This window comes from Aminiphilus sp. (assembly GCF_029975095.1).
Lineage (GTDB): Bacteria > Synergistota > Synergistia > Synergistales > Aminiphilaceae > Aminiphilus.
The window spans coordinates 1-41,892 of record NZ_JARKPW010000057.1 but is presented as its reverse complement, the minus strand read 5'-3'; the positions used below and the strand labels follow the sequence as shown (position 1 = coordinate 41,892).

31 protein-coding genes are annotated in these 41,892 nt (G+C 61.4%); 15 read left to right on the top strand and 16 right to left on the bottom strand.

The annotated features are described in order from the left end of the window. Window positions 1-622 precede the first annotated feature (622 nt). Window positions 623-1,384 (top strand): NYN domain-containing protein, encoded by a 762-nt coding sequence (locus Q1K49_RS03825; protein ID WP_300522986.1) that lies wholly within the window; start codon window positions 623-625, stop codon window positions 1,382-1,384. A 97-nt stretch (window positions 1,385-1,481) separates the two neighbouring features. Then, a complete protein-coding gene (locus tag Q1K49_RS03820) occupies window positions 1,482-2,012 on the top strand; it encodes a GNAT family protein (RefSeq protein WP_300522985.1) in 531 nt (176 codons plus the stop codon). Between the two features lie 136 nt (window positions 2,013-2,148). Here the strand turns inward: Q1K49_RS03820 and Q1K49_RS03815 are convergent, their stop codons facing one another. The 11 genes from Q1K49_RS03815 to Q1K49_RS03765 form a co-directional block, all read right to left on the bottom strand. Next, a complete protein-coding gene (locus Q1K49_RS03815; protein WP_213693874.1) occupies window positions 2,149-3,936 on the bottom strand; it encodes a bifunctional 3'-5' exonuclease/DNA polymerase in 1,788 nt (595 codons plus the stop codon). Window positions 3,937-4,060: 124 nt separating this feature from the next. Continuing rightward, window positions 4,061-4,753 carry a FadR/GntR family transcriptional regulator gene (locus tag Q1K49_RS03810; protein WP_213693875.1) on the bottom strand — a complete coding sequence of 231 codons (693 nt, stop codon included), beginning with the start codon at window positions 4,751-4,753 and terminating at the stop codon, window positions 4,061-4,063. 303 nt (window positions 4,754-5,056) lie between these two features. Further along, window positions 5,057-6,247 (bottom strand): UxaA family hydrolase, encoded by a 1,191-nt coding sequence (locus tag Q1K49_RS03805; protein WP_213693876.1) that lies wholly within the window; start codon window positions 6,245-6,247, stop codon window positions 5,057-5,059. Between the two features lie 4 nt (window positions 6,248-6,251). Further along, window positions 6,252-6,572 carry a UxaA family hydrolase gene (locus Q1K49_RS03800; protein WP_213693877.1) on the bottom strand — a complete coding sequence of 107 codons (321 nt, stop codon included), beginning with the start codon at window positions 6,570-6,572 and terminating at the stop codon, window positions 6,252-6,254. 34 nt (window positions 6,573-6,606) lie between these two features. Then, entirely contained in the window at window positions 6,607-7,686 is a 1,080-nt protein-coding gene (locus tag Q1K49_RS03795; protein WP_300522979.1) for an NAD/NADP-dependent octopine/nopaline dehydrogenase family protein, read from the bottom strand. Window positions 7,687-7,816: 130 nt separating this feature from the next. Continuing rightward, entirely contained in the window at window positions 7,817-8,830 is a 1,014-nt protein-coding gene (dctP, locus tag Q1K49_RS03790; protein ID WP_300522977.1) for a TRAP transporter substrate-binding protein DctP, read from the bottom strand. 136 nt (window positions 8,831-8,966) lie between these two features. Beyond that, window positions 8,967-10,265 (bottom strand): TRAP transporter large permease, encoded by a 1,299-nt coding sequence (locus tag Q1K49_RS03785; RefSeq protein WP_213692579.1) that lies wholly within the window; start codon window positions 10,263-10,265, stop codon window positions 8,967-8,969. Between the two features lies 1 nt (window position 10,266). Continuing rightward, window positions 10,267-10,815 (bottom strand): TRAP transporter small permease subunit, encoded by a 549-nt coding sequence (locus Q1K49_RS03780; protein ID WP_300522974.1) that lies wholly within the window; start codon window positions 10,813-10,815, stop codon window positions 10,267-10,269. 47 nt (window positions 10,816-10,862) lie between these two features. Next, the gene (locus Q1K49_RS03775; RefSeq protein ID WP_213692580.1) at window positions 10,863-12,149 is read right to left on the bottom strand and encodes an L-serine ammonia-lyase, iron-sulfur-dependent, subunit alpha; all 1,287 of its coding nucleotides are present in this window, start codon (window positions 12,147-12,149) and stop codon (window positions 10,863-10,865) included. 16 nt (window positions 12,150-12,165) lie between these two features. Further along, the gene (locus Q1K49_RS03770) at window positions 12,166-13,161 is read right to left on the bottom strand and encodes an ornithine cyclodeaminase family protein (protein ID WP_213692591.1); all 996 of its coding nucleotides are present in this window, start codon (window positions 13,159-13,161) and stop codon (window positions 12,166-12,168) included. 245 nt (window positions 13,162-13,406) lie between these two features. Continuing rightward, window positions 13,407-14,294, bottom strand: a complete 888-nt coding sequence (locus tag Q1K49_RS03765; RefSeq protein ID WP_213692581.1) for an AraC family transcriptional regulator — start codon at window positions 14,292-14,294, stop codon at window positions 13,407-13,409. 480 nt (window positions 14,295-14,774) lie between these two features. Here Q1K49_RS03765 and Q1K49_RS03760 point away from each other — a divergent pair, with 480 nt between their 5' ends. The 7 genes from Q1K49_RS03760 to Q1K49_RS03730 all read left to right on the top strand — a co-directional run bounded on the left by Q1K49_RS03760 (window position 14,775) and on the right by Q1K49_RS03730 (window position 23,587). Then, on the top strand, window positions 14,775-16,241 hold the full coding sequence (locus tag Q1K49_RS03760; RefSeq protein ID WP_300522973.1) for a trimethylamine methyltransferase family protein: 1,467 nt from the start codon (window positions 14,775-14,777) through the stop codon (window positions 16,239-16,241). A gap of 183 nt (window positions 16,242-16,424) precedes the next feature. Continuing rightward, entirely contained in the window at window positions 16,425-17,609 is a 1,185-nt protein-coding gene (locus Q1K49_RS03755; protein ID WP_213692583.1) for a saccharopine dehydrogenase C-terminal domain-containing protein, read from the top strand. 75 nt (window positions 17,610-17,684) lie between these two features. Further along, complete coding sequence (locus Q1K49_RS03750; RefSeq protein ID WP_213692584.1) at window positions 17,685-18,848, top strand: saccharopine dehydrogenase C-terminal domain-containing protein; 1,164 nt, start codon at window positions 17,685-17,687, stop codon at window positions 18,846-18,848. Window positions 18,849-18,865: 17 nt separating this feature from the next. Beyond that, window positions 18,866-20,362: a trimethylamine methyltransferase family protein gene (locus Q1K49_RS03745; protein WP_213692585.1), complete on the top strand. Its 1,497-nt coding sequence runs from the start codon at window positions 18,866-18,868 to the stop codon at window positions 20,360-20,362. Window positions 20,363-20,541: 179 nt separating this feature from the next. Further along, window positions 20,542-22,062, top strand: a complete 1,521-nt coding sequence (nhaC, locus tag Q1K49_RS03740) for a Na+/H+ antiporter NhaC (protein ID WP_213692586.1) — start codon at window positions 20,542-20,544, stop codon at window positions 22,060-22,062. Window positions 22,063-22,168: 106 nt separating this feature from the next. Beyond that, complete coding sequence (locus tag Q1K49_RS03735) at window positions 22,169-22,876, top strand: GntR family transcriptional regulator (protein WP_213692587.1); 708 nt, start codon at window positions 22,169-22,171, stop codon at window positions 22,874-22,876. 45 nt (window positions 22,877-22,921) lie between these two features. Beyond that, entirely contained in the window at window positions 22,922-23,587 is a 666-nt protein-coding gene (locus tag Q1K49_RS03730; RefSeq protein WP_300522966.1) for a corrinoid protein, read from the top strand. Window positions 23,588-23,724: 137 nt separating this feature from the next. Here Q1K49_RS03730 and Q1K49_RS03725 read toward each other — a convergent pair whose 3' ends face one another. Beyond that, entirely contained in the window at window positions 23,725-26,004 is a 2,280-nt protein-coding gene (locus Q1K49_RS03725; RefSeq protein WP_300522963.1) for an HD-GYP domain-containing protein, read from the bottom strand. Between the two features lie 388 nt (window positions 26,005-26,392). On the opposite strand from Q1K49_RS03725, the gene pepF reads away from it, so the two are divergent. The 3 genes from pepF to Q1K49_RS03710 all read left to right on the top strand — a co-directional run bounded on the left by pepF (window position 26,393) and on the right by Q1K49_RS03710 (window position 30,395). Beyond that, a complete protein-coding gene (gene pepF, locus Q1K49_RS03720) occupies window positions 26,393-28,258 on the top strand; it encodes an oligoendopeptidase F (RefSeq protein WP_300522960.1) in 1,866 nt (621 codons plus the stop codon). Between the two features lie 134 nt (window positions 28,259-28,392). Next, on the top strand, window positions 28,393-29,292 hold the full coding sequence (locus Q1K49_RS03715) for a YitT family protein (RefSeq protein WP_300522957.1): 900 nt from the start codon (window positions 28,393-28,395) through the stop codon (window positions 29,290-29,292). Between the two features lie 212 nt (window positions 29,293-29,504). Then, window positions 29,505-30,395, top strand: coding sequence for an MBL fold metallo-hydrolase (locus tag Q1K49_RS03710; RefSeq protein WP_213694708.1), 891 nt, complete (start codon window positions 29,505-29,507; stop codon window positions 30,393-30,395). Window positions 30,396-30,534: 139 nt separating this feature from the next. On the opposite strand, the gene Q1K49_RS03705 is transcribed toward Q1K49_RS03710, so the two are convergent. Both Q1K49_RS03705 and Q1K49_RS03700 read right to left on the bottom strand, forming a co-directional pair. Beyond that, window positions 30,535-32,688, bottom strand: coding sequence for a hypothetical protein (locus Q1K49_RS03705; RefSeq protein WP_300522953.1), 2,154 nt, complete (start codon window positions 32,686-32,688; stop codon window positions 30,535-30,537). A 16-nt stretch (window positions 32,689-32,704) separates the two neighbouring features. Further along, window positions 32,705-34,300: a FapA family protein gene (locus Q1K49_RS03700; RefSeq protein ID WP_300522952.1), complete on the bottom strand. Its 1,596-nt coding sequence runs from the start codon at window positions 34,298-34,300 to the stop codon at window positions 32,705-32,707. Between the two features lie 508 nt (window positions 34,301-34,808). Here Q1K49_RS03700 and Q1K49_RS03695 point away from each other — a divergent pair. Then, entirely contained in the window at window positions 34,809-36,125 is a 1,317-nt protein-coding gene (locus Q1K49_RS03695; protein WP_213694711.1) for an efflux RND transporter periplasmic adaptor subunit, read from the top strand. A gap of 9 nt (window positions 36,126-36,134) precedes the next feature. Further along, entirely contained in the window at window positions 36,135-39,194 is a 3,060-nt protein-coding gene (locus Q1K49_RS03690; protein ID WP_300522947.1) for an efflux RND transporter permease subunit, read from the top strand. Window positions 39,195-39,408: 214 nt separating this feature from the next. On the opposite strand, the gene Q1K49_RS03685 is transcribed toward Q1K49_RS03690, so the two are convergent. Continuing rightward, entirely contained in the window at window positions 39,409-40,950 is a 1,542-nt protein-coding gene (locus Q1K49_RS03685; protein WP_213692829.1) for a hypothetical protein, read from the bottom strand. A gap of 239 nt (window positions 40,951-41,189) precedes the next feature. Continuing rightward, window positions 41,190-41,330, bottom strand: a complete 141-nt coding sequence (locus Q1K49_RS03680) for a hypothetical protein (RefSeq protein WP_300522942.1) — start codon at window positions 41,328-41,330, stop codon at window positions 41,190-41,192. A 381-nt stretch (window positions 41,331-41,711) separates the two neighbouring features. On the opposite strand from Q1K49_RS03680, the gene Q1K49_RS03675 reads away from it, so the two are divergent. Continuing rightward, a partial coding sequence (locus tag Q1K49_RS03675; protein WP_300522939.1) for a MerR family transcriptional regulator occupies window positions 41,712-41,892 on the top strand: 181 nt, incomplete at its 3' end.

Below are 41,892 nucleotides of genomic sequence, written 5' to 3'. Positions count from 1 at the left end.
TCAATTTCAATCGCTATTTCTACAAGTACCAGCCGCCAAGACCACTTGAAGAGATCGAGGCCGATCTCAAAAAGATCGAGAGGGAAATCGCGGACATGCTCGCGGAGATGACGGAATGACGGAAAATCTTATGGAACCTTCCACTACAGCCGAAATGATCTTACCCACCTTTGATGGACACTCTGACAAGCCAATACGACACCTCTCAGAGGTGAGCCTGAAAGACGCGGCGAAGCGGCTCGGCGTGTCGGAAACGCTTTCGCTTTTCCCGTTGGGCTTTGGACATGGATCTTAACCTGTGAGTTGCGTGCGTCTTCATCCTTTAAAGCGATATTCGGCTATGCTGGTGGCGCTCCCGCACTTGAAGGTGATTCCCCCTTATGTTAGCATGCGGTGCATGCGTTCTTCACGCAGGTAGGTGGGTACTGCTGTCTTTTTCGGAGGTGGAGGTCATGTCGGCTGGTCCGGCCGCTTTCCGTGCCCTCTGTGCCTGGGCGTTGCGGAAGGTTTTTTCGTGGTGTCGTGGAAGCGCATCTTCTGCAGCCGCCCGCCGCGATGACATCGGTTTCCGGTTCTCGTTGTGCGATGTGCCATGAGCGTACCCCAGGGGAGGGGAAAGAGAATGAAGACGCGCTATTTTCGGGCAATCTACATCGACCTGGAGAATATTTCTCCTGAGACGGACCTTCGGCTCCTGCTGGAGGAGATCGCCCTCAAGTCCGACGACGAAGAGCTGACCAACGTCTACGCCATCAAGCTGGCCTGCGGGGACAGCAACTCCATCAAAAATTTCCGGGAACAGCTTCTGCAGCTCAACTTCGACATCAGGGAAACGCCCCATCTCTCCAAATCGAGCAAAAAGAACCGCGCAGACCTGATCATTTCCATTGAAGCCTTCGAGAGCCTTTACCAGAAAAACCCCGAGATCGACCAGTACATCTTCATCACCTCAGACGCGGATTTCACCGTGGTGATGGACAAGCTCCGGAAATACGGCAGGGAGGTCTGGCTCGTCACGAAGAAGAGCGACGCGGAGCGTCCCATCTTCAACAGTGCCTGTGATGCGGTGCTTGTGCTGGAGGACTACCGGAAGGGACGCGAGCGGGAGAGCAACGATTCCGGGGGGAAGAAGTGGGAGTTCCTGTCCGACCTGGGTTTCACCCGGGAAGAGGCGAGCCAGATCAAGCTCGTCCTTGAATCCTTTCCAAAGGACGAATGGCATCACTTTTCCTCCTTCGGCAACAAGATCAGGAACACCTACAAGGCCTTCACGTACCGGGGAAAGAAACTCAACAGCCAGACCAAGCTCTTCAAGGAACTCCGGGACCGGAAGATCGTGGAGATCCGCAAGAGCGACGGAGCGGATCAGTTCCGGGTGGAATAGGGTCGTTCGTGCCGCACGGGCCGTCCCCGGATTTTCGGGAGACGGCCCGTTTGCTGTTTCGTGGTCGTGTCGGTTTTCGGGAAGGGAAGCGATGTCCATGGATAGGTTGCGGAAGGGTGCGCACGTTTTTCTTCGGAGGCCCGTCGCGGAGGACGAGGACGAATTCCTCGCACTGATGCGGCGGAGCCTGGAGTTCCTTGCTCCCTGGATTTATCCTCCGTCGGACGGGGAGGCTTTCCGGGAATACCTCCGCGGCCGGGACGGCGAGCGGGACGACGGGTTTTTCCTGTGCCTGAACGACACGGGGGAGATCGCCGGAGTGATCAACCTCAATGCCATTGTGCGGAGGTGGTTCCAGAGCGCCTATCTCGGCTACTACATGGGTGCGCCCTTCGCGGGGCGGGGGTTCATGACCGAAGGGATCGGGCTCGTCATGTCCTTTGCCTTCGGCGACCTGGGGCTCCACCGGCTGGAGGCGAACATCCAGCCGGGAAACGCGGCCTCCATCGCCCTGGTACGCCGCTGCGGTTTCCGCAAGGAAGGGTATTCTCCCCGCTATCTCAACGTGAACGGCGAGGGGTGGAAGGACCACGAGCGCTGGGCCCGGCTCGCCGACGACGAAGCCTGAGGTGCGCGGCACCGCTCGTTCCCCCGGTGTGGATGCTCTCCGCATGTCCTTGACGCACGGAAGCCGCGACGGGGTGTCGCACGCTCAGGGGGCGATGCGTCAACGGCACCGGTGAAACAGGAGAGCCCCTCCGCGCCTACTTCTCCGCCCAGCTTTCCGCCACCACCGCCTCGGCCACGACGGGAACGGATGCAAGAAAGCGGGCTCCCGCGTCCTCCATGGTGCGCGACAGGATTTCCGCGGCGGCGGTGGCGTGCTCTTCGGGCACTTCGAGGAGAATTTCGTCGTGCACGGAGGCGACGATGCGCGCTTCCGTTCCGGAGAGGGCGGCGGGCAGCCTGCCCAGGGCCTCCTTGAGAATGTCCGCTGCGGTTCCCTGGACGGGAGTGTTGAGGCGCCCGGGAAGCCCCTCGCCGGGAGGAATGCGGCGCAGCCTTCCCGAGAGGGTTCGAACCTCCGCGGAGGGATTTTCCGCTTCCTTCCGGTGCCAGGCGGCGATACCGGAATAGGCGTCGAAGAAGCGGGAGCGAAAGTGCTCCGCCTCGCCTCCGGTCATGGCCGCTCCGAAGGTGCTCTGGGCGTAGCGCTGCAGCCCCCGTGCGCCCATGGCGTAGATGAGGCCGAAGTTGATGGCCTTGGCGAGCTGGCGCTCTCCTTTTGTCACGTCCTCCGGGGCTTTTCCCGTCACAAGCGAGGCGGTGACGCGATGCAGGTCCTCGCCCGAGCGGTAGGCCTCTCTCATCCGGGTGTCCCCGCTGATTTCCGCGGCCACGCGCAGCTCGATCTGGGAATAGTCCGCAAGGACGAGGCGCTTGCCCGGCGGCGCGGCGAAGCAGCGTCGGAACCGGGCTTCCCGGGGAATCTGCTGGATGTTGGGCGCTGCGCAGGCAAGGCGGCCCGTGGGGGTGCGCACTTGTGCGTAATGGGAGTGCAGGCGCCCCGTGACGGGATGAATGTGTGCGGCAATGGCATCCCCGAAGGCAGAAGCGGCCTTGGCGATCTTCCGGTACTCCAGAAGGGCCTTCACGGCGGGGTGATCCGCGAAGGGCTCCAGGTCGCTTCGGGATGTTCCCGTCAGCGGAAGGCCGCCCCGAAGCCGGAGCGCTTCGAGGAGCTGCTTCGTGCTGTCGGGGTTCACCAGAGCGCCGTCGTCGAAGAGAGAGAGCTGCCCTTGCCGCGGAAGCGCTCCGAGGGCAGCCCGGAGCACCTTGAGGGCGGCGGCCTTCTCCTCTTCCAAAGTCGTTCGAAGGGCGTCGAAGCGCTCCCGGGAGAGGGGCATTCCTGTGGCGTGCATTTCCGCAATCGCGAAAACGCAGTCGAATTCGAGCTTCGCCGTCCCAACGAGTCCCTTGCTTCGCAGGAGAGCGACGAGGGCCTCCCGGAGGGGAAGCAGGATCGCCGCATCCCGTGCGGCGTAGCAGAGCTGTTCCGACGACAGGGAGGCGGTGCGCCAGTCGCTGCGTCCCAGCTCTTTGGGGAGGTCCACGCCGAGATGGCGCGCCGCCAGGGCACCCAGACCATGACTGCCGTCGTCCTCGCCGCAGGCCGCAAGCTGGGCCGCCAGCATGGTGTCAAAAAGGGGAGGAGCCACGGGGAGTTCCTCTCCGGCGAGGAAAGCCAGATCGAAGGCGGCGTTCTGGAAGATCTTCACGGCTTTGCCCGTCAGAAGGCGCCGCAGGGGCTCCCGCGCCTCCGCGGTCCGGATGCGGAACAGGTCCGCCAGGAGCACCGAGCGCTCCGGCGCGGCGATCTGTACCAGGCGGACCCGGCATCGGATCGGGTCGAGCCCCGTGGTTTCCGTGTCGATGCCGAGAAAAGGGCTCTCGTCGAGGCGGAGTTCTCTGACCGCCTCGGCCAGATCGTCCGCGGAGGAGGCCACGAGAAAGGAGACAGGCAATCCGTTGTCGTCCCGGTGTCTTTTCACAGCGTCGCCTCCGTCGCGGATGTTTCCGGCAGGGAAAACGCACCCTCCTGCACGGTTCCGCTGCACCTGTCATTGTAGCGCGAGGGGCGGGCGGTATCGAGAACAGGGCATGTGCCCGGCTGCGTTACTTCTTCTCCGGAGCGTCGTTTTCCGTATCGTACTTTTTTTTCCAGAAAAAATTGACGTGACGAACCATTGCCTCCCGCGCTTTGTGGGGAGAGCCGCTTTTCATCGCCTCGAGAACTTTCCAGTGTTCACGCCTGTCCGTGTCCGGGAGCAGGGAGTAGTGGAACTCCCGTTGTGCCCATATTTCACTGCGCAGTGAATTGAGGAGTTTGGTGAGGAGATGGTTTCCGGAGATTTCGACGATGGCGTTGTGGAATGTGTCGTGAATGTCGTAGAGAGATTCGCCGCGTTCTTCACCCCTCAGAATGTACTCGAGTTTGTCGATGTCCTCGGGGGTCGCCCGTTCCGCCGCCCAGTACGCCGCCTGCCCCTCCAGAAGTTGCCGGATCTGCATGAGTTCCGTGTACGAGGAATCGGAGAACATTGTTACGGCAAGCTGCGTTCCGTTCAGGATCCTGTCGGCGTTCGCCGAAAGGAACGTGCCCTGCCCCGGATGCGCCTCCAGGACGCCGGAATGGGCAAGTGCCTTCAATACCTCGCGGATGCACGTGCGGCTGACGCCGAATGTCGCTGCCAGCGCCTGCTCCCCCGGAAGTTTGCTCCCGGGTGCCCAGTGGTTTTCCTTGATCGCCTTGATCATCTGGGCCATGACATCGTCATGAAGCGTGGATCTGTTTGCATGTTTCAACACTATGGTGTTCAACCTCCCTAAACATGGTGATATTCCGATGGCATTCACGACATAACCGAGGAAGCCGAAAAGACATGCCGTTCTCATGGGGCGGCGCTGTTCTTTTCCGGGAACATATTATACAGTACGACATTCCGTACATGATACAGACGATTTTCGGGCACATGTATCCTTGTTCGGATGTTGCCGGATGGAGCGTTGCTTGCGGGAGCTTCTTGCGTGCGAAGGGAAGGAAGACCGCCCGTTCGCACGGGGACAGGCGGTCTTCCTGCGGGAAGGAGAAGAGACGGTCGGCCTGTCCGTTTATGACGAAAGGGGACACCTGCCGTGCGTTCCCCTTGCGGTCTCGCGGGGAATGATGTACTCGAAGTTGCCGTTGATTTCCGATTTGGTCTCGCGCCCGTTCGCCACTTCCAACAGAAATGCATACAGCGCAGCTCCCGTCTCGGGGATGGAACAGCCCTGGATGACGGTTCCCGCGTTGAAATCCGTGATGCTCGCGAGTTTTTCGAACGTTTCCGGATTTCCGGTGAGTTTGAGTGTCGGCATGACTGCGTTGCCGACGGGTGAGCCGCGACCGGAACTGAAGGCTGTCACGACAGCGCCTTCCATGGCGAGACCGGTCAGGTTGAACGGGTCCGGACCCTGTGCACGGTTGTCGATGATCCAAAGTCCCGGATGCGGAACGGGTTCTCCGAGTTTCAGGACCCCCTGTACGGGCGATGTTCCCATTTTCTTGATGTTTCCCATGGATTTTTCCACGAGTGTCGTGATCCCTCCGGCCTTGTTTCCAGGCGTCGGGTTGACTTCTTCGATCCGTTGTCCGTAGGTGCTGTGGTATTCCTCGCGGAGCTCCGAGATCATGTCGAGTACGCGCAGACCCACGTCGCGGGTTGCCGCACGGGCCGCAACGATGTGCTCGCTTCCGGGAAAGCCCGCCACTTCGGACATGAGGACGCTGCCCCCGTTCGCGATGACGAGGTCGGTCATCACGCCGATGACGGGATTCGCAGACAGTGCCGTGGTCCAGTCGGACCCGCCGCACTGGACGCCCACGACGAGGTCGCCCACCGAACAGGGAACGCGTCGTTCCGCTTCGACCATCGCCTTGATCCGGCGGATGTGTTCCACTCCCCGCTTTTCTGCCTGGGGCGAGCCTCCCTCGCGCTGAATGAGGACCGTCTCGACGGGTTTGCCCGTTTCGGCGATGGTGCTGCGGATCTCCTCCATGTTCGTCTGTTCGCAGCCGAGCCCCACGAGTAGAACACCGCCGACATTCGGGTTTCTTCCCGCCGAGATGAGCGCCAGTTTGGTCCGCTCGTGATCGTGCTCGAATTCCGTGCACCCCTGCTCGTGCACGACGGGAATCGTTCCGGTTGCGTGTGCGATTCGCTCCGTGACGGTGTTGGAACAGGACACCATGGAGATCGCGAGGATGTAATTCCTGATTCCGACACGACCGTCGAGGCGTCTGTAGGCGTTGATCTTCGTCATGGTGTCACCCTTTCTCCGCCCGGAACGCACGCTCGTATTCGTTGCACAGCCGGTTCGTGATGTCCTCCACGTTGTGGGAATGCACGTGTTCGCCCTCGGCGATGTCGCACGAGGCGAGGCCTATGGTGACGGCGTATTTCACGACGGGTCGGCCGCGTGTGATCGAAGTGATCGCGACCTTGTGGCCCAGGGGAACCGCAGTTTTCGCGTCGATGCGCAATTCTGCGCAGTGGAGCGTTTCTCCGGCGGCCGTGTCCTGCACGACCACCGCGACGTTGTCTTCCGGTTCGATCCGTATGGCTTTTTTGATCGCCGCGTTTTCCATCGTCTTCTCTCCTCCGGGGAAGATATCTTCAGTTCTATATCATGTCCGCGATCTCGCGGGGCGATTTTCCTTCAAGGCCCATCTTCGCGAGGGTCTGTCCCGTCTTGAAGTAGTCTTCGTCCAGAAGAAGTCCGCAAAGCTCGATGACCGAGCGCATGATCGGTGTGGCGACGCCTGCGAGTGCTCCGAGTTCAACGAGGGGAACCATGGAGAAAGGTGTGTCCTCGGTGAGAAAGCGGTGGTCGAGGGTCTTCGGTGCATCGGGTTTCTGTCCGCCGAACGCGGTGTTCGCCTGTATGACGGAATAAAGGTCGGAGCCTTGGACATTGTACTGTGTGCGGATCGTCTCCACCGTGCTCATGAGATCGAGTCCGAAAGCTTTTCCGACCGCCAGACGCTCGCGATCCACGGCCTCCATGGCGCGACAGACGCAGGGCGGCATGCCGTCGAAGTAGAAACGAAAATCGCCTTTCGTGTTCTCGATTCTTCCGGCGTTCATGAGCATGGGGACGCAGTGGACGATCATGTTCGTGTTGGCCATGCTCGTCTGGAGGACGTTCGCGCCCTTTGTGTACGACGTGCAGAACGCCTGGCGCATTGCCGCATCGACGCGGTCGTAATCATGGTTTGGAAGGACGGCGAGTGTGACGGGATTTTTGACGCCCCGGACGTTGACTCTTCCCGGTTCGATCGCCGCGCAAGCATAGGGGAGGTTGTCCGTTTCGCCGACGAGCACGTCGCGCCCGAGTTTTCGGAACGCGTTTTTCAGGCCGAACGTTCCGTAGTTGCCGGGAGAGAGAACGAGGATTTGTCCATCCCTGAAATACGGCAGTGTGAGATCGAAGAATGCCTTCTGGGCGAAGGACGGTGCCGTGAAGTAGACGATCTCGGCCTCGCGCAGTGCCTCTGCCGCGTCCGTCGTTGCGTTGGCGAGCTTTCCGTCGCCGACGATCCTGTTCTCCATCGTGATGATGTTTCCTCTGTCTCGAATGGCGTCGACAACGGCTGCGAATGCCGGATGTTCGTAGAGCGTGACGGAATGTCCCCGGAGTGCGAGATCTCCGGCGAGTGCCTGTCCGCCGTTGCCGGCGCTCATGACAGTGATCTTTCTCATGTCGCATCTCCTCTTCTGGATATGAAAAAACGAAACGTTCTCTTCGGTGGCGCGTGCATTCCATTCGGGACGTACGGCGGTGGGAGAGCCGTGCTCGCGGTTCTCCCACCGCACGTGGGGCGATTGGGACTTATTCGAGCACGAACGTGGAGGTGATCTCCTTGAATGCCGCGCCGCCGACGATCTTCTCGAACTCTGCCCAGGAGGCTTCACGGCCGATCCGGGCGAACTCCTTCAATTGTTCCTCGGTCGGACGGTACACGGCCGTTCCGGCTTGTTCGAGCAGATCGACGTACTTGTCCTGGTCGCTTTCCACCCGAGCCCAGCGCCGCTGTTCGAGTTCCTTCGCCTTTGCGTCGAGGAGCGTCCGATCAGCGTCGGAGAGAGAATTGTAGAGGTCGAGATTGATCATGAAAGGCCAGCATTCGAAGTGTGTATTGGCAGCGATGTAGCATTTTATGATGTCTTTAAAAGAAACATAGTAGTTCTCTGCGCCTCCGCCGAAAATGCCGTTGACGATCCCTGTTTGGGCGGCCGTGAAGAACTCGGAAAACGGAAGGGGCGTTGCCTGATATCCGAACGCGTCGGCGAGGACTTCCCAGGTTTTCATCGTCGGGACACGCACCTTGAGATTCTTGGGAGAGGTGGGGTTGAGCGGCTCGGCGGGTTCTTTGAGCAGGCCGATGCCTCCGAAATAAACCGGCCAGTATGCCAGCACCTTGATGTTCTGCTTTTCATACAGCTTTGCGACGTAGTCGGTGAAGGGCGTTCCGGAGGCGTAGTTCTTCCGTGCGAGCGCGTAGGTGGGCACGACATACTGCAGCGTGAAGGCAAGAAGCTTTTTGTCCACATTCGTGGCGGCGGACATGATTCCCATCTCCACGGCACCGATGCCGATCTTCTCCTGGACGACGGTGTAATCGCCGAGCTGGTTCGAACCATACACCTTGATGTCGATCCGGCCGTTCGTGGCCGCACGCATTTCGTCGGCGAACCACGTGATCTCCTTGTCGATCTCGGAGCCGGCGGGGCGGATGTGGGCGACTTTCCACGTGTAGGATTGTTCCGACGCAAAGGCGCAACCGGCGAGGAGCATTGTGCCGAAGGCCAGGGTCGCAAGAAACAGAGCAACACACTTTTTCACTCGGAATCCCTCCTCAAGGAATAGAGAATACAGGCCAGCGTTCACGGGTAAACGGTTTGGTGCATCGGGACGGACATTTCACGCCCAGGGATTTTGCGACCGCATCCCTCCCTTCTCCTTTTGCGACGGCGGTGGCTTACATGTAGCCGAGAACCCTCGGAAGCGTCAGCGACAAAGCCGGCCAATAGGTGGTCAGCAGCATGACGGGAACGTACCCCAGAAGGAAGAGCCCCACATGGGGGAGGATGTCGACGAACTCGACTTTGCCGATACGCATCCCGAGGTAGAGCAGACTCGCATAGGGTGGTGTCAGGCTTCCGATCGCTAGGTTCACGCAGAAAATCGCGGCGTACTGGATCGGATGCAGGCCGATTGCCTGGGCCAGTGGCAGGAGCAGGGGTGCGACCAGAATGATGCCGGTCACATCGTTGACGATCATTCCTACGAAGAGCAGCAGGAGGTTGATCAGAACGAGAATCATGGTCTTGTTCGTCGTCAGGCTGAACACGGCCTTCACGATGAGCTGTGGGATCTGGAGCACGACATAGGTCTGGCTCAGCATCATGCTGCACAGGATCATGATCATGATGGATCCGGTCGAAACTCCCGAACTTTGGGACACGGAGAAGAAGGTCTTGGGCGTCAGCCCCTTGTACACGAGAAACCCCACGGGAATGGAGTAGACGACTGCCGCCGCGGCGGCTTCCGTGGGTGTCATGACGCCGCCGTAGATGCCGCCGAGAATGAGAACGGGCATGAAGAGCGCGGGAAGCGCCTTCCATCCCTTGCGCACGATCTGCCGCTGTTTTTCCTCCGCGCTGATTTCCGGCGCGAGGACAAGGGGGAATTTTCTGGCGCAGTACAGATTGATTCCGCAGAAGATTGCCATGGTGAGAAGCCCCGGCCCGATGGTGGAGAGAAAGCACGCGAGCACGCTGGTTCCCGTAACCCATCCGAAAATGATCATCGGTGTGCTCGGCGGAATCAGGACGCCGAGGATCGACGAGCTGGTTACGAGCGCGGTCGCGAACGGCCTGGGATAGCCGCGGGCCACCATTTCCGGGATGAGCATGTTTCCGGTCGCCGCAACGCCGGTGAAGGCACTGCCCGAGATGGCACCGATCAGGGCGCATGTGACGGTCGCGACGATGCCCAGTCCTCCGCGGACTCGCCCGACGAAGATGTCGACGAATTCGAGAAGGTACTTCGCGATGCCGCTTTGGCTCATCAGCGATCCGGCGTAGATGAACAGCGGAATGCAGAGCAATGCCGGACTCAGGATCTGCTGCAACCCCCAGAGCATCATGCCCTTCATCGAAACACCGCCGACGATGCTCATGTACAGAAGTGCGCCGCTGAAGGAGAGCGCGATGGGAATGCCGAGGGAAAGAAGGCCCATCAGGATGACGAGAGAGATGATGGAAATGGTTACCATGCTAGAAGCCCTCCTCTTCTTGGTCGTTGACGGGAATCTCCTTCGGGGTCGCCAGGAAGAGGCGCGTGTAGTCGAAAAATTCGACAACGGTGTAGAGCAGCATCAGTGCCATGCAGAGAAAAACCGGGGCTTCCGCGTAGATCCAGGGAATGAAGAGGGTGTCGCTGAGCTTCTCGACGCGCAGGGAGTACTTGAGAAAGTCGTAGCCCCAATAGGTCAGCCAGCACAGAATCCCCGAGGCGAGAAGCGCCGCGATCGCACGCAGCAGAAAGATCTGTTTTTTCCGATGGAAAAAGATTTCGAGAACCCGGGCAATGAGCTGGTTCTGTTCTGACGATGCTTTTACCGCGGCGGCGAGATAAAGCCACGTCGTCGGAAAGTAGCACAATTCTTCGATGCCCATGAGAGGAGAACGGAAGACGTACCGGAGAAGCACCTGTCCGAAGACGAGAAGCGAGATGACGATGAGGCTCAGTACGACAACGGCATCGAGTGCCTTGTCGAGCGGAAGAAGCATGTGCCTCAGCGCAGATCGTCGTGTTTCCACCATGGATCACCCTTTCGGTCCGAAACGATGTTCGGCGGGGAACATCCGGGTTATTCGAGCGCTTTTGCTGCGTTTTCTCTCTCGATGATGATCCGGGCCATCACGGTTGCTGCGGGAGTCATTCCCTCCTGAGCGGTCCGGCCGATCGCGGCCATGGATTCGTCCGCGTTTCCGCAGACGAGGCCGTCTCCCCGCGGAACAACGTAGCCGTCGCGTGCGAGCAGTGCCGATTCGATCGCCATTCCCGCCGCTGCGGAGAGTTTGAGCGCGCAGCCGTACTTGGCACCGTCGCAGACAATGCCCGTGAGGCTGCCCGTCATGTTCTGGATGGCGCGGTCCGCGCAGGCGACGTCGCCGCCCAGCAGCATCGACGTTCCCGCCGCGACGCCGATTCCTGCTGCCATGGCGCAGGCGCAGATGGCGGAAAGACGACCGATGCGGCTTTTCATGAGAATTGTCAGCAGATAGCTCAATGCGATGGCCCGCAGTGTCACCTCCTCGTTCACACCGAATTCTTCGCCCGCAACAACGAGCGGAAGCATGGCGGTGATGCCCACGTTGCCGCTTGTCGCACAGCTCATCGCGGGGAGGCCGAGCCCGCCCATGCGGGCGTCGGAAGCGGCGGCCGTATAGGACTTCACTTTGAGCATGAGGTTGCCGTTCTCCCATTTTCTGTATGCCGGGCCGAATCCGGCTCCGACACCCCCGGCGAGGCCTGCTTCGGCAAGTTTCCGGTTCATGGCGATGCCGCTTTTCAGGAAGTCGATGTCCGCAAGGGGGACTGTTTCGGCGAACCGGTAGAGATCTTTCAGGGTGTATCCGAGAATCGCATCTTTCGAATAGTCGAACGACGTTCCTTCGAGGCTCGCACGGTTATCGAGCAGTATGGCACCATTGGCTTCCAGATAGACGACGTTCGTATGCGTCTTCGCGACGATTGCCCGGCCGATACCCTTGTCCGTCTCGACCTCGGCCTCGATGCGCAGTCCCACACCCTCATACTCCCAGAAAATGTCCACGTCGACATGCTTCACGAACGCCAGAGCGTTCTTTTCTTCCTCGGGCGTCACCTTGTTGAGAACTTCGAGTCCCGCGGCGGGATCTCCGGCGACAACCCCGAGCGCGACGGAAATGTCGATGCCCATATGATCGGTTCCGGGAATGCCGACACGCAAACTGTTCTTGTAAGAATCCTTGTCCATGCGAACTGTTGCGCGTTGGGGCGTTCCGCCCACGGCATCCCGGGCCGCAGCGGCGGCAAAGGCGATCGATACGGGGCCTGTGCAGCCCAGAGCCGGTTTGGTTTCTTTCCTGAGTATTTCAAGCAGTTCCTGCATGAGTGGCCTTCCTTTCTTATTCGACGAACACGTATTTCCCGCCCATTTCCCGGGCGCTTGCACGCTCCCAGGCCAGCGCGGCGACGGAAATATCCATTGCTCCGGTGCCGATGGGAATGCAAAGGACACGCTTGCCGGAGACGGGAATACTCTTTCTCTCCACCGCAAGTTCTCCGATTGTGGCGGAAATGTTCTTCTCCGTGATGGCTCCTGCATCCGCGAGTTTGGCGAGTGCTCCCCGGTGGAGTGTCTGGCCGATATGGTCGACGATGATGCTGTGTGCGTTCAGGATGCATTCGTCCGTGCATTCCTGATAGGAACCCATGGGGAAGAGAATCATGCCGGGCCGGAACCATTCGTGTCGGAAGAACTCCTCTTTCGATTGGGTGACGCAGACGCATACATCAGCCTCGGCTGCCTCTTCAGGGTTTTTCGCGATATGGATGCGCCCCTTCACGACGTCTTTCATGTCATCCGCATAGCGTTCGGAAGCGCTGGCGTTGACGTCGTAAACACGCACCTCCGAGAGGTCGAACAGTTCGGAAAGAGCCATGGTTTGCGTGTGTCCCTGCATTCCTGCGCCGTACAGGCCGAGACGCAGCGTCTTTCTTTCGCCGTGGAGGTACTTGAGAGCGACTGCCGTTTGTGCGCCCGTACGCATGTTGGTGATGTAGGCTCCGTCCATGACGGCGCGGAAGTGTCCCAGTTTCGGGTCGAGGAGAAGAATGAGCGAGGTGACATAGGGAAGTCCCTGTTTTTTTCGTTCGCCGAGGAAGCCTCCGGCCCACTTGATTCCGGCGCTGTCATTCCACCCGACATAGGCCGGCATGGCGTTCATGAATCCGTCGTAGGGGGGAAACGGTGAGGTTTCTCCGAGGTCGAGATTGACTTTGGTGGGATTGACGACAGTTCCGTCTCCCATTCCGTGGAAGGTTTTGTCGACGCACTCGATGATGTCCTTCATTGTGACAAGCGATTGAATCTCCCTCTGGCTCAGCAGCATTGTCTCCATTTTCACGCCAAACATCCCCTTCGTCAGTATGTTTTTGTGAGCGGGCTCGCTGCATGGCTGAACATATGAATGTCGGACATTCGGATAATATCATTTATCTGTGAAATCAGTCAATGATGGAGGACGAGGCAAAACGCGATCTTCGGCGATGTGGATACGCGAAAGGCCCGCCTCGTTCGAGGCGGGCCTTTCGCTCCGGCGTGGCGGTGTCGTGAAGGGTGGAGGAATGCGTTCCCGGCAGTCCTCTACCGGAGTGGAACCCGGATTTCCGTGAGGAGTTCCTCCGGCGGGGTGGTGCAGTCGTTGAGATAGATTTCGAGGGGGGGAGTTCCCTTGGGCTCTCTGCCGCTCGCGGGAATCCATTCTCCGTAGAGCGCCCGGTAGACGCCGTGCAGGCCGTCGTAGCTTCCCTTGTGGATCACCCGGGCGTACTCGCCGCCCTCGATGGTCTGCACCTCGATGCCGTCTTCGGGGATAAAGGAGGCGTCCACGCTCACGCAGACGTCCATGCGGATCTTGTCCGCCTCGGTCACGTCGGGATCGTCGTAGCAGATGCCGATGAAAAGAGATTCCGGGGTCAGGCGTGATTGCACTGCCGGATTGCCGCAAAGGCGTCTCCAGGCCGCACCGCTTGCGGCGTAGGGGCCGATGTGGCGGAGAAAGGCCACGCGGATGGGGTCGAAGTGCTCGATGGTCATGTTCATGGAAATTCCTCCTTCGTGGTGGGCGAGCATCGCCGAGTAGGTTCTGCCGTGAGGTTCGAGAACGGTCCGTCGGTGATCGAGAGCCTCCCGGAGCCGGCGCCGGAAGCGTCCGGGAGGAACACCGTAGAGCTGGGCGAAGGCCCGGGTGAACGATTCGGCGTTCTCGTATCCCGCGTCGAAAGCGAGATTCGTGACGGACTGTTCCGTGTAGAGGAGCCTGAAGGCGGCTCGTTCGAGCCGGAGCCGTCGCATGTAGTCCGTCAGGGACTCTCCCGTGATTCCCGAAAAGATGCGGGAAAAGTGAAAGCGCGAGAATCCCGCCGTTTCGGCGAGCGTATCCAGGGAAAGGGGTTCGTCGAGATGGTCCTGGATGTATCGCTGTACCCGGAGAACGCGCTCCTCCCAGAGCGTTCGTGTTTCCGTCCTCATGGAGCCGACCTCCCTGCGTGGTTCTACCTTACCGAATAGATCCCCGTTGCGCCTGACAGCTCTTGCGCAAAATCCATTCTGCCCGTTTCTTCCTTTTTCCGAAAGATCGTGTCACAAATCTCTCCCGAAGAGTGACGTCGTCCGCGTTGTTCCCGAATCAGGAACTTTGCCGTAGCGCGTCCTCGTCGTCCCTGCGCGCTCTTCTCCGGATCCTTTTTTTTCGAAGAAGACGTATTGCCTCGTTTCGTGCTCTCCGCATCCCGACGGGAAGGGGGCTTTGCTCTTCAGTCCGGTACGGCCCGGCGCGAGGTGCACCCGTGGTGGCGATCTGTTCGTTTTCGGCGTTCCGGCGAAAGGTGTCGTGCGGTGCACATTGCGAAAAAGAGAACGTGTCGGAAGAGTCTTGACATTGTGCAACCCCTTGGCTAAGGTAGTTCTTGAGGTATACATCATTCGTATACATATTCGGAGGTGTTCGGCGTGATTCATACGGCGCGATGGGGAGTGCGGAGCACCGTTCTGTCCGATGAAGAGTTGCGTCGTATTTCGGACGCGAGCCTTCAAATTCTTGAAAAAATGGGGCTGAGAATGCCCCTCTCCGCCGAGAGGCGGGATGCCCTTGCGGGAAAAGGGCTCTTTTTCGAGGAAGAGGAGTGGAATGGCTCGCCTAGTCTGCGTGTGCGGTTTTCTCCCGAATCCGTGGCGATCGCCCTGCAAAGTGCTCCGAAAACGTATACGCTTTATGCCCGTAATCCCGAGAACGACCTTTTTCTGGATGGGAAACAGGGATACCTGACTCTCGACGGAAGCGGCCTTTTCGTTCTCGATGCCGCGACGGGAGCGGTACGTCCCTCTCGAAAGGCGGATCTGGAGACGGCGGCCCACCTCGCCGACGCGCTTCCCGAGATCGCTTTCCTCTGGCCCGTGGTGAGCGCCCAGGACGTTCCGCCTCCGGTACAGCCCCTCCACGAGCTGGAGGCGCTCCTTCGCTTCTCCTCCAAGCACGTGCAGGCCATGACGGCGGTAACGCCCACGGCGGCCCGGGGAAGCATCGAGCTCGCCGCGGCCGTCGTCGGGGGCCGCGAGGCGCTCCGCAAGCGCCCGATCCTCTCGAATTTCCAGTGCAGTTTCAGTCCCCTCTCCTATGACAAAGACAGTCTTGAGGCGGCGTTCTGTTTCTCCGAGGCGGGCATTCCCACGGGATTTCTCAACATGACCATCGGATGCGCCACCGCGGGGGCGACTCTCGCGGCGAATCTCGCCCAGGGGAACGCGGAGGTTCTCGCGGGGATTACGCTCCAGCAGCTTCTCTTTCCCGGTACGCCCACGTTCTACGGTTCCTGCGCCACCGTGCTGGAACTTCGCCGGGGGGGTGTCACCTGCGGCGGCCCGGAGGATTGTCTTCTCCAGATGGCGAGCTGCGCACTGGCCCATTACTACGGTCTTCCCGCCAACGTGGGAACCTTTGCTTCCGGTGCCCGGATGCCGGACTGGCAGGCGGGATTCGAAAACGCTCTTTCAGGCATGGCGAGCTTTCTCGCCGGCGCGGACATGATGTGCGGTGCGGGCCTGCTTCAGGGTGCGACGATTTTTTCCGCGGCGCAGACGGTGCTGGATTGCGAGATCTTCGGATTTCTCCGCAGGGCCGCAGGCGGTCTCTCTGTGGACGACGAGAGCCTCGCCCTCTCCGTGATCGAAAGTGTCGGGCCGGGGGGAAACTATCTCACCGAGGAGCACACCCTGGCGCACATGCGCGAGATCTGGCAGCCCCGTGTTCTGGACCGGGGCTCCACCCGGGACGAGTGGGAGGCCTCGGGGCGCCTCTCTCCTGCGGACCTGGCGGAGAGGCGGGCGCGGAAACTGCTGGAGAAACACGAGCCGGAACCCCTTCCCGGAGAGGCGGAGGTGCGGGAGATTCTCCGGGAGTACGAGGCCCGTCTCGTCTGAGGCCGGAGCGTGGAACTCTTTTTCGGGCGGAATGGGGAGGGAATGCTTCTTCCGTGTACGGAGCGGAGGATTCTTCCCCGGGAAACGTTGGAATGTGTGCGGCGGAGCGTTGGTCGTGGCGGTCTTCGGAACGTGCGCCTGCCGGAACGGCGGGGGTGCGGAAGGGTGAAGGAGGGTTCGTCCATGGGTTTCGTGTATGCGGTGCTCGGCGGCGGAAGGCAGGGAACGGCGGCGGCGTATGACATGGCGAAGAACGGGGATGCCGAGCGGGTTCTCGTGGGGGATGCGGACCTGGAGGCGGCGGTGCGGTCTGCGACAAGAGTGAACACGCTCCTGGGGCGTTCCGTCGCGGAGGCCCATCAGGTGGACGCACGGGACGGCGCGGCACTCCGTCGTTTTCTGGAGTCGGTAGATTCCTTCCTCTCCGCCGTGCCCTACTGGCTGAACCCTTCGGTTCTGGAGGCTGCCATCGATGCGAAGGCCTGTATGTGCGATCTGGGGGGCAATACGAATCTGGTGCGGGAACAGATGAAGCGCAGCGACGCCGCGGAGGCGGCGGGAATCGCCGTGGTGCCCGACTGCGGGCAGGTGCCGGGAATGGGAACGGCCCTCATGAGCTACGCCATGACCTTTCTCGACCGCACGGAGGAACTGCTCATGTGGGACGGGGGCAACGACCAGCATCCGAAGCCCCCGTTCAACTACATTCTCACTTTCAACATCGCGGGCCTTACCAACGAGTACTACGGAGTGGCCCATTTCCTCCGGAACGGAAAGAGAGTGGAGGTCCCCACCTTCCTGGAGGAGGATTACGAGACGGTGGATTTCGGCGGAAAGATCGGCGTCATGGAGGCCTTCGTCGCCGGAGGCGGCACGTCCACCATGCCCTGGACCTACGAGGGAAAGGTCAGGACGCTCTGGAACAAGACGCTGCGCTGGCCGGGACACTTCGCCCAGTGGAAGGCCTACATGGACGCGGGACTCCTCGAAGAGGAGCCCGTCGATGTGGACGGAATGCGGGTCTCTCCCCGGGCACTGCTGCATCGGGTCCTCGATCCCAAGCTGCGGGCACGTCCCGAGGACCGGGATTTCGTCATCGTCCGGGTGAAGGGCATCGGGGAAAAGGACGGGCGCCGTGCGGAGGTGCTGCTCGACCTGATCGACTACTATGACGAGGCAACGGGTTTCACCGCCATGGAGCGCACCACCGGATGGGACGGTTCCATCACGGCGATTCTGAACGCCCAGGGGGTGACGCCCCGGGGCGTGCATCCCGTGGAACTCGCCGTCCCCGGAAAACGCTTCGCCGAGGAGTTGCGGAAGCGGGGATTTTCCCTGAAGGAGTCCTTCACCGTCCACAGGGATTGAGACGGGAGAGCACAAAGAACAGGAGCGGAGGTGCTCCACCGGGAGACCTTCGACACGTGAACAGGAGGGATCGTTGTGAAGAAAAAGGTGATCGTGTTGGGATGCGGACTCGTGGGGTCCGTCATGGCTCTGGATCTGGCGGCGGACGATGCCTACGAGGTGACCGTGGCGGATGCGAACGAAGAAGCGCTGAAAAAGACCGCCGCAAAGGCGAAGAATCCCGTGAAGATCACGACGGGGATCGATTTCGCCTCTCCCGCGTCCATCACCGAGGGTGTACGGGGGCATGATCTCGTCATCGGCGCCGTTCCGGGATCCATGGGCTATGCCGCCATCGGTGCGGTGATCAAGGCGGGCGTGGACATGTCGGACATTTCCTTCATGGGCGAGGAATACCGCGACTGGGACAGGGCCGCCAAGGAGGCGGGGGTCACCCTCTTCGAGGACGTGGGGGTCACCCCCGGAGCGTCGAGCATCCTCATCGGAGACGCCTGCCGACGGCTCGACCGCGTCGACGACGTGACGATCTACGTCACGGGGCTTCCCAAGAGTCCCGAGCCCCCCTTCAACTATCGCCTCGTCTTCTCCCCGGATGACCTGGTGGAGGAATTCGTTCGCCCCGCCCGCATCAAGAGAAACGGGAAGATCGTGGAGGAGCCCGCCCTTTCGGGACGGCAGCTCCTCACCTTCGACATTCCCGGCATCTCCGTGCCGCAGATGGAGGGATTCTACACCGACGGTGCCCGGTCGCTCCTCGATTCCATCCCCTGTCCCGACGTGAAGGAGATCACCCTCCGCTATCCCGGGACGGCCCGGGACATGGAGTTTCTTCGGGAGATCGGCCTGTTCGACACGGATCCGGTGGACGTGAAGGGGCAGAAGGTGGCGCCCCGGGATCTCTTCGCCGCCCTTGCCTATCCCAAGATGAAGCTCCGGGACGACGAGGTGGAGTTCACTTTCTTCCATGTGCTGGTCACGGGAGAGAAGGATGGAAAGAAGATTCGGGAGGAATATGCCCTCTACGACGAGCGGGATCCCGGAACGGGCTACCATTCCATGGCCCGGACCACGGGCTTTCCCTGCGTGATCGTGGGGCGTCTGATCGCCGAAGGAGTCCTGCGCATGCCCGGCGTGAACCCTCCCGAGGCGGTTGGTACCTGCGCCCCCGCAGTGGAGCGGTTCCTCCAGGAGATGGCGAAGCGGGGTGTGAAGATCATCCATCGGGTGACGGAACTTTAGGAGGGCGGGGCGAAGCCATGGCACGGGAACGGAAGAAAGGCTACGGCCCCAAAAAGCCCATCGCTCCCATACCGCGCTACTGGAATCCTCCCATCGTGCTGGTTCAGGAGGAGCAGCGCCGGGCCATTCACGGCGCCTCCCTCACGGTGCTGGAACATGCGGGTATGCGCATCGCCTCGGAGGAGGCCCGGGAGATCCTCGCTCGGGCGGGTGCCCGTGTCGAGGAGGATCGGGTTTTCTTTCCCTGGACGCTCGTGGAAGGGGCTCTGCGGAAGATCCCTTCGGTGATCCGCCTCTGCGGGCGCACTCCTGAGGAGGATCTTCTCCTTGACGGACGTCACACCTACATGAATCTCGACGGCAACGGCATGGAAATTCTGGATTTCGAGACCGGAGTCCGCCGCCCCACCACCCTCGCCGACCTTGAGACGGCCACGCGGCTGGCGGACTATCTGGAGCAGATCGGCTACGTGTGGCCCATCGCCACCGCCCGGGACTGCCCCGTGCCGGTGCAGCCCCTTTACGAAACGCGATGCCAACTCCGCAACACCACCAAACACGTCATGACCATGACCGTGGCGGACGGTTTCTGCGCCCGGGGCGTCATCGACATGGCCGCGGCGGTGGCGGGAGGACGCGAGGCGTTGCGCCGCCGCCCGCTCATCTCCCTTTTCGAGAGCGTCACCAGCCCTCTCGCGCTGGAGCGAGGCGCCTGCGAGGCACTTCTCGCCTTTGCGAGGGAAGGGCTGCCCACGGGAATCATGACCATGCCTCTCTCGGGGGCCACCGCGCCGGTCACCGTGGCGGGGAATCTCGTGCTCGCCAACGCGGAGGTCCTCGCCGGGCTCACTCTGGTGCAGTGCGTTACGCCGGGGTGTCCCTCCTGGTACGCCTCGTGTTCCACCGTGATGGACCTCAAGTCCGGCGGCGTCACCTCCAACGGTCCCGAGGACTACCTGATCCAGGCGGGAACCATCGCCATGGCGCGGATCCACTACAATATTCCCGTCATGACCGGCGTCATGGGGACCGAGGCACGTGCTCCGGGATGGCAGTCCGCCGTGGAGGATTCCCTCTCCGTGTACACCTCCGCACTTTGCGGCGCGGACCTCATGCCCGGCGCGGGGCTTCTGAAGAACGCCACGGTGCTCTCCTACGAGGAACTTGTCCTGGGGTGCGAGATCTACGAGATGGTCCGCCGCGTCAAGGAAGGATTTCCCACCGACGCGGAGTCCCTCGCCGTGGAGGCCATCCTGCGGGTGGGGCCCCGGGGGGATTTCATGACCGATCCCCACACGCTGGAGCACATGCGGGAGTTGTGGCAGCCCGAGGTGCTGCGTCGGTGCAGCTTCGACGTCTGGGAGAGTTCGGGGCGTGCCGATGCCCTGGAGCGTGCCCGGGAAAAGGCGGCGTGGATTATGGAACACCATGCGCCGGAACCACTTCCCGTCTCGGTGGATGCGGAACTCGACCGCATTCTCGAGACCTACGCCGCAGAAAAGGGAGGGATCTGACCCCGGCTGTATGGAATGACGTTTCCATCCCGTTCTTTCCGGAGCGTTTCCCGGGTGCGCCGCCGCAGTTCGCCGTACCGGCTTCGGCGGCGTCGGAGCGGATGTCGCCCCGGCGGAGCGTGTTGCTCCGTCGGGACAGCGTCCCGAGCCGAAGAGAAGAAGAGGGAGGCTGAAGAGACATGTCCAGAGAGTTGCCGCCGGAAGTGGAAGGATATCAGGAGGAGAAGGCACTCGGAGAGAAGCGGGGAGGCCAGGGGAAGACTCCGACGCTCGCCGAGTCCGTCGGCGTGGTGGCCGCCATCGCGGGGGTCATCACCGTGTGCATTCTCATGCTGGGCCTCGACGCGCACATTCCCATCTTTCTCTGCGTCCTTTTCGTCACCGTTCTCGGGCTGCGCCTCAAGAACACCTGGGAGCATCTGGAGGGGGGCTTCGTCTCCGCCATCAACGCCAGCATGTCCGCCTTCTTCATTCTCATGCTCGTGGGCATTCTCGTGGGTGTGTGGATGATCTCGGGGGTCATCAGCACCATGATCGACTATGGCCTGGCGATTCTGTCACCGAAGATCTTTCTCATCGCCACCTATATCATCTGCAGCATCGTCGCCCTCGCCACGGGAACTTCCTGGGGCACGGCGGCCTCCATCGGCGTGGCCCTCGTCGGCGTGGGAGCCGGTCTCGGCATTCCCGCGGGCATGACGGGCGGTGCCATCGTGGCGGGGGCCTACTTCGGCGACAAGATGAGCCCTTTGTCCGACACCACGAACCTCGCTCCCGCCGTGTCCGGGGCCAAGCTCTACGACCACATCGGCGCCATGATCTACACCACGGGCCCCACCTGGATTCTTGCGGGGGCGGCCTTCATCGTCCTGAGCCTGCTCTACGGCGGCGGCGACTTCGATCCCACCCGGGTGAACCAGATCCGGGAGGCTCTGGCGAGCGTGCAGAAGATCCATCCGCTGCTGCTTCTGCCGCCTCTGTGCGTCATCGGCATGGCACTCCTGAAGATTCCCGCCGTGCCGGGCATGTTCGTGGGGATCGTCACGGGGGCTCTTTGCGGCATGGTCATTCAGGGGGTGGGGTTCGTCGACATGATGACCGCGGCGAACTACGGTTACGAGGGGGCCGTCTCCGCGGAGGTCTTCGGCGAGGAGATCGCGGAACTCGTGAACGGTCTGCTCACCCGGGGAGGCCTGCAGAACATGATGTGGACCATCTCCCTTTCCTGGATGGCCATCGGGTTCGGCGGCATGCTCGAAGCGGTGGGATATCTCCACGTCATTCTCCACGCGGTGGTGAACTACATGAACCGCGTGGGAAACCTCGTGACGGCCACGCTGGCCTCCTGCTTCGCCGTGAACCTCCTCATCGGCGACCAATATCTGGCCATCATCCTGCCGGGGCGCCTCTTCAGACCCGCCTACGAGGAACTCGGTCTGGAGCCGCGCATGCTCTCCAGGACACTCGAGGATGCGGGAACGCTCACGTCGCCTCTCGTCCCCTGGAACGCCTGCGGCGCCTATATGGCGGGGACGCTCGGCATTCCCACCCTCACCTACGCGCCCTACGCGATCCTCAACTGGCTGAATCCCTTCGTCTCCGCCTTCATCGCCTACGCGGGGTTCAAGATCTTCTGGCGCGAGGGATACGGGCCGGCGGCGAAAAACGACGCGGTTCCCGCGGCGGGCACGGGGAAATAGCCTGAGGAAGCCGGTGGCATTTTCTTTTGCCGTCCCACCGTCGGAACATCGACCACCGGGTGGTTCCGGCATTCGGATCTGAACACCTATGGAAGAGAGGACAGTCATGCGGAACGGAGACGAGGGAACGGACTCGCCGGAGAAGACGACACTGGAGGATCTGGCCTACGGGCGGATCCGTGCGGCCATTCTCGCCCGTAAACTCCCGCCGGGAACCCGGCTTGCGGAACCGACGCTGGCGAAGAAGATCAACATCAGCCGCACGCCCGTTCGTGGGGCTTTGCGACGCCTCGCCTCGGAGGGATTGGTCACGATCTCCGCAAACCACGGAGCCACGGTGACCGTCCCCTCCCTTCGGGATATCGAGAACGCCTACCAGGTTCGAGAGGCCCTCGAATGTCTTGCCGCCTCCGTTGCGGCAGAGAGGGTGTCGCAGGAGGACACGGTACGGCTTCGCGAGGCCGAGCGGGAGGAGCGACGCTGTCTCGCCCAGGGAGATCTGGAGGGGTACATCCGGATCAACGAGAGGATTCATCTCCTCGTGGCCTCCCTCTCTGGCAACCGTCTTCTGGAGCAGGCGGTCGAGTCCGCCATGAACCGCACCAACGTGTACCTGTCCCTCCTGGATCCGTTTTACGAACTGGCGGATTCGGGAGACCGCCAGACCTGGGAACATGCCATCATCATCGATGCCCTGGAGGCCGGAGACAGCCTTTGGGCGGAGGCGGCCATGCGGGTGCACATCCGCTCCTCCCGGGCGGTGATGGACCTGGACCTCTCCGGAAGGAAACCTTCTCCGGTCGATGACATCTGACGGGACGAACGAGACGGAACGAGACAAAAAAGGAGTGACCCGGACGTGGAGAAACACTACGAGGCGGTTCGAGAGCATGTTGTGGAAGGGCAGGTCACACAGACAGAAAACGCCGTCCGCAAGGCCCTCGACGCGGGATGTCCTCCCGAGGGAATTCTCCGGGAGGGGCTTCTCGCCGGCATGGACGAAGTGGGAGCCCTTTTCAAGGATGGGGAGATGTTTGTTCCCGAGGTGTTGGTCTCCGCCAAGGCAATGAAGGGCGGAATGGAGATCCTCCGTCCCCTCCTGGCGACAGGTGCGGCGGGGCAGAGCGGGCGCATTCTCACCGCCACCGTGGAGGGAGATCTTCACGACATCGGTGTGAAGCTCGTGGGCATGATGCTCGAAGGCGCTGGATTCGAGGTGCGCAATCTCGGTGTGGATCTTCCGGCGGCGCGCATCGTGGAGGAGGTGCGGAGCTGGCGTCCCCATGTTCTGGGCCTCTCCGCCATGCTCACCACGACGATGACCAACATGAAGAGCGTTGTGGATTCGCTACGAGAGGAAGGGCTCGCGGAGGGACTCGCGGTCATGGTGGGGGGTGCTCCCGTATCGAAGGAGTACGCCGAACGTCTCGGCGTGCATTATTCCGCCGATGCCGCCGAGGCGGTGGGTGTGGCGAAGGTTCTTCTCCAGAAGTTCCGGGAAGGGGCACTTTCCGACGTTCGCTAGAAAGCCCCGTTTTCGCAGGTCCCGTTCCCGAATTACAAAGTGCGAGAGAGAGCCGTCTCCAATCCGCCGGAGACGGCTCTCTTCTTGTCGCTTCGTGCTGTCGAGGCGTATGATTCCTGTGCCGGGCGAGCCTTGCCTCAGGGAAGGATGCGGAGCGCCACGTCCACCACGGCAGGGTCGAACTGGGTCCCCCGGTGTTGTTCCAGTTCCCGGAGAGCCTCGTCTTTCTCCATGGCGGGGCGGTAGGAGCGGCAGCTCGTCATGGCGTCGAAGGCGTCCGCTACGGAGAGGATGCGTGCGCCGAGCGGGATCGCCTCTCCCGAGATGCCCTCGGGATAGCCCTTTCCGTCCCAGCGTTCATGGTGGTGCAGGACGTCCAGGGCGATCTCCTCCAGATTCGCCGAGGAGGAGAGCACCGCGTATCCCCAGCGGGGATGCATTTTGATGACCTCGTACTCATCCTCTTCGAGCGGGCCCGGTTTGTTCAGCACCGTCACAGGCACGAGGAGCTTGCCCAGGTCGTGGAGAAGCCCTGTCCAATAGATACGGGAGATGCTGTTTTCGTCCATGTCCAGAGCGGCGGCGAGTCGGCTTGCCAGTTGGGCCACGTTCTCGGAATGTCCTTTGGTGTAGTGGTCGTAGATCTCCAGAATGCCGATCATGATTGAGACGAGCTGTTTCTGGAAGGACGACGAAGTGGCGACGTAGCGGCGGATGCCGAGATAGGCCGAGGCCATGTTGCCGAAGGCGGTGAGGACGCGCTCCGACCGGAGGGAGAAAGTGACCGTCTCGTCCCGCCGTTCCGAGATGTCCAGGCAGATCTGTCCCACCATCTCCTCGTCCAGGAAGAACGAGTGCAGGAGAGACTGGCGGATTGGGAGCGCGGCGGTACGGAATTTCTCCGCCAACGGAGGTGGCATGCGCCGATCGAGATCGTCGCAGAGGCAGGGGACGACGCTTGTTCCCTTCGTCACACGAAGGTGCGTCCGCTTCAGGGGGAGTGTGCGAAGACATTCCGCGTCGTGTCCCACTGCATCGACGATGCGCCATTCCTCGCCGTTCACCTCGGAGATGCTGCCGCAGTCCGCCTCGGGGATGAACTGGAGCGCCATGTGGAGCAGCTCCGGAAGAAACGTCTCCTCTCCGGAGGTGGCTTCGGAGGTGAGGTGTCCCGCCACGCCGAGGATATGCTCCAGTTCGTCGTTCAGGATCCGGGTTTCTCCGTAGAGGGCGCGGGCCTGTTGTAACGCCGCTTCTCGCTCCTCCATGGTCGCACCGAGTTTGGCCGCCATGCTGCGGAAGGTGTCGAGCAGCTCCTGAATTTCCTTCACGGAAGAGGACTTCAGGTTTTGGTCGGGTGCGAACTCCTCCGGATTCGCCGCAAGAGCCGCCATATTCCGTGCAAGCCGCTCGAAGGGGGTCGTGAGAGTGTCCACGATTCTGCTGAAGGCGATGGAGAGTCCTCCTGCCCCTGCAAGAAGAAAAAAGAGAATTCCCAGAAGAAACGCCCCGAAGAGTTTGCCCAGAAGAGTGAAATCGAGGGAGAGAAGCAGCAGTTTCGGCTCCTCCACGACAACGTTGTCCTCTCCGGGAGGGCGGACGTAGAGGAGCAGGCGTCTCTTCAGGAACCCGTCCCGGAGCAGAAGGCGCTCTTTCCCTCCCCGTCCCGCCTCCCGGATGAGAGCCCAATCCTCCGAGGCCGTCAGGGCGGGGTCTCCCGTTTCGAGCCTTCTCGTGGCGAGGCTGGCGAAGGCAAGGGAAGTCACGAAGGGGAAGCCCAGCATGCCTCGGATCTTCTCCAGGTATTTATCCATGTGTTTCCGCGGCACGGAGACGCTCACCTCGAGAAGAGTGCCGTCCCGCAGCTTCCAGTAGGCATATTTGTTGTAGTCGTCGGTCATGGTAGCTGAGGTGGCCCGTTGAAGCCGCACCTCTCCTGGAACCATGGTTCGGAGCGTTTTCCAGAGCCGTGTGAATTGAGAAAGATCGAGCCCGAGGTCGGGAGAATGGTTGGTGCGCGCTACCCTCCCTTTGGGATCGATGAGGTAGTAGCGGAAGGTTCCGGGGTCGAAGGGGGATGTACCGGAGGCGCGGACGAAGCGCCGCATCAGGGAGGCGAGTTCCTCGTCGGGAGCTTCCGAAGGAAGCCGCCCCTCCTCGGCGTAATGCATCTTGAGATCCTCCAGAAAGCGGAGGAGAAGCGCATCGCCGTTCTCCTCAAGGAGATCGAACATGTCCTTGTATTCCGCGACCTGGCGGGACGCCAGAGTGGCCAGGTGTTCCTCGAAAAAGGCCATGCCTTTCGTGGTTGCCACCCATCCTCCCCAGAGAAGTATGCCCAGGAAGAAAACGAGCATGAGTGCTCCCACTACAGAAAGGGTACGGAAGAAATGTTGCCTCAGCGATTTCGGCGTCATCGGCGCACCTGCCACGCAAGAGTGAAGTTAGGATCTCTTTCAGAGCATACCATAAAAGCGACATAGGAAAAGCGTTTCGAAAAGGCCGGGCATGGTCGAGCAACGAAAAGGGAAAAAGACCGCGGCGCTCCCCTTTCCAGTCAGAAGGCTTTGCGCTAGAGTGGCCTCATGTTGCGGGCCTGAGTTCCCTTTTCCGGAGACGAACCGCCGGCAGCAGAAAAGAACGTTGCTCTTCTCTGCCGCGTTCTTTTGAGGTGAAAGGGCGCGAAAGTGTTTTTCGGAAACCCCGGGAGGAGCGATGCATCGTGGAACCCGTCGAAGCGGATGTGATCTATCGGAAAAAGAAAGTGAGGGAGTTCTGATGAAATCGAAAGGAGTGCTGATTCCATTGACCTTGTGCCTTATGCTGTTGCCCGCCGCCGCCCCGGGAGCTCCGGGGACGGGTGCTCTTCCCTCCAGGGACGAGATGGATGCCCGCTGGACCTGGGACCTCTCGGTACTCTACACCGACGATGCCGCCTGGGAGCGGGATTTTGAGACCCTGGAGAAACGGCTTCCCGAGATGGAGGGCCTCCGGGGAAAAGTGGGAGCGAGTGCGGCGGATCTCCTGACGGCGCTGCGTCTCCAGGACGAACTGGGGCAGACCATGAGCCGTCTTTACGTGTATGCCCACATGAAGAGCCACGAGGACACGGCGAATCCGACCTACCAGGGGTTTGCCGAGCGGGCGGTCTCTCTTGCGGTCAAGGCGGGAAGCGCCGGATCCTTCGTGGAGCCCGAGATCCTGGCGATTCCCGAGGAGACGCTCGCCGACTTCCTTTCGGAGGAGAAGGGGCTTGAGGAATACCGTTTCGCCCTTGCCCGGATCACCCGCATGCGGGAGCACGTGCTTCCCGCGGAGCAGGAACTTCTCCTTGCCCGCTCGGGGGGCATGGCTCAGACGGCGGAGACGGTGTTCTCCATGCTCACCAACGCGGATCTCACCTTCCCCACCATCCGCGATGAGGATGGCAACGAGGTGGAACTCTCGGAGGAGCGATACGGCAAGTACATCTATTCCCAAAACCGTCAGGTCCGCAGAGATGCCTTTCTGGGGCTCTTCACCACCTATGGGAAAGTGAGGAACACGCTCGCGGCGACGCTCTCGGGGAGCGTCCGGAAAAACCTCTTCTACACCCAGGTCCGCAAGTATCCCTCCTGTCTGGATGCCACGCTCTTTCCCAATGCCATCCCTGTCGAGGTCTACGAGAACGCCGTGAAGACCGTGAACGCGCACCTTGAGCCGCTGCACCGCTACATGCGGCTCAAGAAACGCGCCCTCGGCCTGGAGGAGCTGCACATGTACGACCTTTACGTTCCTCTCGTGGAGGAAACGCAGAAGGACATCCCCTACGAGGAGGCTCTGGAGACCGTGCGGAAGGCCCTGGCTCCGCTGGGAGAGGAATATCTGGCGGAGCTGGACACGGCCTTCGCGAACCGCTGGATCGATGTCTACGAGAACCGGGGAAAACGGAGCGGCGCCTACTCCTGGGGCACCTACGGCGTGCATCCCTTCGTGCTCCTGAACTACAAGGGAACGTTGCGGGATACCTTCACCATCGCCCACGAGATGGGGCATGCCCTCCATTCCACCTTTACGGACCGGAACCAACCCTTCGTCTATTCAGGGCACGCGATCTTCACCGCCGAGGTGGCCTCCACGACGAACGAGGCGCTTCTTTTGGACCATCTCATCCGCACCTCCACGGATGCCAAGGAGAAGCTCTATCTGTTGAACTACGCGCTGGAGCAGGTGCGCACCACCGTGTACCGCCAGCTCCTCTTCGCCGAATTCGAGCTGGAGATCCATCGGCGGGCCGAGCGGGGAGAACCCCTCACGCCGGACGTGCTCTCCTCGCTCTGGCGGAAACTCAATCTCCGGTACTACGGACCGGACGTGGTGGTCGATCCCGAGCTGGACGTGGAATGGGCGCGGATTCCCCATTTCTACAGCGCCTTCTACGTGTACCAGTACGCTACGGGACTCGCCGCCTCCACGGCGCTGTCGCGGCAGATCCTCTCGGAGGGAGCGCCTGCGGTGGCTCGCTATCTGGAGTTCCTCAAGTCCGGGAGTTCCGACTATCCCATCGAGCTGCTCCGGAAGGCCGGCGTGGACATGTCCGCCCCGGCGCCTCTGGAGGCGACCTTCGCGCTCTTCGCGGAACGGCTGGATGAACTGGAGCATCTTCTGGACGAGCTGGAACCCGCGAAATAGACATCCGCCCCGAAGGACGGCGGTTCCCCGGAACATCTTCGGATTCGGGAGACCGGCCGTCCCTCGGGAAAACGCGAGGACGGCTCTGTCGGCTGAAACGGAAGACAGGAAGGAAAAGGAGAGAGGTGGGTCGCGTGAAATTCCTGCGGTTCGGTTCTCCCAAACGGGTCTTTTTGGAACTTCTCGCACTGCTGCGGCGGGAGTGGGCAACGTTTCTCTTCATTTCCCTCGGATCCGGCGTCGTGGCCTTCGGCATCATGGCGCTCACACTCCCCTATCGTTTCCCCGATTCGGGGGTGACGGGGCTGGCCGTGCTGGGGACCTATGTCTGGGACATCTCTCCCGCATGGATTGTCGCAGTGGTCAACGTGGGACTTCTGATCTGGGGATGGCGGGAGCTGTCTCCCCGATTCGTGGGATGGACCGCTTACGGCGTGCTGCTCCTCACGGTGCTTCTCAAGGTCTTCGACGGTTTCCCCGTCCCTCATTTCGAGGATCGTCTCCTCGTGGCTATCCTGGCCGGAGTGGTGAAGGGGTTGGGGGGCGGCATCGTCTTTCGCGTCGGGGGTTCCCTGGGGGGCACGGACGTGATCGTCACGGCCCTGCGAAAGCGCTACGGCGTAGAGGTGGGCATGTTCACCTTCTACATCAACATCGGCATTCTCGCGCTCTCGTCCTTCATCGTGGGCATCGAGGGGGCCGTGTTCGGCCTGGTGAGCGTCTATACCAACGGTCTCGTGATGGACAACGTGCTTCGCTCCTTCGACCGGAGGCGACAGGTTTTCGTCATCACCAACATTCCCGACGAGGTGTCGCGCTTCGTGTTGCACGAGCTCCATCGCGGTGTTACCCGCCTGGAAGGACGGGGTGGATTCTCAGGCCAGCCGCGTCCGGTGCTCCTCTGCGTTCTCTCGCCGAGACAGACCATGGAGCTGAAACGCTTTCTCGCGGAGCACGATCATCGTTCCTTCACCATCGTCTCCGACGCGTCGGAGGTGGTGGGGCGGGGTTTCAAGTCCTGGAAGGGGCTCTAAGGGAAGAACTCTGATTTCTGGCTGGAGACACGAGCCGGAGCGGGATTCCCGTCTCGCGTGCGGCGTTGATGCGTTGCGGAGCCGTGTCACACCGGTTTCCGACGACGCACGGGAGCCTGATTTGCGAAGGGGCACGCCTTCGAGGTGCGGGGAACTCTTTGTTCCCGGCAATGCGGGGTCTGCTCCGGACTGATTGAAGAAAGGGAGACGACATGGCCGGCGAACCGATTCGACTTGGAGAACGGACCTGGGTGCTTCCGGGTTCGGTGAACATCGGGCTTTTCGAGGACGAAGGAAAGGCGGTGCTGCTCGACAGCGGCGGTGACGATTCAGCGGGGAGGAAACTCCTCCGGGTTGTGGAGGAGCGGGGGTTGTCTCTTGCTCTTGTGGCCAATTCCCACTCGCACGCGGATCACATCGGCGGGAACGCTCTGTTGCAGAAGCGTACGGGGTGCGGCGTGGCCGCGAGCCCCCTGGAGGGAGCGCTCATCGAACAGACGGCGTTGGAGCCGTTTTATCTCTGGTCCGGCGCGCCCCCGCGGGCGCTGCAGACCAAGTTTCTCCAGGCACAGCCGTCCCGGGTGACTCTGGAGGCCCTGCCCGGAACCCGTCTGGGAGAAACCCCCCTCGACGTGCTTGACTTGCGGGGGCACGCCCTGGGAATGGTGGGGTTCCGCACTCCCGACGACGTGCTTTTCGTGGCGGACACACTTTTTTCCGAGGATATCCTGGGCAAGTACAAGGTCTCCTATTGTGCCGACGTGGGGGCGGCGCTCGCGACTCTCGAACGCCTGGAGACTCTGGAGGCCGCCTGGTTCGTTCCCTGTCACGCCGCTCCGAGCGAGGATATCCGCGGGCTCGTGGCGGCGAACCGGAGGGCTTTTGAAACCGTGTCGGCGCTCTTGGCCGAGGCGGCCAGGGAACCGGCGATTCGGGAGGAACTTTTCGTCCGGGTTCTGGAGCGGTTGGATGTGGCGCTGGACTTCGTTCAGTACGGCCTGCTATTCGCCACCCTGTCGGCCCACCTCACGTTCCTTCACGAGAAAGGAGTTCTCCGCCCGGAGTTCTCCGGAGGACGGCTTTTCTGGGAACGCTGCACCTAGGCAAGGATTTTTGACGGGTAAACGGCAGGGCGCCGTCTCTCTCGTATGCGCGAAGGAGGCGGCGCCCGTTCTTTTCACAAAGCGTCGGCATGTGTCTCCAGAGCGGAAAGTCGAGTGCTCCTCCGGCCCCGGAGACGACTCAGGGGAACATCGAGAGGATCGTCTCCACCTCCTCGGCGATGTCCCACCCCTCGTCGGAAGGGAAGATATCCCTCATCTCCTCAGTCCAGCCGAAGGGAAGCAGTGCCAGTACCTTGCCCGGGAGATACACCACCAGTTCCGCCGCGTCTTCCTGGGCTCTTGACAGTGCCTCTTCTCCGCAGCGGGCGGCGAGAACACCGCCAATGCCATCCGCCCGGAGTTTCTCCATCCCTTCCCGGATCGCCTGTCCCGCGAGGGCACGCAGATCCAGCACGTTTCGCCTTCGCCAGACGGCACGTTCCGTCAGTTCGGCCAAATGGGGTGCCACGAGCGATGCCAGCAGGGCGAAAAGTTCCGACGTCTCCGCCGAACGAAGGGGAAAATCTGTGAGGGGAGGAATTCCAAGCGCTCCCACCAGAAGATTCCCTCTCCGGAGAGGGACGACGAGGATCTCGCCCGCTTCTGCATCCTTCCAGACCCTGGGTTCTTCGAACTCTTCGGCGAGGGAGAGGAGTTTCACCGACGCGGGGACCGGGTTCCCCGCGAGGGCGAGGAGGATGTCCTCCGTCCGGAGGACGTTTCGCAGGATCCGGAGAAGGCTCTCCAGGAAAAGATCCGCGTCGCGGATGCGATGGATCGTGTTCGCCAGCTCCCGGAGCAGTCTGGAAAGGTGCATCCACCGCTCGGCGGCTTCCTTTTGGGCGAGGGTTCGCTCGAGAAGGAAGAGACGCTCCAGTCCTACTGCGATGGTGGAGGCGAGAATCTCCACCGTGTCCGGGTCGCCGTAGTGCTCGCCCGTCACGCTGGGAGAGAGCCCCGCCATGCCGAGGAGCCCCTCCTTGCCCTTGAAGAAGAGGGTCCGTGTCACGCGGCGTTCTTGCCAGAAAGGTGAGGCGGCGGCGAAAAGCCGTTCCGCCGCGGGTACTTCCGGAAAGGACAGTTCTTCCGTACAGACGGGAATCTCCTCCGCCGCGAGAGGTACTGCGTTCTGGACGAGGAGGCGGCCGTCCCGCCGCACACCTCCCTGAGCGTCCCGGAGCGAATGGAGCACGTACCCGGAGGATTCGGATTGCCACGTCACGAGGACCAGGGAGGATGTCTGGGTCATTTCCCCCAGCACGTCCGTGGCGGCGGTGAGGAACTGTTCCCGGTCCTGGAGGGCGAGCAGGTGAAGACTTGCCTCGTGGAGCCCCCGAACGGCAAAGACCTTTTCGGAGATCGCTTCGAGGCGTTCCGCGTTCTCCACCTGGAGGGCGTTCATCTCCAGAGCTTTGGAGGCCACGTGGGCAAAGAGGGAGAGGAAGTGGAGCACTTCCTGTTCGGGAGGCGATGCCCAGGAGAGAAAACAGAAAAGAGTGGTCTTTCCGCCCGAGAGGGGGAGGACCACGTGGATCCGTTCCTGCCGGAGCAGAAGAAGGTTGGAGGCGCCAAGGGCCTTTGCGTGCTCCCCGTCCACGGGAATCGGGGCGGGGGAGGTGCGTCGGCTTTTGAAAATGCCCTCTCTGCGGGGGAGAATGTCGCGAGCGCCGAGAAGAGGTCTCCAGGAGTGCCCTTCGTCGAGGATCACCTGCACGGAGCCGGCAAAAACCCCCTCGGAGAGCACGTCCCCGAGGAAAGTCGCGAAATATTCCACGGGAAGGGGCTCGAAGATGGAGGAGAATGCCGCTTCCGTGACGAGCAGGTGGTAGGAGAGACGGGAAAGGCGCATTTCCAGGTCGGACACGGCCAGGTGGTCCTGCCACATGGCGAAAAGCCGTACCAGGTAGGGTAGTTCGGCCTCCAGTGCTGGTAGAACCTTGGCGTCTCCGAGCAACAGGTAGAAAACCCATCTCGCGCTCCGGAGGCAGAGTGCCCTGGACCACGGGGCGTCGCCGAAGAATTTCACCGTTTCTTCCGGCAGGATGGCCGAAGAGAAGTGTGCCGCGGGAAAGGTTTCGCAGGGAGGGAAGAGTTTTTCCAGGAGTGCCGCGCCGTCGGAGAAGACCAGTGACGGAGGAGAAAAACGGATAGCCCAGGTGACCACGAGATCCCGTCCTTCTCCGCGGAGGAGCAGAGCCGGCGTCTCCGTCGCATCCAACACCTCTTCGAGAAGAGAGGCGACTCCTCCGTTGAGCAGAAAATGAGTGCGTTCACATGCATCCCGAATAGGCATGAGCGAACCTCCTTCCTCAGCCTCGAAGGGCGACGATGCGCCGTTCGTCGGGATCGAAGAAGAGGGTGAGAGCGGACGCTCCGTCCCGGATGAGATCCCCGTACCCCTTGAGGCGGAGGTTCACGCCCGGGGATGCCTCGCCCCTCACTCCGAAGGTGGCATCTCCCTTCAGCTTTTGGAAAAGAAGCCGGTAGGATTCCACTCTTTCTCTGAGATCGTCGTATTCTCTGCTCATGTCCACGTAGCGGAGGATACGCTCCTTGGTGGCCTGGTCCAGCTCCTTGCCCGAGGCGGAGCCGCTCCGGATTTGTGCCGTGAGGGAGACGAGAATGTCCTCCACCGTCTCCAGGCGCGCCTGAAATTCCTTGTACTCTCGGTAAAGGGCGTTCCGGGACACTCCGGAGACCTCGATCTTCGTGTCCCCGTGGCGCAGCGAGCGGATGTTGCGGGCGTGCACATGGGCCGCGGTGTGGATTTCCGACGAGGCGATGACGCCCTTGCGCCCCTCCACGAGGACGCCCCGTTCGGTGCGGACGACGCATCGGAGCAGGTATTCGTTTACTTCGAGGGTTTCGCACTCGATGAAGGCATCCTGGGCGAAGCGAAGTCGGACTTCCTTATGCGCCTTGAGGTGTGCTTCCCCCTTGCCCTGCACACCGTAGAGGACGGCGATGCGTCCCTCCCTGCTTTCCACGGAGGCTTTTTCCACGGAGCCGCGGATGTCCACGTCGCCTGTGGCGGAGACGGAGAATCCGTCCCGAACGGTGCCTCGGACGAGAACAGGGCCGTTGAAGTTGATGTTTCCCGTGGAGTAGTCCACGTCGCCGGAAATGATGAGAAGCGGAATGACGGAGACCACATCGCCCTTCCACTCCAGCCGCCCGTCGAGCTTTGCCCGGAGGTCGTCACCCTCCCAGGCGAGCCCCTTGCCGAAGCGGAGTCGGGCGGGTTTTCCCTTTCGCTGGGGCACGATCTCCCCCTGTACGTTTCGTCCCGGCGTTCCCGGCGTAGGGGGAACGCGGCGAGCCACCACGTCGTCCCGGCGTATTTCCTGGACGAGGTCGAGATTGTAGAAATCCACCCGACCGTCAGGGTTGTCATCGGGGCGCCCCGATGGAGGTGTGAAGAACATCTGCACGGTTCCGTCCAGGCCGTTTCGGGGAGGAATGCCCCGGGCAAGGGGCTTTCGGAGAACCGCTTCTCCCGAGCGGGAGAGCGCCAGAGCCTCCGCCAGTGCGTCTTCGTCCACGCCGAAGACGATGTGTTCCTTTGCGAGAAGTTCCCGCAATCGTTCCTCGTCGCTCCAGCCCGGCGGCAGCGAGAGGCGGCAGGTCATGCCTCCGTCCTCGACGAGAAGTTCGGGAAGCCTCTCCGATTCGGCAGAGGACGGTTCGCGGACGGCGCCGAGAACGAATTCCCCCTGTTGGGCGATGTGCCGGATGAGTTCTTTCAGCGTGATCCGCAACGTTACGTCGAGTTCCTGGATTCTGGAGAGCACCTCCACGGCGGAAAGGGATGTGTCCCGCACGTCGAGGACGAAGGCGCCTCCTCTTTCGAGAAGACGAAAGCGCGGTTCTTCGTGGAGAATCCGTTCCCCATCACTTTCGGTCATGAGCATCCACCTCACTTGCTTCCCCCGCCTGGGCGGACCACGCGGATGATTCGAACAGCGTCTCGCGGGACTAACGTAGTATTCGTTCAGTATAGTTCAAAGGCGACAAAAATGAAAAAGGGTCTCGGGATGCGTTTTTGTGGTTATTCCGTCATCATGGAAGATCTTCTGTGTGGGTCTTGGGTCACGGGTCTGAAGAGAGATGGCCGGTCTCGGGATGTTTTCCCGTTGGTGTTTTTCTCTTCCATGGAACCTCTGAAGAAGGCTACGCCGGTCCGCAGCCTGATGCGACCCGAGTCAAGGGAAAGCGAAAAGGTCTTTATTCAGAGTTTCCCTATGGTGTTTCTTGCTCGAAGAGTGAGTTTTCAGGTGCGCCACGTGCCCGGATGTTGAAGGATGATAGAATGATCCTGGAAAAAAACCAGTGACCGAGTGCTCTCCGGGCGGAAATCGGTTCGTGCCCCGGGAAAACGACGTCGAGGAAAACGTTCCGGAGGAGGAATGCCCCATGGAGAAACGAGATCTGTTCCGGAAGTACACGGGTATCTTCGGCATGCTGGTTTTGCTTGCAGTGGGACTCTTTCTGTTCGGACGCCACGAACGAAAGGAGGAGACCGTCTCCCGGGCGCCGGTGGCGCGTCCCGTGAAGACGGTGATGCTCTCCGCCCCGGCGGCGCGGGATGTCCGAACCTACCCCGGCAAGATCCTTGCGTCCCAGAGGGTCGATCTCGCCTTTCGTGTCTCCGGTCCTCTCGTGGAGCTGCCCGTCCGAAAAGCCCAGAACGTTGCGAAGGGTGATCTCCTCGCCCGTCTTGATCCGAGGGATTTCGAGATTCAGCTTGCGAACGCGAAGAGCGCTCTCGCGAACGCCCAGGCACAACTTGCGGCCATGCGAGCGGGGGCCCGTAAGGAAGAAGTGTCCGCCCTGTCGTCCCAGCTCGCGTCGGCCCGGGCGCGCATGGAGGAAGCGGAGGCCCAGTACCGTCGTTTCGAGCGGCTCTACAAGGAGGGTGCCATTGCGGCGGCGGAGTTCGACCGTTACAAGACCGCCTACGAGGTCTCCAAGGCGGCGGTGAACGAGGCGAGCCAGGAGCTGCAGAAGGCGAAGGCCGGGGCTCGCCCGGAGGACATTCAGGCCATGGAGGCAACCATCCGCGGCCTCGAATCCTCGGTGAAGGCCGCGGAGAGCGCGCTCTCGGACACGGAACTTCGGGCGCCCTTCGACGGCATCGTGGCGGATCGCTACGTGGAGAACTTTCAAAGCATCCAGCGGGATCAGCCGATCCTCGCCCTCCAGGATCTGAAAGACCTTGAGGTGGTCATCTCCGTTCCGGAACAGGACCTCACCCGGGCGAGAAGCGCCGATGCCGTGACGGTCCAGGTGCGTTTTGAAAACATCCCCGGGAAGACCTTTCCCGCGAACTTCAAGGAGGTCGCCACCCAGGCGGATCCCCAGACCCAGACTTACCCCGTGACCTTCCGCATGCCCTATCCGGAGGAGCTTACGGTGCTTCCCGGCATGACCGTGGAAGTTCTCCTGGGATTCCGGAGCAGCGCCTCCGGAGACGGGGGATTCGTGGTTCCCACCGAAGCGGTCGCCGCGGGTGAGGGGACGTCGCATTTTCTCCTGGTCGTGGACGAACCGGCCCTGACGGTACGGCGTGTTCCCGTGGACGTGCTCTCCTTCCGGAAAGAGGATGCCGTAGTGAGCGGTGATCTCGAGCCCGGGATCCGAGTGGTCGTCGCGGGGGTGAGCCTGCTTGCCGAGGGGGAGGCCGTGACGCTCTACGCCCCGGAGGAGACGCCGCTCCCCGCCGCGGAATAGGTGGACGCCATGAATATTGCCACAGCGAGCATTCGGAAGAGCACCATCACATGGTTCATCACCGGTCTCCTTCTCGTGGGAGGGCTTCTGTCCTACACGGGGCTCGGAAAGCTGGAGGACCCGGCCTTTACGATCAAGACCGCCGTGGTGATGACCCCCTATCCCGGCGCGTCTCCCGAGGAAGTCGAGAACGAGGTGACGGAGGTGGTGGAGAGCGCCATCCAGCAGCTCGGACAGGTGGATACGGTGCGCTCCCTCTCCCAGGCCGGGGGTTCCGTGATCTACGTGGACATCAAGGACACCTTCACCGCGAAGGATCTTCCCCAGATCTGGGACGAGCTGCGCCGGAAGGTGAACGACGTGCAGGGCAGTCTTCCTCCCGGGGCGGGGCCCTCCCTGGTGAACGACGATTACGGCGATGTCTTCGGTGTGTACTTCGCCCTCACCGGAAAGGGATACACGTTACGCGAGCTTGAGAACTTCGCGGATTTTCTCCGCAAGGAGCTGCTTCTCGTTCCCGGCGTGGCGAACGTCCGTATTGCGGGAGTGCAGCGGGAGACGGTCTACGTGGAACTTTCCCGGTCCCGCATGGTCCAGCTCGGAATTCCGATCCAGACGATCTTCGACACGCTCAAGGCCCAGAACCTCGTGGTGGACGCGGGAAGTGTGCAGGTTGGGAAGGAATACCTCCGCATCGAGCCCACGGGACTCTTCGCCACGGTGGAGGACATCGGGGATCTGTTCCTTCGGAGCGGCTCCGGAACACTGCTGCGACTCCGGGACGTGGCGACCGTGAAGAGAGGATACCTGGATCCGCCGCGGGCGCTTATGCGCTTCAACGGTGAGCCCGCACTCGGCATCGGCATCTCCAACGTGGAGGGGGGCAATGTCATCACCATGGGCGAGGCGGTGAAAAAACGCCTCGCGGAGCTGCTTCCCCAGACGCCTCTCGGTATGGAGCTCGGGCTTATCTACTATCAGTCCGACACGGTCAAAGAGGCCATCGCGAACTTTCTGGTCAACCTCCTCGAAGCGCTGGTCATCGTCATCGGCCTGCTGCTCTTCTTCATGGGCATGCGCTGCGGTCTGCTCATCGGCGCCGTGCTGCTTTTGACGATTCTCGCCACCTTTATCGCCATGCGGAGTTTTCACATCGACCTGCACAGCATTTCCCTGGGAGCGCTCATCATCGCCCTGGGGATGCTTGTGGACAACGCCATTGTCGTTGCCGACGGCGTTCTCGTTGGAATCCAGAAAGGGCGGGACCCTTTCCGTTCCTCCGAGGACATCGTGGGGCAGACCCAGTGGCCCCTGCTCGGCGCGACGATCATTGCCGTCCTCGCCTTCGCTCCGATCGGCCTTTCTCCGGACAGCACGGGAGAGTATTGCCGCAGTCTTTTCCAGGTGGTGGGAATCTCCCTTCTGCTGAGCTGGGTCCTCGCCGTGACGATCACCCCCCTTGCGGGAGCGCACTTTCTCAAGGTGGTCCCGATGCAGGAGGGGGAGGAACTCTACGGATCGCTTCTCTATCGTCTCTACCGGAAGTTCCTCGAAACGTGCCTCGCGAAGCGGCTGCTTACGCTGGCCGTTCTGGCGGGGCTTCTTGTGACGGGCGTCATCGGCTTCGGCATGGTGGACAAATCCTTTTTCCCCAGCGCGTCGAGCCCCATGTTCACCATCGAGTTCCGGCGCCCCAAGGGGGCGTTCATCAACGAGACTCTTGAGGATGTGAGGAAGTTCGAGGTGTTTCTTCGGGAGCAGCCCGAGACCAAATCCGTCACTTCCTTTGTGGGAGAAGGGGCGTTGCGCTTCCTTCTCACCTTCACTGCGGGCGATCCCGGGGACGAGTACGGAAGTTTTGTGGTCGGAACAGAGAGCGCGGAGGAGACGGATTCGCTCATGAAGAAAACGGAGGAATTCGCTGCCCGGGAGCTGCCGTATCTGGATCCGCGGGTACGCCCTTTCGGGAAGGGGACGGGAAGCGGCGCGAAGATTCAGGTGCGCTTCTCCGGGGAGGATCCGCTCGTGCTCCGCAGCCTCGCCGACCAGGCTACGGCGCTCTACCGTGCCGCCGGCGCGGTGAACATTCGCAGCGACTGGGGGGAACGGGTCAAGGTCATCCGCCCGGTCCTCGATGAGGTCCGGGCGAGGCAGGCGGGGCTCACACGCAAGGACGTCGCGGAGGCCCTGGAACTCTCCTTTTCCGGTGCGACCGCAGGGCTTTATCGCGAAAAGGACAAGCTTCTCCCCATCGTGGCCCGCTTCCCCGAGGCGGAACGGGCCGATGCGGGAACCCTTCCGGAGGTGCAGGCCTGGAGTCCTTCGCTGCAGCGGTATCTCCCTCTCTCCCAGGTGGTCCGGCGTTTCGACACCGTTGCGGAGGATTCCGTGATCTACCGGCGGAACCGCATGCGTACCGTCACCACGGAATGCGATGCCGCCGACGGTCTTGCAGGGCCGCTGTTCACCAGGGTGCGCTCCTCGGTGGAAAACCTTCCTCTTCCCCTGGGGTACAGTATGGAGTGGGGCGGCGAGTACGAGAGTTCCGGCAAGGCTCAGGGAGGGCTTTTGCGCATGATTCCCCTGGCCTTTGCCGCCATGGCGCTGATCCTGGTGATTCTCTTCAACGCCCTGCGCCAGCCCGCGATCATCCTGCTCTGCCTGCCCCTTTCGGTGATCGGCATGACCGCAGGGCTCCTGCTGTTGCGGAAGCCTTTCGATTTCCTCGCACTGCTCGGTTTCCTGAGCCTCGCGGGGATGCTCATCAAGAACGCCATCGTGCTCATCGACCAGATCGATCTCGAGATCCGGGAAGGACGCGATCCCTATGAGGCCATCGTCGATTCCGCGTTGAGCCGGGCCCGTCCTGTGCTCATGGCGGCACTCACCACCGTGCTCGGCATGGTTCCCCTCTACTTCGACGTGCTCTTCTCCTCCATGGCGGTGACCATCATGTTCGGTCTCACCTTTGCCACGGGACTCACCCTCGTGGTGGTGCCCGTTCTCTACGCGCTCTTCTTCCGGATTCATCCCGCGCCGAAGGGTGAAAGCGTGCCCGGGGAAGCGTAAAAGGAGGCGGGGATGTCCCGAAAGGGAGACGAGAGCGTTCTTCCGTACTCCGCGAGAACAGAAGGAGCGCGCCCTGAAAAAGGACTTGTCGGAGAAAAAGCGGGAAAGGGCCTTGTCACAGGCCCTTTCCCGCTTTCTTTGCTCTCGTTTGCGGCTCATTTGGGGTTTTTCTCCGGCGTGCGATCGTGTTCGTCCGCTCAGGGAACGTCGTGTCTCATTCCTCCTCGGAGCCGGCGATCTTCCATTTGAACCACTTGTATTGATCTTTCTCCAGCACGCGGTATCCCCGGACCTCCTTGGTGACCCACAGAAGATATTCCTTGGAGAAGGACTCCTGAAGGGCCATGATGGATTTCCCCTTGTTGCCCTTGAGTCCGGCGTAGGTATCCTTGAGATCCCGGTCGTCGTCGGCGTCCCAGCGGAAGAGAGCCATGGCCTGAGCCACGGATTTCTCCGGCGTGTCCGCAGGGATAAGAGGAAACTGGAGCACGTGTTCCTCCCAGTTGTAGACGCCGTTTCCCTTGCCGGGCACGATCACCACCCGGGGGCAGCCGTGGATCCGGATCCGGCTCAGACCGAGAATTCCCGGATCGGCCTGGAGAAGGTGCTCGATTCCCTTGGAGATGGCGCCGAACGTAAGGAGGTCCTTTCCCCCCGAGGGGGAGAAGAGGGGTGATACGTCCAGATGGCTCCGTTTTGCGGACATCTCCATGAACATCTTCCGGGTCTTCATGGATTCCTTCATGACCAGGCGGAGTTCTCCCTCGCCCTTTCCCTTCCATTTTTCCGCGAAGCGCCCGACCTTCTGCGTCTGGCGGCGGTGTTCCTCCTGGGTGCGGACGAAGAAGATCGCCATGTCCTCGATCTCCTGGTCCAGGGCGAGAAGCTGTTCGAACTGGTTGAGGAGTCCCATCTGTTCGAGCCCGCTTCGAAGAGGATCGAGGAGATTTTTCCGTTTTTCCAGCGCTCCTCTGTAGGCCGAGGCGGCGTCGATGATCTTCTGCCGTTCCTGGTTGTCCGCCATGCGGACCCGGAGGGTACGCAGGGTGTTCTCCACGAAGTTCATGAGATTTCCGTCGATGGTGGCGAGAAGCGTGTCCGCCTCCTTCGTCTGGGGGAAGTTGATGTGTTTCAGGAGGATTCCCTGAATTCCCCTCCGCTTGCGGATGTTCACGTTGAGGATTTCCTCGAGATGATCCGTCTTCGCCCGGAGGCTCATGCCTGCGCGCGGGCTCTGGAGCGGGCGTGCGTAGAGCAGGGCGAACTCCTCGGCGATGAGATCGGACAGACGGTAGTACTGAAAACGGTCCAGAGAGGGTGCCTTCTCCGCGGAGGCGAGGAGCGCGGTGGGATCTCCCGGCGTGATCCGGGAATCCAGAAAACCGAAATCAAGGAAGAGGCGTTCCTCGGGCGTGAAGTCGATCCGCTGAGGGGCTCCCGTGCTGGTGCGGATATGTCGTTCCACCACGCCCCAGAGAAGGCTCCAATAGGCGGTGGCGAGTTTTTCCCAGAGTTCCCGCGTGCGCTTGCGGACCTCGATGTCATCGCTCGGCTGGGGCAGGAGCACATACTCCTCCACGTCGGCGCGGAGCTGCTTGAGGGTAGTGCGGTCCTCCTCGTTTGAGAGGTTCTGTTCGAGGAAGATGAGCGGCTCCAAGAGCCCGCCTCCGGCGTTCGTGTCGCCCGGGGTCGCCCTTTCCGAAAGCGGAGGTGCGTTTTGTGCGGATTGGGGTGTTGTGGATAGTTCCTCTGCCATGACCGGACCTCCTTGTCTCCTCGGAAAAAGAAGAGGAAACCCAAAAATTGAGTCTCAAGACCCATTCTACTCGCTCAGGGGCGATTGTGCCAGATAAAGAACGCATCGCGTCAAGCAACCAATCTTTTTCCGCAAGAGCATCACGGTGCTGTCCCCGAAAGAGAGGGGTGCCGCAAGCAACGTTCTTCCTGTATGGATGTCCGCTCTGGTTCCTGCTGCGGCAGTCCGTTGCGACGCCGTCAGGAAAAAGTGAATTTTCGAGAGACGAAGCGGAGAAACCGTTCCGCCCATTCCGGATCGAACTGGGTTCCCGCACAGCGCCGGATCTCCTGTCGCGCCTCCTCGGGAGCAAGACGCGGTTTGTAAAGCCGGTTCGTCATGGATTCGAAGGCGTCAACAAGGGTTGGAATGCGACTTGTCAGCAAAACTGTCCTTGTTGCACCTTTTTCATGTCGATTGTACACTCCAAAAGAATGTTGACAAGATGAACCGATTCCTTTTTGCGTGTGTCTTTTTCCGGGCTCTTCGTGGAAGGAGTGCGTGCCCGCGTTGTTGCTCTTTTCCAGGGAAGGGGTGGTTTTCTGTCATGAACAAGTTACGACGCCGAGGGAGTGTCGAAGAACCGGAGAACCAGCGATGTTGTGTAACACTTTCGAGACTACCCTTGAAAAGTGTCACGTGGCGCTTTATACTTTGTCGGCGCGTGATCTTTGGAAAGTAAAAAACAATGGTCCGACAGCTCTTTCGGAAGGTGAAAAAACATGGAACAACAGCGACGAGCCGAGCGAGGGCTGCGCATGCGGGAGCTTGAAGCGCTCACAGGGGAGACGAAGGCCACCATCCTCTTCTGGGTCTCTCAGGGGCTCCTGCCTCCACCGCGAAAGACGAGCCGCAACATGGCCTGGTACGACTACCGCTACCCCCGCATGATCGAGGCGATCC

What these genes read in the sequence shown, in the direction of transcription:
- Q1K49_RS03825 (WP_300522986.1), top strand. Translation starts at nt 623, where the DNA reads ATGAAGACGCGCTATTTTCGGGCAATCTACATCGACCTGGAGAATATT.
- Q1K49_RS03820 (WP_300522985.1), top strand. Translation starts at nt 1,482, where the DNA reads ATGGATAGGTTGCGGAAGGGTGCGCACGTTTTTCTTCGGAGGCCCGTC.
- Q1K49_RS03805 (WP_213693876.1), bottom strand. Translation starts at nt 6,247, where the DNA reads ATGACGAAGATCAACGCCTACAGACGCCTCGACGGTCGTGTCGGAATC.
- Q1K49_RS03800 (WP_213693877.1), bottom strand. Translation starts at nt 6,572, where the DNA reads ATGGAAAACGCGGCGATCAAAAAAGCCATACGGATCGAACCGGAAGAC.
- Q1K49_RS03795 (WP_300522979.1), bottom strand. Translation starts at nt 7,686, where the DNA reads ATGAGAAAGATCACTGTCATGAGCGCCGGCAACGGCGGACAGGCACTC.
- Q1K49_RS03785 (WP_213692579.1), bottom strand. Translation starts at nt 10,265, where the DNA reads ATGGTAACCATTTCCATCATCTCTCTCGTCATCCTGATGGGCCTTCTT.
- Q1K49_RS03780 (WP_300522974.1), bottom strand. Translation starts at nt 10,815, where the DNA reads ATGGTGGAAACACGACGATCTGCGCTGAGGCACATGCTTCTTCCGCTC.
- Q1K49_RS03775 (WP_213692580.1), bottom strand. Translation starts at nt 12,149, where the DNA reads ATGCAGGAACTGCTTGAAATACTCAGGAAAGAAACCAAACCGGCTCTG.
- Q1K49_RS03770 (WP_213692591.1), bottom strand. Translation starts at nt 13,161, where the DNA reads ATGGAGACAATGCTGCTGAGCCAGAGGGAGATTCAATCGCTTGTCACA.
- Q1K49_RS03765 (WP_213692581.1), bottom strand. Translation starts at nt 14,294, where the DNA reads ATGAGGACGGAAACACGAACGCTCTGGGAGGAGCGCGTTCTCCGGGTA.
- Q1K49_RS03755 (WP_213692583.1), top strand. Translation starts at nt 16,425, where the DNA reads ATGGGTTTCGTGTATGCGGTGCTCGGCGGCGGAAGGCAGGGAACGGCG.
- Q1K49_RS03745 (WP_213692585.1), top strand. Translation starts at nt 18,866, where the DNA reads ATGGCACGGGAACGGAAGAAAGGCTACGGCCCCAAAAAGCCCATCGCT.
- nhaC (WP_213692586.1), top strand. Translation starts at nt 20,542, where the DNA reads ATGTCCAGAGAGTTGCCGCCGGAAGTGGAAGGATATCAGGAGGAGAAG.
- Q1K49_RS03735 (WP_213692587.1), top strand. Translation starts at nt 22,169, where the DNA reads ATGCGGAACGGAGACGAGGGAACGGACTCGCCGGAGAAGACGACACTG.
- Q1K49_RS03725 (WP_300522963.1), bottom strand. Translation starts at nt 26,004, where the DNA reads ATGACGCCGAAATCGCTGAGGCAACATTTCTTCCGTACCCTTTCTGTA.
- Q1K49_RS03710 (WP_213694708.1), top strand. Translation starts at nt 29,505, where the DNA reads ATGGCCGGCGAACCGATTCGACTTGGAGAACGGACCTGGGTGCTTCCG.
- Q1K49_RS03705 (WP_300522953.1), bottom strand. Translation starts at nt 32,688, where the DNA reads ATGCCTATTCGGGATGCATGTGAACGCACTCATTTTCTGCTCAACGGA.
- Q1K49_RS03700 (WP_300522952.1), bottom strand. Translation starts at nt 34,300, where the DNA reads ATGACCGAAAGTGATGGGGAACGGATTCTCCACGAAGAACCGCGCTTT.
- Q1K49_RS03695 (WP_213694711.1), top strand. Translation starts at nt 34,809, where the DNA reads ATGGAGAAACGAGATCTGTTCCGGAAGTACACGGGTATCTTCGGCATG.
- Q1K49_RS03690 (WP_300522947.1), top strand. Translation starts at nt 36,135, where the DNA reads ATGAATATTGCCACAGCGAGCATTCGGAAGAGCACCATCACATGGTTC.
- Q1K49_RS03685 (WP_213692829.1), bottom strand. Translation starts at nt 40,950, where the DNA reads ATGGCAGAGGAACTATCCACAACACCCCAATCCGCACAAAACGCACCT.
- Q1K49_RS03680 (WP_300522942.1), bottom strand. Translation starts at nt 41,330, where the DNA reads ATGACGAACCGGCTTTACAAACCGCGTCTTGCTCCCGAGGAGGCGCGA.